Annotated in this window: 52 protein-coding genes, 2 tRNA genes, 2 pseudogenes and 1 riboswitch (2 of these 57 cut by a window edge); of the genes and pseudogenes, 16 read left to right on the top strand and 40 right to left on the bottom strand. The window is 67.9% G+C overall.

Translation table 11 applies throughout. The annotated features are described in order from the left end of the window. The 4 genes from ACNUDN_RS10200 to ftsY form a co-directional block, all read right to left on the bottom strand. Positions 1 to 2,344 carry the 5' portion of a [protein-PII] uridylyltransferase gene (locus tag ACNUDN_RS10200; RefSeq protein ID WP_419121825.1) on the bottom strand. It extends 131 nt beyond the left edge of the window, so 2,344 of the gene's 2,475 nt are visible here — the first part of the coding sequence; it begins with the start codon at positions 2,342 to 2,344; its stop codon lies off the left edge, out of view. 103 nt (positions 2,345 to 2,447) lie between these two features. Continuing rightward, positions 2,448 to 2,786: a P-II family nitrogen regulator gene (locus tag ACNUDN_RS10195; RefSeq protein WP_011779408.1), complete on the bottom strand. Its 339-nt coding sequence runs from the start codon at positions 2,784 to 2,786 to the stop codon at positions 2,448 to 2,450. Between the two features lie 33 nt (positions 2,787 to 2,819). Then, positions 2,820 to 4,172 (bottom strand): ammonium transporter, encoded by a 1,353-nt coding sequence (locus ACNUDN_RS10190; RefSeq protein WP_419125099.1) that lies wholly within the window; start codon positions 4,170 to 4,172, stop codon positions 2,820 to 2,822. A 218-nt stretch (positions 4,173 to 4,390) separates the two neighbouring features. Beyond that, a complete protein-coding gene (gene ftsY / locus ACNUDN_RS10185; protein ID WP_419121824.1) occupies positions 4,391 to 5,809 on the bottom strand; it encodes a signal recognition particle-docking protein FtsY in 1,419 nt (472 codons plus the stop codon). A 28-nt stretch (positions 5,810 to 5,837) separates the two neighbouring features. Between ftsY and fni the strand changes: the two genes are divergently transcribed. After that, complete coding sequence (gene fni, locus ACNUDN_RS10180; RefSeq protein ID WP_419121823.1) at positions 5,838 to 6,866, top strand: type 2 isopentenyl-diphosphate Delta-isomerase; 1,029 nt, start codon at positions 5,838 to 5,840, stop codon at positions 6,864 to 6,866. Between the two features lie 10 nt (positions 6,867 to 6,876). Here the strand turns inward: fni and smc are convergent, their stop codons facing one another. The 14 genes from smc to ACNUDN_RS10110 form a co-directional block, all read right to left on the bottom strand. Beyond that, positions 6,877 to 10,461, bottom strand: a complete 3,585-nt coding sequence (gene smc / locus ACNUDN_RS10175; RefSeq protein WP_419121822.1) for a chromosome segregation protein SMC — start codon at positions 10,459 to 10,461, stop codon at positions 6,877 to 6,879. Between the two features lie 26 nt (positions 10,462 to 10,487). Further along, a complete protein-coding gene (locus ACNUDN_RS10170; protein WP_419121821.1) occupies positions 10,488 to 10,772 on the bottom strand; it encodes an acylphosphatase in 285 nt (94 codons plus the stop codon). Further along, positions 10,756 to 11,172: an OsmC family protein gene (locus ACNUDN_RS10165; RefSeq protein ID WP_419121820.1), complete on the bottom strand. Its 417-nt coding sequence runs from the start codon at positions 11,170 to 11,172 to the stop codon at positions 10,756 to 10,758. Before ACNUDN_RS10165 ends, ACNUDN_RS10170 begins: the two co-directional genes overlap by 17 nt. Positions 11,173 to 11,288: 116 nt before the next feature. Further along, the gene (mutM, locus tag ACNUDN_RS10160; RefSeq protein WP_419121819.1) at positions 11,289 to 12,164 is read right to left on the bottom strand and encodes a bifunctional DNA-formamidopyrimidine glycosylase/DNA-(apurinic or apyrimidinic site) lyase; all 876 of its coding nucleotides are present in this window, start codon (positions 12,162 to 12,164) and stop codon (positions 11,289 to 11,291) included. 5 nt (positions 12,165 to 12,169) lie between these two features. Continuing rightward, positions 12,170 to 12,862: a ribonuclease III gene (gene rnc, locus ACNUDN_RS10155; RefSeq protein WP_419121818.1), complete on the bottom strand. Its 693-nt coding sequence runs from the start codon at positions 12,860 to 12,862 to the stop codon at positions 12,170 to 12,172. After that, complete coding sequence (locus ACNUDN_RS10150) at positions 12,859 to 13,494, bottom strand: YceD family protein (protein ID WP_419121817.1); 636 nt, start codon at positions 13,492 to 13,494, stop codon at positions 12,859 to 12,861. The genes rnc and ACNUDN_RS10150 overlap by 4 nt, the downstream gene beginning before the upstream one ends. 40 nt (positions 13,495 to 13,534) lie before the next feature. Next, the gene (sepIVA, locus tag ACNUDN_RS10145) at positions 13,535 to 14,272 is read right to left on the bottom strand and encodes a cell division protein SepIVA (RefSeq protein ID WP_419121816.1); all 738 of its coding nucleotides are present in this window, start codon (positions 14,270 to 14,272) and stop codon (positions 13,535 to 13,537) included. Positions 14,273 to 14,432: 160 nt separating this feature from the next. Then, positions 14,433 to 14,999, bottom strand: a complete 567-nt coding sequence (locus ACNUDN_RS10140; RefSeq protein ID WP_419121815.1) for a hemerythrin domain-containing protein — start codon at positions 14,997 to 14,999, stop codon at positions 14,433 to 14,435. 84 nt (positions 15,000 to 15,083) lie between these two features. Further along, a complete protein-coding gene (gene coaD, locus ACNUDN_RS10135) occupies positions 15,084 to 15,566 on the bottom strand; it encodes a pantetheine-phosphate adenylyltransferase (protein ID WP_419121814.1) in 483 nt (160 codons plus the stop codon). Between the two features lie 11 nt (positions 15,567 to 15,577). Beyond that, the gene (gene rsmD / locus ACNUDN_RS10130) at positions 15,578 to 16,144 is read right to left on the bottom strand and encodes a 16S rRNA (guanine(966)-N(2))-methyltransferase RsmD (RefSeq protein ID WP_419125098.1); all 567 of its coding nucleotides are present in this window, start codon (positions 16,142 to 16,144) and stop codon (positions 15,578 to 15,580) included. Next, positions 16,141 to 19,590, bottom strand: a complete 3,450-nt coding sequence (locus ACNUDN_RS10125) for a pyruvate carboxylase (RefSeq protein WP_419125097.1) — start codon at positions 19,588 to 19,590, stop codon at positions 16,141 to 16,143. The genes rsmD and ACNUDN_RS10125 overlap by 4 nt, the downstream gene beginning before the upstream one ends. Positions 19,591 to 19,672: 82 nt before the next feature. Beyond that, on the bottom strand, positions 19,673 to 20,308 hold the full coding sequence (locus tag ACNUDN_RS10120; RefSeq protein ID WP_419121813.1) for a vitamin K epoxide reductase family protein: 636 nt from the start codon (positions 20,306 to 20,308) through the stop codon (positions 19,673 to 19,675). Beyond that, positions 20,305 to 21,078, bottom strand: a complete 774-nt coding sequence (locus ACNUDN_RS10115) for a DsbA family protein (protein WP_419121812.1) — start codon at positions 21,076 to 21,078, stop codon at positions 20,305 to 20,307. Before ACNUDN_RS10115 ends, ACNUDN_RS10120 begins: the two co-directional genes overlap by 4 nt. Positions 21,079 to 21,110: 32 nt before the next feature. Further along, positions 21,111 to 22,235, bottom strand: coding sequence for an alpha/beta hydrolase (locus tag ACNUDN_RS10110; RefSeq protein WP_419121811.1), 1,125 nt, complete (start codon positions 22,233 to 22,235; stop codon positions 21,111 to 21,113). Positions 22,236 to 22,327: 92 nt separating this feature from the next. On the opposite strand from ACNUDN_RS10110, the gene ACNUDN_RS10105 reads away from it, so the two are divergent. From ACNUDN_RS10105 to ACNUDN_RS10085, 5 genes are all read left to right on the top strand, one after another. After that, on the top strand, positions 22,328 to 23,167 hold the full coding sequence (locus ACNUDN_RS10105; RefSeq protein ID WP_419121810.1) for an aldo/keto reductase: 840 nt from the start codon (positions 22,328 to 22,330) through the stop codon (positions 23,165 to 23,167). A 98-nt stretch (positions 23,168 to 23,265) separates the two neighbouring features. Continuing rightward, complete coding sequence (locus tag ACNUDN_RS10100) at positions 23,266 to 23,805, top strand: hypothetical protein (protein WP_419121809.1); 540 nt, start codon at positions 23,266 to 23,268, stop codon at positions 23,803 to 23,805. A 136-nt stretch (positions 23,806 to 23,941) separates the two neighbouring features. Then, the gene (locus ACNUDN_RS10095) at positions 23,942 to 25,393 is read left to right on the top strand and encodes a PepSY-associated TM helix domain-containing protein (protein WP_419121808.1); all 1,452 of its coding nucleotides are present in this window, start codon (positions 23,942 to 23,944) and stop codon (positions 25,391 to 25,393) included. Then, complete coding sequence (locus ACNUDN_RS10090) at positions 25,386 to 25,979, top strand: copper chaperone PCu(A)C (protein ID WP_498450151.1); 594 nt, start codon at positions 25,386 to 25,388, stop codon at positions 25,977 to 25,979. The genes ACNUDN_RS10095 and ACNUDN_RS10090 overlap by 8 nt, the downstream gene beginning before the upstream one ends. After that, positions 25,936 to 27,171 carry a Dyp-type peroxidase gene (locus ACNUDN_RS10085; protein ID WP_419121806.1) on the top strand — a complete coding sequence of 412 codons (1,236 nt, stop codon included), beginning with the start codon at positions 25,936 to 25,938 and terminating at the stop codon, positions 27,169 to 27,171. The genes ACNUDN_RS10090 and ACNUDN_RS10085 overlap by 44 nt, the downstream gene beginning before the upstream one ends. A gap of 10 nt (positions 27,172 to 27,181) precedes the next feature. Here ACNUDN_RS10085 and ACNUDN_RS10080 read toward each other — a convergent pair. Beyond that, positions 27,182 to 27,404 (bottom strand): annotated as a pseudogene (locus ACNUDN_RS10080) (hypothetical protein); the annotation flags it as partial. Between the two features lie 516 nt (positions 27,405 to 27,920). Between ACNUDN_RS10080 and ACNUDN_RS10075 the strand changes: the two are divergent. After that, positions 27,921 to 28,076, top strand: a pseudogene (locus ACNUDN_RS10075) (IS1380 family transposase); the annotation flags it as partial. A gap of 22 nt (positions 28,077 to 28,098) precedes the next feature. On the opposite strand, the gene ACNUDN_RS10070 reads toward ACNUDN_RS10075, so the two are convergent. The 7 genes from ACNUDN_RS10070 to ACNUDN_RS10040 form a co-directional block, all read right to left on the bottom strand. Next, complete coding sequence (locus ACNUDN_RS10070; RefSeq protein WP_419121805.1) at positions 28,099 to 29,148, bottom strand: ABC transporter substrate-binding protein; 1,050 nt, start codon at positions 29,146 to 29,148, stop codon at positions 28,099 to 28,101. 56 nt (positions 29,149 to 29,204) lie between these two features. After that, positions 29,205 to 30,002: an ABC transporter ATP-binding protein gene (locus ACNUDN_RS10065; RefSeq protein WP_419121804.1), complete on the bottom strand. Its 798-nt coding sequence runs from the start codon at positions 30,000 to 30,002 to the stop codon at positions 29,205 to 29,207. Between the two features lie 23 nt (positions 30,003 to 30,025). Beyond that, positions 30,026 to 31,105 (bottom strand): FecCD family ABC transporter permease, encoded by a 1,080-nt coding sequence (locus ACNUDN_RS10060; protein ID WP_419121803.1) that lies wholly within the window; start codon positions 31,103 to 31,105, stop codon positions 30,026 to 30,028. Between the two features lie 109 nt (positions 31,106 to 31,214). Further along, a riboswitch (cobalamin riboswitch) is annotated at positions 31,215 to 31,395 on the bottom strand. A gap of 731 nt (positions 31,396 to 32,126) precedes the next feature. After that, a complete protein-coding gene (locus tag ACNUDN_RS10055; RefSeq protein ID WP_419121802.1) occupies positions 32,127 to 32,834 on the bottom strand; it encodes an HNH endonuclease family protein in 708 nt (235 codons plus the stop codon). Continuing rightward, a complete protein-coding gene (locus ACNUDN_RS10050) occupies positions 32,831 to 33,169 on the bottom strand; it encodes a hypothetical protein (protein ID WP_419121801.1) in 339 nt (112 codons plus the stop codon). Before ACNUDN_RS10050 ends, ACNUDN_RS10055 begins: the two co-directional genes overlap by 4 nt. Continuing rightward, positions 33,166 to 35,424 carry an ATP-dependent DNA helicase RecG gene (gene recG, locus ACNUDN_RS10045; protein WP_419121800.1) on the bottom strand — a complete coding sequence of 753 codons (2,259 nt, stop codon included), beginning with the start codon at positions 35,422 to 35,424 and terminating at the stop codon, positions 33,166 to 33,168. Before recG ends, ACNUDN_RS10050 begins: the two co-directional genes overlap by 4 nt. A gap of 2 nt (positions 35,425 to 35,426) precedes the next feature. Further along, positions 35,427 to 37,115 (bottom strand): DAK2 domain-containing protein, encoded by a 1,689-nt coding sequence (locus ACNUDN_RS10040; RefSeq protein WP_419121799.1) that lies wholly within the window; start codon positions 37,113 to 37,115, stop codon positions 35,427 to 35,429. Between the two features lie 223 nt (positions 37,116 to 37,338). Between ACNUDN_RS10040 and rpmB the strand changes: the two genes are divergently transcribed. Both rpmB and ACNUDN_RS10030 read left to right on the top strand, forming a co-directional pair. Then, positions 37,339 to 37,533: a 50S ribosomal protein L28 gene (rpmB, locus tag ACNUDN_RS10035; protein ID WP_419121798.1), complete on the top strand. Its 195-nt coding sequence runs from the start codon at positions 37,339 to 37,341 to the stop codon at positions 37,531 to 37,533. Positions 37,534 to 37,735: 202 nt separating this feature from the next. After that, positions 37,736 to 38,059, top strand: coding sequence for a hypothetical protein (locus tag ACNUDN_RS10030; RefSeq protein ID WP_419121797.1), 324 nt, complete (start codon positions 37,736 to 37,738; stop codon positions 38,057 to 38,059). 23 nt (positions 38,060 to 38,082) lie between these two features. On the opposite strand, the gene ACNUDN_RS10025 is transcribed toward ACNUDN_RS10030, so the two are convergent. Next, the gene (locus ACNUDN_RS10025; RefSeq protein ID WP_419121796.1) at positions 38,083 to 38,760 is read right to left on the bottom strand and encodes a uracil-DNA glycosylase; all 678 of its coding nucleotides are present in this window, start codon (positions 38,758 to 38,760) and stop codon (positions 38,083 to 38,085) included. A 28-nt stretch (positions 38,761 to 38,788) separates the two neighbouring features. Next, the gene (locus ACNUDN_RS10020; RefSeq protein WP_419121795.1) at positions 38,789 to 39,751 is read right to left on the bottom strand and encodes a thiamine-phosphate kinase; all 963 of its coding nucleotides are present in this window, start codon (positions 39,749 to 39,751) and stop codon (positions 38,789 to 38,791) included. 114 nt (positions 39,752 to 39,865) lie between these two features. Here ACNUDN_RS10020 and ACNUDN_RS10015 point away from each other — a divergent pair, with 114 nt between their 5' ends. Together ACNUDN_RS10015 and ACNUDN_RS10010 are read left to right on the top strand one after the other, a co-directional pair. Then, the gene (locus ACNUDN_RS10015; protein WP_419121794.1) at positions 39,866 to 40,108 is read left to right on the top strand and encodes an Lrp/AsnC ligand binding domain-containing protein; all 243 of its coding nucleotides are present in this window, start codon (positions 39,866 to 39,868) and stop codon (positions 40,106 to 40,108) included. A 26-nt stretch (positions 40,109 to 40,134) separates the two neighbouring features. After that, positions 40,135 to 40,800, top strand: a complete 666-nt coding sequence (locus ACNUDN_RS10010; RefSeq protein WP_419121793.1) for a DUF3515 domain-containing protein — start codon at positions 40,135 to 40,137, stop codon at positions 40,798 to 40,800. Here the strand turns inward: ACNUDN_RS10010 and ACNUDN_RS10005 are convergent. The 3 genes from ACNUDN_RS10005 to ACNUDN_RS09995 are packed head-to-tail and all read right to left on the bottom strand — an operon-like array spanning position 40,797 to position 44,025. Further along, complete coding sequence (locus ACNUDN_RS10005) at positions 40,797 to 41,900, bottom strand: D-alanine--D-alanine ligase family protein (RefSeq protein ID WP_419121792.1); 1,104 nt, start codon at positions 41,898 to 41,900, stop codon at positions 40,797 to 40,799. The two genes, ACNUDN_RS10010 and ACNUDN_RS10005, sit on opposite strands and share 4 nt — an antisense overlap. Positions 41,901 to 41,929: 29 nt before the next feature. Further along, entirely contained in the window at positions 41,930 to 43,039 is a 1,110-nt protein-coding gene (locus tag ACNUDN_RS10000; RefSeq protein WP_419121791.1) for a cystathionine gamma-lyase, read from the bottom strand. An 8-nt stretch (positions 43,040 to 43,047) separates the two neighbouring features. Further along, a complete protein-coding gene (locus ACNUDN_RS09995; RefSeq protein ID WP_419125096.1) occupies positions 43,048 to 44,025 on the bottom strand; it encodes an NAD(P)H-dependent glycerol-3-phosphate dehydrogenase in 978 nt (325 codons plus the stop codon). Between the two features lie 53 nt (positions 44,026 to 44,078). Here ACNUDN_RS09995 and cofC point away from each other — a divergent pair, with 53 nt between their 5' ends. From cofC to mutT1, 3 genes are all read left to right on the top strand, one after another. Continuing rightward, positions 44,079 to 44,759, top strand: a complete 681-nt coding sequence (gene cofC / locus ACNUDN_RS09990) for a 2-phospho-L-lactate guanylyltransferase (protein ID WP_419121790.1) — start codon at positions 44,079 to 44,081, stop codon at positions 44,757 to 44,759. Positions 44,760 to 44,807: 48 nt separating this feature from the next. After that, on the top strand, positions 44,808 to 47,036 hold the full coding sequence (locus ACNUDN_RS09985) for an RNA degradosome polyphosphate kinase (RefSeq protein WP_419121789.1): 2,229 nt from the start codon (positions 44,808 to 44,810) through the stop codon (positions 47,034 to 47,036). A gap of 66 nt (positions 47,037 to 47,102) precedes the next feature. Beyond that, the gene (gene mutT1, locus ACNUDN_RS09980) at positions 47,103 to 48,005 is read left to right on the top strand and encodes an 8-oxo-(d)GTP phosphatase MutT1 (protein WP_419121788.1); all 903 of its coding nucleotides are present in this window, start codon (positions 47,103 to 47,105) and stop codon (positions 48,003 to 48,005) included. A gap of 94 nt (positions 48,006 to 48,099) precedes the next feature. On the opposite strand, the gene ACNUDN_RS09975 is transcribed toward mutT1, so the two are convergent. From ACNUDN_RS09975 to leuC, 3 genes are all read right to left on the bottom strand, one after another. After that, on the bottom strand, positions 48,100 to 48,762 hold the full coding sequence (locus tag ACNUDN_RS09975) for an HU family DNA-binding protein (RefSeq protein ID WP_419121787.1): 663 nt from the start codon (positions 48,760 to 48,762) through the stop codon (positions 48,100 to 48,102). Between the two features lie 200 nt (positions 48,763 to 48,962). Beyond that, a complete protein-coding gene (gene leuD, locus ACNUDN_RS09970) occupies positions 48,963 to 49,556 on the bottom strand; it encodes a 3-isopropylmalate dehydratase small subunit (RefSeq protein ID WP_419121786.1) in 594 nt (197 codons plus the stop codon). Between the two features lie 27 nt (positions 49,557 to 49,583). Then, positions 49,584 to 51,029, bottom strand: coding sequence for a 3-isopropylmalate dehydratase large subunit (gene leuC / locus ACNUDN_RS09965; RefSeq protein WP_419121785.1), 1,446 nt, complete (start codon positions 51,027 to 51,029; stop codon positions 49,584 to 49,586). A 38-nt stretch (positions 51,030 to 51,067) separates the two neighbouring features. Here leuC and ACNUDN_RS09960 point away from each other — a divergent pair, with 38 nt between their 5' ends. Continuing rightward, positions 51,068 to 51,769, top strand: coding sequence for an IclR family transcriptional regulator (locus ACNUDN_RS09960; RefSeq protein WP_419121784.1), 702 nt, complete (start codon positions 51,068 to 51,070; stop codon positions 51,767 to 51,769). 90 nt (positions 51,770 to 51,859) lie between these two features. On the opposite strand, the gene ACNUDN_RS09955 is transcribed toward ACNUDN_RS09960, so the two are convergent. The 4 genes from ACNUDN_RS09955 to ACNUDN_RS09940 form a co-directional block, all read right to left on the bottom strand. Continuing rightward, positions 51,860 to 51,932, bottom strand: a tRNA-Glu gene (locus ACNUDN_RS09955). Positions 51,933 to 51,995: 63 nt separating this feature from the next. Continuing rightward, positions 51,996 to 52,070 (bottom strand) — tRNA-Gln (locus ACNUDN_RS09950). 118 nt (positions 52,071 to 52,188) lie between these two features. Then, a complete protein-coding gene (gltX, locus tag ACNUDN_RS09945) occupies positions 52,189 to 53,688 on the bottom strand; it encodes a glutamate--tRNA ligase (protein WP_419121783.1) in 1,500 nt (499 codons plus the stop codon). Further along, entirely contained in the window at positions 53,685 to 54,473 is a 789-nt protein-coding gene (locus ACNUDN_RS09940; RefSeq protein WP_419121782.1) for a fumarylacetoacetate hydrolase family protein, read from the bottom strand. Before ACNUDN_RS09940 ends, gltX begins: the two co-directional genes overlap by 4 nt. Before the next feature lie 117 nt (positions 54,474 to 54,590). Between ACNUDN_RS09940 and ACNUDN_RS09935 the strand changes: the two genes are divergently transcribed. Next, positions 54,591 to 55,802, top strand: coding sequence for an MFS transporter (locus ACNUDN_RS09935; protein WP_419121781.1), 1,212 nt, complete (start codon positions 54,591 to 54,593; stop codon positions 55,800 to 55,802). Here ACNUDN_RS09935 and ACNUDN_RS09930 read toward each other — a convergent pair. Further along, positions 55,799 to 56,356, bottom strand: a complete 558-nt coding sequence (locus ACNUDN_RS09930) for a hypothetical protein (RefSeq protein ID WP_419121780.1) — start codon at positions 56,354 to 56,356, stop codon at positions 55,799 to 55,801. The genes ACNUDN_RS09935 and ACNUDN_RS09930 overlap by 4 nt on opposite strands. Before the next feature lie 68 nt (positions 56,357 to 56,424). Beyond that, on the bottom strand, positions 56,425 to 56,835 hold the 3' portion of the coding sequence (locus ACNUDN_RS09925; RefSeq protein WP_419125095.1) for a 3-isopropylmalate dehydrogenase. 600 nt of this gene lie beyond the right edge of the window; 411 of the gene's 1,011 nt are visible here — the last part of the coding sequence; its start codon lies off the right edge, out of view; its stop codon occupies positions 56,425 to 56,427.

Here is a 56,835-nt window from a genome sequence, read left to right as displayed (position 1 = left end):
CCGAGGAGCCCAGGGTGGTCACCTTGGCCCACTCGATGTCGGCGCCCGCGCGTTCGAAGACCCTGGTCAGCACGGCCAAAAGACCGGCACGGTCGGTGGCCCGGATCTCGGCCACCACCTGCCCGGCGCCCACCCCGTCATGCCAGAGCACCCTGGGGGGCGCGGCCGGCGCGTTGATCGGCACCGCGGCGCGGATCTCGCCGGCCCGGGCGACCGCTGCGCTCTCGGCTTCCTTCTTGTCCAGCGCGGCCATCACGTCGAGCTCACCGTTGACGGCCAGGATCAGCTGCTGGCGCAGGAGTTCTGCCGCCGGTGGCGTGCCGAAATGCGGCGACACCACGAAACTGTTGATCGCCGCGCCCCGGTGTCCGTTCACCGATGCCGAGTGCACGCGAAGTGCATTGAGCGCCAGCACACCTGCAGCCTTGGACAGCACCCCGCGACCGTCCGGGGCGATCATCGTGACGTTGTAGATGTGGGTGTTCTCGGCGGGCCCCAGTTCCACGTGCACCCCGAGGTCGGCGGCCAACGCGATGTACCGGGGGTCGACCGGATCCGGATGCGGCAACGGTTCGCCGGCCATGACCAGGCGGCAGCGTCGCACCAGATCGCCGATGAGCGACGCCTTCCAGTCGCCCCACACCCCTGGCCCGGTGGCCAGGGAGTCGGCCTCGGCCAGCACGTGCAGTAACTCCAGAACCACCAGGTCACCGTCGAGGGCATCGACGACGGTGGCGATCGTCTGGGGATCCTGCAGGTCTCGGCGGGTCGCCGTGTGCGGCAGCAACAGGTGGTGGCGCACCACCTTGGCCAGGATGTCGATGTCGGAGGGCCACAGTCCGAGTCTGCTACCGATCTGGTGGGCCAGTTCGGCACCGATGACGCTGTGGTCACCGCCGCGTCCCTTGCCGATGTCGTGCACCAGCGCACCCAAAACCAGCAGATCCGGGCGTGCCACCCGGGTGGTGAATGCGCTTGCCCGCGAGACGGTTTCGACAAGGTGACGGTCGACGGTCCAGATGTGCACGACATCTCGGGGCGGAAGGTCGCGGACTGCGCCCCATTCCGGGAACAGCCGACCCCACAAGCCGGTGCGGTCGAGTGCTTCGATGGTGGCCACCGCCGGGGCGCCCGCGCCCAGCATCACCAGCAGATCTTTGAGCGCCTGCCGCGGCCATGGCGTACGCAGTTCCGGTGCGGCCGCCGCCAACCGGCTCAGCGTGGACGCCGACATCGGCAGACCGGTGGTGGCCGATGCCGCGGCCACCCGCAGAATCAGGCCGGGATCGCGTTCGGGGCGGGCGTCGCGGGCCAGGATCACCTCACCGTTGAACTCGATGACGCCCTCGTCGAGCGGACGGCGCACCGGTCGGCGCAGCACGGCGAGCCCGCGACGCGGTAACGCGTTGGCTGCGGTGCGGATACCGGCGTCGACGTAGTAGCTCACGGTTCGGGCCGCGTCGGAGAGCATGCGGGCCAGGTCGAACCGATCGCCGATGCGCAGCGATGCCCCGATCTCGTCGGCGTGCTGCGCAAGCAGCAGCTGCCGGCCGCGGCCGGCCACGCGGTGCAGTTCGGTGCGGACGTTCAACAGCGAAAGGTGAGCCTCGCCAAGGGTTTCGGTCGGCGAGGCCAGCGACCGACTCGGGTACACATCGGCCAGCTGAGCGATGGCCAGCGCATTGAGGAGCTGGACGTCGCGCAGACCGCCGCGCCCGCATTTGAGATCCGGTTCGGCCCGATGGGCGATTTCGCCGCTGCGTTGCCAGCGGGCCCTGGTGTGTTCGACGAGCTCGTCGAAACGCGAGGCGATTCCGGTACGCCACTGCCGTCGCGCGCCACCGATCAACAGTGCGGACAGGTCGCCGTCACCGGCGATGTGGCGCGCCTCGAGCATCGCCAGGCCCGCCGAGATGTCCTCACCGGCCACCCGGAGCGCCTCGGGCACGGTGCGAACGCTGTGGTCCAGACGAATATTGGCGTCCCACAACGGGTACCACAGCAATTCGGCCACCTCGCCGACGATGTCGGCCGGCATGTTGTCGTGCAGCAGCATCAGGTCCAGGTCCGAGTACGGGAGCAGCTCTCCCCGGCCCAGGCCGCCGGTGGCGACGATGGCGAAGCCACTGTCGGCGGTGATGCCGATCTCGGACGCCTTGGTGGTCAGCCAGAAGTCGTACAGATCGAGCAGGGCGTCGCGCAGTGCGGCGGAGTCGAGCTGTCGGCCGCTGGAGAGCAGCTTGTCGGCCGCGGCGACGAGATCGGTCGCCGGACGTGGAGAACCCGCCGCCGGACGCACCCAACGGGGCGCGCCGGCGGCGGATTGCGGTCTCTGCTCTTTCACGAGTTGTCCTCCCGGCACTTGACGATCCAGTACTCACACGGCGCAACTGCCGGGAGACGACCTCTCATTCCACGACGTGGATCAGACGTGGATCAGAAGTGGCTCAAAGGGCATCGGCCCCACGCTCTCCGGTGCGCACCCGGACCACGGTCTCGACGGGGCTGACCCAGACCTTGCCGTCACCGATCTTGCCGGTGCGGGCAGCCTGCACGATCACGTCCACCACCTTGTCGACGGCGGCGTCGTCCACGACGACCTCGACGCGCACCTTGGGGACGAAGTCGACCGAGTACTCCGCTCCGCGGTAGACCTCGGTGTGCCCCTTCTGCCGACCGTAGCCCTGAACCTCGCTGACGGTCATGCCCAGGATCCCCGTCTGTTCAAGGCCGGTCTTGACATCCTCCAGCGTGAACGGCTTGACGATCGCGGTTATCAGCTTCATGTAGTTGATCCCTTCCGGTGGAATTGTCGCCGGTCAGGCGAGCTCGTAAGCCGTTTCGGCATGTTCGGTCTCATCGATACCAGTGTCCTCGTCTTCCTTGGACACCCGCCAGCCCAGCGGCTTGACGATGAACGCGATGATGGCGGTCATGATTGCGGTGAACACTACGGCAACGAGTGCGATCACTATCTGCACCACGAGTTGCTGGGCGCCGCCTCCGACGAACAGACCGGCCTCGGTGGCGAAGAAGCCCAGCGAGATGGTGCCCCACAGACCGGCGACCAGATGCACGCCGACCACGTCGAGCGAGTCGTCGTAGCCGAACTTGTACTTCAGGCCGATGGCGAGCGCGGACAGCACACCGGCGATCGCACCGACGACCAGCGCCCACTGCGGTGTGAGATTGCCACAGGCCGGAGTGATCGCGACCAGACCCGCCACGACGCCGGACGCGGCGCCGACGCTGGTGGCGTGACCGTCGCGGATGCGCTCGACCAGCAGCCAGCCCAGCATCGCGGCCGCGGTCGCGGCGGTGGTGTTCACCCACACCAGTCCCGCGGCCATGTCAGCGGCGCCTTCGGAGCCCACGTTGAAGCCGAACCAGCCGAACCACAGGATGGCGGCACCGAGCATCACGAACGGGATGTTGTGCGGCCGGAAAGCGGTCTTGCCGAAGCCGTTTCGCTTGCCGAGCAGGATCGCCAACACCAGGGCCGCCATACCGGCGTTGATGTGAACGACTGTGCCACCGGCGAAGTCGATCGGCGCCACGTTGGCCTCACCGTCTTCGTTGACACCGAACAGCTTGGCCGCGATTCCGCTCTCCGCGCCGGAGAGCAGGCCCCCGCCCCAGACCATGTGTGCCAGCGGGAAGTACACGAGCGTGACCCAGATGCCACCGAAGACCAGCCAGGTGCCGAACTTCATCCGTTCGGCGACCGCACCGCTGATCAGGGCGACGGTGATCACCGCGAAGGTGAGCTGGAAGGCGACCCACACGATGGCCGGCACCGTGCCGAAACCGCCGAGGACGTACGTGCTGACACCGTCGAGGTCGCCCACGTCGGTCAACGGTGTGAGGCCCCACAGCGCGAACGGGTTGTCGAAGACGCCGAAGAAGTCACTTTCGCCGGTGTGCGCCGACGCGAACGACATCGAGTAACCCCACAGCACGTAGATGACGCTGACGACTCCCATCGAGCCGAACGACATCATCATCATGTTCAGGACGGATTTCTGCCGGGACAGACCACCGTAGAAGAACGCCAGACCCGGGGTCATGAACAGCACCAGCGCCGCGGAGGTCAGCACCCATGCGGTGTCGCCGGCGCTGAGCCCCCCTTCCCCGAACGGCAGGAACTGGTCGTCTGGCAGGGCCAAGACCACGTCGTGTAAGCCAAATGCCACTTTGTGTGAACCTCCTTGGGATGGCGGCCGATCATGATCGGCCTCCCGAAGAGACTCTTTTGCCGGCGTTTCACCTGTGATTCTGTTGTGTTTCGCCGATGTGAACGGACGCGCGGATGTCGTTACGCTCGTGTTTCACCAGGGCTGAACAGCAAAAATCCAGGGTCGTGCGGGGCACATCGACGACCGAACCACCGCTACCCGAGCAGCGCGTCGACGAATGCCGCGGGCTCGAACGGGGCGAGATCGTCGGGTCCCTCGCCGAGCCCGACGAGCTTGACCGGGACCCCGAGCTCCTGCTGGACGCGGAACACGATGCCGCCCTTGGCGGTCCCGTCGAGCTTGGTCAGCACGACCCCGGTGATGTCGACGACCTCGGCGAACACCCGGGCCTGGGGCAGGCTGTTCTGACCGATGGTGGCGTCGAGCACCAGCAACACCTCGTCGACGGCGGCCCGTTTGCCTACCACGCGCTTGACCTTGCCCAGTTCGTCCATCAGGCCGGTCTTGGTGTGCAGCCGCCCCGCCGTGTCGATGACCACGACATCGGCGCCCGCCGCGATACCGGTGTCGACGGCGTCGAATGCCACCGACGCCGGGTCGGCGCCCTCGGGTCCGCGTACCACCTGGGCGCCGACCCGCGACGCCCAGGACTGCAACTGATCGGCGGCCGCCGCGCGGAACGTGTCCGCCGCACCCAGCACCACCCGGCGGCCGTCCGCGACCAGCACGCGCGCCAGCTTGCCGACGGTCGTCGTCTTTCCGGTGCCATTGACACCGACCACCAGCAGCACCGACGGTTTGTCGGCGTGCGGCAAGGCCTTGATCGATCTGTCCAGATCGGGTTGCAGCTCGGCGATCAGCACTTCACGCAGTACCGACCGCGCGTCGGCCTCGGTGCGCACCCGGCTGCTGGCCATCTTCTCCCGCAGCGACGCGACCACCGACTCGGTGACGACCGGGCCGAGATCGGCGATCAGCAGGGTGTCCTCGACCTCCTCCCACGAGTCCTCATCGAGGTCACCGCCGCCCAGTAGGCCCAGCATGCTGCGCCCCAGCGTGTTCTGCGACTTCGACAAGCGGCCGCGGAGGCGGTCCAGACGGCCCTCGGTGGGCGCGATCGGCTCGATCTCGGGCTGCACCGGCGTCGGTGCCTCGCCGATGCGTTCGGCCTCATCCGGCACGGCGACCGGGGCTTCGGCGACCGGGGCTTCGGCGACCGGCTCGGGCTCGTCGACCGGTTCGGGCGTCACCACCGGTTCGGGTGTCACCACCGGTTCGGGTGTCACCACCGGTGGCTCGGGCAGCCGCACGTCGGCGATCGGCCGTTTGGGCGCGTCGCGGGGAATGGTGGCATCATCGCCGACGGCGGGTAACCCGCTGGTGTCCAGGCGTTCCGGCCGCTCAGGCGCCTTTGGCGGGGCCTGCACGGGGGTCGACTGGGCGAAGGTGATGCCTGAGGAGGCGGTGTAGCCGCCGGAGCGATCGACGGGAGTGGCAGTGTCTGGTGCAGACAGGCTGATTCGTCGGCGGCGGTACCGCATCAAACCCACGACGAGCGCGACGAGCAGCAGAACGGCGATGACCGCGATGGCGATCCAGAGACCCTCACTCACCGGCCCATTGTCTCAGGGGACCTGACCGGTGACGTCTGACCCCGGGTCTGCCCTGCAGCACCGCAAGCGCCGCCACATCGACGTGTGCCTCACCGAGGCGGTCGACTACCAGAGCGTGACCACCGGATTCGAGCGCTATCGGCTGCCCTACAACGCGCTGACCCAGACCGATCTCGGAGCCGTCGACCTCGGCACGGAGTTCCTCGGCGCCCGGCTGCGGGCCCCGGTGCTGATCGGGGCGATGACCGGAGGCGCGGCGCTGTCGGGCATCATCAACCGCAATCTGGCCGCCGCGGCACAGCGGCTCGGCCTCGGCATGATGCTGGGCTCTCAGCGCGTGATGATCGACGACGGCCAGGCCGCGGCGAGCTTCGATGTGCGTGAGCTGGCGCCCGACGTTCTGTTGATCGGCAACATCGGGCTCGCGCAGCTGCAGACCCCGATGATCCCGGGCCTGGCCGCGGCCCTGGACAAGGTCGGCGCCGACGGTCTTGCCGTGCACACCAATCCTCTGCAGGAAGCCATGCAACACCACGGCGACACCGACTTCTCGGGCTCGATCACACGGTTGTGCGACGTCGTCGGTGAGATCGGCTACCCGGTCATGCTCAAGGAGGTCGGTCACGGCATCGGCGCGGCCGCGGCCGCCGAGCTGGTGAACTGCCCGATCGCCGCACTCGACGTCGCCGGAGCCGGCGGCACGTCGTGGGCCCGCATCGAACAGTTCGTCCGCTACGGCGACGTGCGCTACCCCGCGCTGGCGGAGTGGGGTGTTCCGACCGCCCAGGCGCTGACCGAGGTGCGGCGCGTCCTTCCGGACATGCCGCTGGTCGCCTCCGGTGGCATCCGCACCGGGATGGACGCCGCCAAGGCGCTCGCGATGGGCGCCCGCGTCGTCGCCGTCGCGCGACCACTTCTGGCTCCCGCCGTGGAATCCGTCGATGCCGTCGTCGAGTGGCTGCAGCGGTTCATCGACGAGTTGCTGGTCTGCCTGCACGGGTGCGGTGCGGCCGATCTGACGGCGCTGCGGGAGCGCGGGGTGTGCGAAGTCCGCTGAGCGGTGTGGGTCAGGACGGCGTGGTGACCAGTTCTTGTCCGCGCATCCGCTGCGAGATCACCGTGGTGATGCCGTCCCCGCGCATCGTGACGCCGTAGAGCGCGTCGGCGACCTCCATGGTGGGCTTCTGGTGGGTGATGACGATCAACTGTGAGCGTTCCCGCAGCTGCTCGAACAGGCTGATCAACCGCCGCAGGTTGACGTCGTCGAGTGCGGCCTCCACCTCGTCCATCACATAGAAGGGCGACGGTCTGGCCCGGAAGATCGCCACCAGCATCGCCACCGCCGTCAGCGACTTCTCCCCGCCCGAGAGCAGCGACAAGCGCTTGATCTTCTTGCCCGGCGGGCGCGCCTCGACCTCGATACCCGTGGTCAACATGTCGGAGGGATCGGTCAGCAGCAGCCGGCCCTCACCGCCGGGGAACAGCGTGGCGAACACCTGGGTGAACTCGCGTTCCACATCCAGGTAGGCCTCGGTGAACACCTGCAGGATCCGGGTGTCGACGTCGGCGATGACGTCGAGCAGATCCTTGCGGGCCGCCTTGACGTCTTCGAGCTGAGTGGACAGGAAGTTGTAACGTTCCTCCAGCGCCGCGAATTCTTCCAGCGCAAGGGGATTCACTCTGCCCAGTTCCCTGAGCTCCTTGTCCGCGCGTTTGGCGCGCCGCTCCTGGGTGGCTCGGTCGTAGGGCATCGGGGCCGGCGCGACGACCTGCTCGCCGCGGTCCCGGGCCTGTTCGTACTCGGCCATCTCCAGATCGGTCGGCGGCAACGGGACGTCGGGGCCGTACTCGGCGATCAGATCGGTGACCGCCATCCCGAACTGTTCGAGCACCTGTTGTTCGAGCTGCTCGATACGAAGCGCAGCTTGGGCTTTGGCCACCTCATCGCGGTGCAGCGAATCGGTCAGCGCCGCGATCCGGCTGGTCAGTTCGTGAACTTCTTCGCGCGCCTCGGTCAGCGCGCCGGCCCAGACCTGCCGCTCTGCGGCCACCTCGTCGCGTACCCGGGACGCCAGAGCCACCGCCTCGCTCAACCGGTGTGCCACGGTTCGGCCCGCCTGCGCGACGGCCGCGGCGACCGCGGCAGCGTGCACGCGGGCCTCCCGCGCCCGATGTGCCCGCGCCCGCGCCTCCCGCTCCGCGACCGCGGCGCGACGCAGCGAGTCAGCCTTTCCCCGAACGGCATTCGCACGCTCCTCGGCGGTGCGAACAGCCAGCCGTGACTCCACCTCGGCCGAGCGCGCCGCCTCGGCGGCCGCCGTGGACTCGCTTCGGTCGACGACCTCGACGTCGAACATCGGCTCCTGCTGGGCGTTGTGCAACCGCTGTTCGAGCTCGGCGAGTTCGGCGACCGTGCGGTTGCGGGCGGTCTCCAGCTCCTCGCGCTGCTTGATCAACCGCTGCCACTCGTCGTCGGCCGCCCGTGCCTCCTGGCCGAGTCGGCCGAGCTGCTCGTAGATCGACGAGATCGCCGCATCGGACTCGTTCAACGCGGCCAGGGCTTGTTCGGCCGCATCCTGTCGCGCCGCCTGCTCGGCCAGCGCCCCGGCCAGCGCCGCCGAAAGCTCACCGGCCTGTCGTTCGGCGTCGGCCAGTTCCGAGCGGGCCTTGTCCACTTCTGAGGTGATCTCCAGCATGCTCGGTTTACGGTCCGAGCCACCGCTGACCCATCCGGCGCCGACAAGGTCGCCTTCGGCGGTGACTGCACGCAATTGCGGTTGCGCTGCAACGAGTTCCAGGGCAGCAGCCAGGTCGGCGACAACGGCGACGCCGGCCAGCATGGCATTGACCGCGCCCTGGATGCGCGGCGCCGGGTCGACGAGATCGACCGCCCACCACGCACCGGGGGGCAGCTCACCGGTCACCGGGGCGAATGTCGGCCAGTCCCCCAGCACCAGGGCAGCCCGCCCGCCGTCGGACTCCTTGAGCGCCGCGACGGCCTCGCGCACGGCCGTGAAGTCCTCGGCGGCCAGGGCGTCGGCTGCGGCGCCGAGGACCGCCGCGACCGCCGCCTCGTGGCCGGGGCGAACCTTCACCAGTTCCGCGACGGAGCCGAAAATTCCTGTGCCGGCGCGGTTCTCCTTGAGCCAGGCGGCACCGTCCCGACGCTCGAGACCGACCGACAGCGCGTCGATACGGGCCTGCAGCGACGCCACCCGGCGCTCGGCGGCACGCTCGGCCGCCTGCAGCTCGGCGACCCGCTCGTCGGCCAGACGCAGGGCGGCGACCGTGCGGTCGTGGTGCTCGTCGAGACCGACCTCACCGGCGTCGAGCTCGCCGACGCGGCTCTGCACGGTCTCGAATTCGGCCTGGGTCTGTTGTGCGCGGGCGGCGGCCTCGTCGATGCCGGCGGTCAACCGTCCGACCGTCTCGTCGACGGAGTCCACCCGGGTGCGCATGGTGTCGACCTGCCCGGACAGGCGGGCCAGACCCTCACGGCGGTCGGCCTCGGCGCGGGCGGCGGCCATATGGGCCCGCTCGGCCTCGGCGGCAGCCTGTTCGCGCGCGCTGAGCTCGTCGCGCGCCGCTTCCAGGCGTGCCTGCGATTCGGCCAGTTCTTCGAGGAGTTGCCGTTCCTGCTCGGCGACCGCGTCGGCCCGGGCCTCCAGCTCGTCGGGGTCGGGGCCGGCCGAGAAGTCCGGTTCGGCGTCGAGGTGCTGGGCCCGTTCGGCGGCGATACGCACGGTGGCGCCGACCCGTTCGGCCAGCGCCGACAGCCGGAACCAGCGCTGTTGGGCGGCATCGGCACGCAGGCTGAGATCCTGTACCGCCCGCTCGTGGGCGTCGAGTTCGGCGGTGCGGACTTCCAGCCGCCCGGTGAGCTCGTCGTGCTCGCGGCGCAGCGTGGTCTCGGCCTGGTTGGTGTCGTCGAACTCCGCTTTGCGGGTCACCAGATCGTCGGCGGCTAGGCGCAGCCGTGCATCGCGGAGATCGGCCTGGATGGTCTGCGCCCGACGCGCCATCTCGGCCTGCCGGCCCAGCGGTTTGAGCTGGCGTCGCAGCTCGGTCGTCAGATCGGTCAGCCGAGCCAGATTGGCCGACATCGAGTCCAGCTTGCGGACCGCCTTTTCCTTGCGCTTGCGATGTTTGAGGACGCCCGCGGCCTCCTCGATGAACGCGCGCCGGTCCTCGGGCCGCGACTCCAGGATCTCCGAGAGCTTGCCCTGCCCCACGATGACGTGCATCTCGCGGCCGATGCCGGAATCGCTGAGCAACTCCTGCACATCCATCAGACGACAGCTGCTGCCGTTGATCTCGTACTCACCGGCTCCGTCGCGGAACATCCGCCGGGTGATCGACACCTCGGAGTACTCGATGGGCAGCGCGTTGTCGGAGTTGTCGATCGTCAGCGTCACCTCGGCCCGGCCCAGCGGCGCCCGCGACGACGTGCCGGCGAAGATGACGTCCTCCATCTTGCCGCCGCGCAGCGTCTTGGCGCCCTGCTCGCCCATCACCCAGGTGAGGGCGTCCACGACGTTGGATTTCCCGGAACCGTTGGGACCGACGACGCAGGTGATACCCGGTTCGAAGCGAAGAGTCGTCGGTGAGGCGAAGGACTTGAAGCCCTTCAGCGTCAGACTCTTCAGATGCATGACGCGTTACCCTACCGCCGGGATCGTCACCGCTCGGTGAAGCCTGCGATCGCGTCGGCGGGTTCACCCCAGTCGCAGATCACCGTGTCGACGTGCCCGGGGGTGTCACCGCTGTTGAGCAGCTCGAGGAGGCGTTCGCAGGCATCCCGGGGCCCTTGCGCGACGACCTGCACGCGGCCGTCGGGCTTGTTCGCGGCGAACCCGGTGAGGCCCAGTTCGAGCGCCCGTGACCGAGTCCACCAGCGGAAACCCACCCCCTGGACCTGGCCGTGCACCCATGCGGTCAGTCGGACATCATTCCGATCCAACATCTTTCACCTCAAAAGTCACTTCTGTGCCACTCTTCAACGTCCGTCCCACTGTGCACACCTGGTCGACTGCCCGCTCCACCACGGTCAGCAGGCGGGCCCGCTCCTCGTCGGTCAATCCGGACAGCTCGACCTCGAGCACCTCGGTCAGCAGCGGGTAGCGCTCCTGCTCGCGATCGGCCGGGCCGGACACCCTGATCGTGGCCGGATAGTCGTCACCGAGACGCCGGCGCAGCGGCTGATCGCTCGACATCCCGCTGCAGGCAGCCAACGCGATCTTCATCAACTCCCCTGGTGTGAAGACTCCGTCGACGTCCTCGGAGCCCACCAGCACCTCCGCGCCACGCGTGCTGCGCCCCGTATAACGACGCACGCCGGTGCGCTCCACCCACAGTTCGGTCACGCCCTATTTCTACCGCCTTGCCGTTTCCACAGCTTTGCCGAGGCAGCCTTGCCGAGGCGTTGCGCGCCGGCTCAGGGCCGACCCACCGGGTGCACCCGTGACCGCCGGCGGCGGATCTAACCGTGGGGCCGGGGCTGGCAGCGGGGACAGTAGAACGACGAGCGGTTCATGAATTTGTCCCGTCGCATGATCGCGCCGCACCGCCGGCAGGGTTGCCCCTCGCGACCGTAGGCGTCCAGGGATCGGTCGAAGTAGCCGGACTCGCCGTTGACGTTGACGTAGAGGGAGTCGAACGACGTGCCGCCCTGCCCGAGCGCGTCGGACATCACCTCGGCGGCCGCATCGAGCACCTCGGTGAGTTTCGCCCGCGACACCCCGGAGGCGATCCGTGCACCGTTGACTTTGGCGCGCCACAGGGACTCGTCGGCATAGATGTTGCCGATGCCCGAGACCACCGTCTGGTCCAGCAACTGGCGCTTGATCTCGGAGTGCTTGCGCCGCAACACCGTCACCACTGCGTCGCGGTCGAAACGCGGGTCCAGCGGATCACGTGCGATGTGGGCGACCGGCGCCGGAACCTGGCTGCCGTCCACCTCGACGAGGTCGGCGACCATCCAGCCGCCGAAGGTGCGCTGATCGACGAAACTCAGCGCGGTGCCGTCGTCGAGCAGCGCTGCGATGCGCAGGTGGCTCTCGTTTCCGCCGGTGGCCGGTCCGGCTCCCGGCGCGGGCGTTCCGAGCAGCATCTGTCCACTCATGCCCAGGTGCACCACCAGCGCCGACCCGTCGGCCAGTGTCAGCCACAGGTACTTGCCGCGCCGCCCCGTGCCGGTGATGCCCATGTCGAGCAGTCGGCCGGTGAGATCGGCCGGACCGGCCTCGTGCCGGCGCACCGCGCGTGGATGATGCACCCGTACCGCGGTGATGGTCCGGCCGGTGACGTGCTCGGCCAGACCGCGCCGGACCACCTCGACCTCGGGGAGCTCAGGCATCCCGGTCAGTCACCGCTGAGCGCGTTCCACGCCGCCGCGGCCGCCTTGAGCTCGGCTTCCTTCTTGGTCCGACCGATCCCTCGGCCGCGATCGGATTCGCCGATGACCACCACCGCGGTGAACTCCTTGTCGTGGTCGGGCCCGGACGACGTCACGACATAGTTGGGCGCCCCGAGCCCCTGCGATGCCGTCAGCTCCTGCAGACTGCTCTTCCAGTCCAAGCCCGCACCCAGTGTCGGGGCGGTGTCGAGCAATTCGCCGAACAGCCGCAGGATCACCTCGCGGGCCACCTGCACACCGTGCTCCAGATAGATTGCGCCCAAAAGTGATTCGACTCCGTCTGCCAGAATCGAGGACTTGTCGGCACCGCCGGAATTCTCTTCGCCCCGGCCCAGCAACAGGTAGGCGCCCAACCCGTGGACGGTCAGATTGCGGCCCACGTCGGCCAGGGCCTGGGTGTTGACGATGCTGGCGCGCAGCTTGGCCAGGTCGCCTTCGGAGCGGTCAGGGTGACGGTGGTAGAGCTCCTCGGTGATGGTCAGGCCCAGGACCGAGTCGCCGAGGAACTCGAGGCGCTCGTTGGTGGGTACCCCACCGTTCTCGTAGGAGTAGCTGCGGTGGGTGAGCGCGATGGTGAGCAGTTCGGCGGGCAGATCGACACCGAGCGCTTCGAGCAGAAGCGCACGGTCGGCCGTCACGAGTCGTCTCCGGCGCCCTGCTCGCCAGGCCCGGCGCCCCGTTCGTGAGTGTCGGCGGTCTGCTCGCGCAGCTGCGCCAGCTTGGCCCACCGGGGGTCGATCCGCTCGTGCTGATGGCCGGGCTCGGCGTCGGCGAGCCGCACGCCGCACTCGGGGCACAGTCCGAGGCAATCGACGCCACAGACGGGCGAGAACGGGAGCACCAGGCCGATCGCGTCGATGACGGACTGCTCGAGGTCGACCGTCTCACCGCCCCGGTCGCGTCCCACCCGAGGCACTTCGTCGGCCTCGGTCGTCTCCTCGGTGGTGCTGTCGGGATACGCGAACAGCTCGGTCAGATCGATTTCGACGTGGCCGTCGACCGGGGTGAGGCAGCGCGCGCACTCACCGGTGGTCGGGGCGGACACCGTCCCGGTGACCAGCACCCCTTCCGAGACCGACTCCAGGCGCAGATCGAGCTCAAGTGGGGCCCCCTGGGCCACCGCGATGAGCTCGACACCCATCCGCGCCGGACTCGGGACCGTCTCGTGGACGGTGATCATCGACCCCGGACGCCGCCCGAGTCGCGAGATGTCGATCACCAGCGACGACCGTGAACCCCGGTGCGCCGCCGCGTTGACGTACGTCGCCATGCACGTATCGTACGGTGGCCCTCCCAGGAACCGACGCTGCCTACCGGGCCGCGTAGTCGTGCGTACCTGCGGCGGTCCGCAGCTGATGGCGACCGCGCCCCACCGATCGCAGCGTGCCGTTGAGGAAGTCCTCGAACTCCGCGAGCTTGCTGTCGACATAGATGTCGCACTCACCGCGCAGCCGGTCGGCCTCCGCGTGCGCGGAGTCGATCATCCGGGTCGCCTCGGCGGTGGCGGTCGCGACCACCTCGGTCTGCGAGACGAGTCGCTGCTGCTCCTTGATGCCCTCCTGGACAGCCTTCTCGTAGGCCAGGTTGCCGCTCTCGATCAACCGATCGGCTTCGGACTTGGCGCGTCCCGTCGCCGCCTCGTATTCGCGTTTGGCCGTCGCCGCGATGCGGGAGGCCTCCTCGCGAGCCTCGACGACCATCCGTTCGCTGTGCTGGCGGGCCTCGGCGACCATGCGATCGGCCTGCGCCTTTGCGTCAGCGAGCAGCCGATCCGCCTCGGACCTGGCGTGATTGACCATCGAGTCGGCCTCGGCGTTGGCGGTCGAGACCGTCGAGTCGGCGTGCTCCTTGGCCTCGCGCAGCAGCGAATCACGCGCGTCGAGAACGTCCTGCGCGTCGTCGAGTTCGCCGGGAATCGCATCCTTGATGTCGTCGATGAGTTCCAGGACGTCCCCGCGGGGCACCACGCAACCTGCCGTCATCGGCACACCGCGGGCTTCTTCGACGATCGCACCCAATTCATCGAGAGCTTCGAACACTCGGTACACGGCGACACCTTCCAGGCGTAGTTGTTAGTGACCAGTGTGCCTGGTGTTACGCCTGTGACTGGGCTTCCGTGCCCGGTGTGTCGCCCACCGCGTGACAGACAAGCGCGACTGGCAGCTGCCTGACGTCGATTATGTCAACCCGCCGCTCGGGTGGCCACCATCAGCGCAGCGCAGCCCCGATCGCGTCCCGGGCACGGTCGAGCATGGACGCGAACGGCCCGACCGCGAAGTTCAGGGTGGCCGATTCGACGCCCGGATGCGGACGGGTGGGGGCGATGGCCTCGGCCGCGCGCACCGCACCGGCCAGCCGCTTGAGTTCGTCGGCGTCCAGTTCGCGCGTGAGCCTGGTGAACTCCTCGGTCTCCTCGCGCTCGGCGTGTTCGAGCACGGCGTCCCGGAACACCGTCAACTCGGCGATGAACTCCTCGGACTCGATGTCCAGATTCTCCAGCGCGACGAGTTGCTCCTTGGCGGCGTGTTCCTCGCGGAGTCGCGCGTCGACGATCTCGTCGCCGGCCGGCACCTCACGCCGCACCCGTGGATGCACCACCATCTCCTCGGCGGTCTCGTGCACGGCCAGCAGCTGGCGAAGATCGGTGAACGCCTTCGCACGCGCCTTCGGCTCCGAGGCGTAGAGCACATCGTCGAACATGTCCTTGATCAGATTGTGCTGGTCCTTCAGAAACGCGACGACGTCGTCGGTGGATTGGACGAATGTCTCGGGCACGGTCGGCACCTCCGTCGGGCGGATACGGAATTCGGCGACCAGGGCTGAGCGCCGGTGCTCCGCGGATACCCTCGCCCGACCACTTCAATCTTGCCGGGCCAGTTTGTCCCGCAGCCGCTCGTTGACCGGAGCCGGGAGCAGTTGCGAGACATCGCCACCGAGCATCGCCACCTCCTTGGCCAGCGACGAGGACACGAACGAATAGCGCGGAGTGGTGGCCACGAAGAACGTGTCGACCCCGGCGATGTGCTTGTTCATCTGAGCCATCTGCAGCTCGTACTCGAAATCGGTGCCGGTCCGCAGTCCCTTGACGATCGCGGTCAGCCCGCGCTGCTTGACGAAGTCCACGATGAGGCCCTGCCCCGACTCGACCCGCAGATTCGGCAGATGTGTCGTCGACTCCTCGATGAGGGCGATGCGCTCCTGATGGGTGAACAAGCCGGACTTGTTCGGATTCACCATCACCGCGATGACGACCTCGTCGAACTGCGCGGCCGCCCGTTCGAAGATGTCGATGTGACCGAGGGTCACCGGATCGAAGGACCCCGGGCACACCGCTCCACTCATGACGGTCGACGCTAGCAGCGCTGCGCGAACTCCACCCGGGTGTCCCCATAGCGGCGGGACTTCCACGCCGACCAGCCCGGCGGCCAGCCGATCTCGCGAGCCGCCGCCGGGCGCTCCACGACCGCCACGCACCCCGACGCCGCCCAGCCACCGGCGACCAGCGTCTCGACCATCGCGCCCACCTGGGCGTCGTCGACCTCGTAGGGCGGGTCGGCGAGCACCAAATCCACCGGATGCGTGGTCCCGCCGGCGAGCACCGAGGCCACCGAACCGCGCCGGACGCTGGCCCCCACTGCACCCAGCGCGGCGATGTTGCGCTCGATCACCGCGACAGCCTTGACATCCACCTCGACGAACACTGCGTCAGCCGCACCGCGCGAGAGGGCCTCCAACCCCAGCGCACCCGAACCCGCGTAGAGGTCGAGCACACGGATACCGGTGAAGTCGATGCGCGCCGCCAGAACGTTGAACAACGATTCGCGCACCCGGTCGGTCGTCGGTCGGGTTCCGCGCCCGGATCTACTCTGCGGCACCGCGATTCGACGGCCGCCCAGCGCGCCGGCAACGATCCGGGTCAGGACGGGTCCCCGGTCGTTTCGCTCTCCCCCACCCCCGGGCGCTGTCCGTCACCCGCCGAACCGATCACCACCAGCAGATCACCACCTTCGACCTGCGCGGTGGCCGCGACGGCGATGCGGCCGACCGTGCCGGCCTTGGGGGCGGTGATCGCGGCCTCCATCTTCATCGCCTCGATCGTGGCGATGGTCTGGCCGGCGTCGACGTGAGCGCCCTCCTCGACACTGACGGTGACCACACCGGCGAACGGTGCCGCCACGTGATCCGGATTGGTGCGGTCGGCTTTCTCGGCGACGGGCACATCGCTGGCGATATGGCGGTCGCGAACCGTCACCGGCCGCAGCTGGCCGTTGATGATGCACATCACCGTGCGCATGCCCCGCTCATCGGCGTCGGAGATCGCTTCGAGCCCGATGAGCAGTTCCACACCGCGTTCCAGGGTGACGCGATGCTCGTCGCCGTGACGCAGACCGTAGAAGAACTGGTTGGCTGACAGGCTCGACGTGTCACCGTAGAGTTCCCGGTGAGCCTCGAACTCCTTTGTCGGACCGGGGAACAGCAGCCGGTTGAGGGTTGCCTGACGGGTCGCCCCGGCCTCGGCCAGCGCCCGAGTGTCCTCGGGCCGCAGCTCGGTCTGGGGTTTGGCCGGGGCGCGGCCGGCCAGAGCTTTGGAGCGCAGGGGTTCCGGCCAGCCCCCCGGCGGGTCTCCCAACTCACCACGCAGAAACCCGATCACCGAATCCGGGATGTCGAAACGTCCGGGGTCCTCGGCGAATTCGTCGGCGGAGACGCCGGCTCCGACGAGCGCAAGCGCCAGATCGCCGACCACCTTCGACGACGGCGTCACCTTGACCAGCCGCCCCAGGATCCGGTCGGCCCCCGCGTAGCTCGCCTCGATCTCTTCGAAGCGGTCCCCCAGACCCAACGCGATGGCCTGCTGCCGCAGATTCGACAGCTGACCGCCCGGGATCTCGTGCCGGTATACCCGCCCGGTCGGCGTCGGAGGGCCGGCGGCGGCGACATCGAAGGGGGCGTACACCTTGCGCAGCGCCTCCCAGTACGGCTCCAGATCGCAGACCGCGGCCAGCGACAACCCGGTGTCGAACTCGGTGTGGGCGGTGGCCGCCACGATCGAGCTCAACGCGGGTTGGCTCGTCGTCCCGGCCAGCGGGGCCGAGGCACCGTCGACCGCGCTGGCACCGGCCTGCCAGGCGGCCAGATAGGTCGCCAGCTGCCCCCCGGGGGTGTCGTGGGTGTGAACGTGCACGGGCAGGTCGAAGCGGCTGCGCAGCGCGCCGACGAGCGCGGACGCCGCCTGCGGACGCAGCAGCCCCGCCATGTCCTTGATGGCGAGCACGTGGGCGCCGGCGTCCACGATCTGTTCGGCGAGCTTGAGGTAGTAGTCCAGGGTGTAGAGGTTCTCGCCGGGGTCGGACAGGTCCCCGGTGTAGGACATCGCCACTTCGGCCACGGCGGTGCCCGTGTCGCGCACCGCGTCGATGGCCGGGCGCATCGATTCGACATTGTTGAGCGCGTCGAAGATCCGGTAGATGTCGATGCCGGTCGCGGTGGCCTCCTGGACGAACGCGTGGGTCACCGACTCCGGATACGGCGTGTAGCCGACCGTGTTGCGGCCGCGCAGCAGCATCTGCAGGCAGATGTTGGGTACCGCCTCACGCAGCGCGGCCAACCGCTCCCACGGGTCTTCCTTGAGAAAGCGCAGTGCGACATCGTAGGTCGCGCCACCCCAGCACTCGATCGAGAGCAGCTGCGGTGTCAACCGCGCCAGATACGGCGCCACCATCAACAGGCCCGACGTCCGAATCCTGGTGGCCAGCAACGATTGATGGGCGTCGCGGAACGTGGTGTCGGTGACACCCACCGCTTTCGACTCGCGCATCCAGCGGGCGAACCCCTCGGGCCCCACCTCGGAGAGCAGGTGCTTGCTGCCGCGCGGCGGCATCGCGTCGAGGTCGGTCGGGGGCAGCTTGTCGTGGGGGTACACCGTCGACGGACGCGGTCCATGCGGCTGGTTCACCGTCACATCGGCCAGATAGTTCAGGATCTTGGTGCCGCGGTCGGCCGGTGAGCGCGCCGTCAGCAGATAGGGCCGCTCGTCGATGAACGACGTGGTGATCCGTCCGGCCCGGAAATCGGGGTCGTCGACGACCGCCTGCAGGAACGGGATGTTCGTCGACACACCGCGTACCCGGAACTCTGCCAACGCCCGATGCGCACGGGCCACCGCGGTACCGAAATCGCGGCCCCGGCAGGTGAGTTTGACCAGCATCGAGTCGAAATGTGCGCCGATCTCGGCACCCAGGTGCGCGCCGCCGTCCAGACGGATACCCGCACCACCGGGCGACCGGTAGGCCGTGATGCGTCCGGTGTCGGGCCGGAACCCGTTGGCCGGATCCTCGGTGGTGATCCTGCACTGCATGGCCGCTCCGCGGATGACCAACGACTCCTGGCTCAGCCCCAGGTCGCTCAGCGTCTCCCCCGAGGCGATGCGCAGCTGGCTGGACACCAGGTCGACATCGGTGATCTCCTCGGTGACGGTGTGCTCGACCTGGATGCGGGGGTTGCATTCGATGAACACGTGGTGCCCGCGTTCGTCGAGCAGGAACTCCACGGTGCCCGCGCAGGAGTAGTCGATCTCGCGGGCGAACGCGACGGCGTCGTCACAGATCCGCTGCCGCAACTCCGGCGGCAGGTTGGGCGCCGGGGCGAGTTCGATGACCTTCTGGTGACGGCGCTGCACGCTGCAGTCGCGTTCGAACAGGTGCATCACGTTGCCGTCGTTGTCGGCGAGGATCTGCACCTCGATGTGGCGGGGATTGAGCACCGCCTGCTCGAGATAGACGTTCGGATCCCCGAAGGCCGATTCGGCCTCGCGACTGGCCGCCTCCACCGCCTCGGCGAGGCCGGCGCGGTCGGCGACCCGGCGCATACCGCGACCGCCACCGCCCGACACGGCTTTGACGAAGACCGGGAAATCCATGTCGCGCGCAGCCTCGACGAGGGTGTCGACGGACGCCGAGGGCGCCGACGATCTCAGCACCGGAAGCCCCGCCGCCCGGGCCGCCTCCAGTGCCCGCGATTTGTTTCCGGTCAGTTCCAGGACAGCGGAGCTCGGCCCGACGAATGTGATCCCGGCGCGTGCGCAGGCGGCCGCCAACTCCGGATTCTCGGAGAGGAACCCGTAGCCCGGGTACACCGCATCGCAGCCGGCCTCGACGGCCACCCGCATGATCTCGTCCACCGACAGGTATGCGCGCACGGGGTGGCCCATGTCGCCGATCTGATAGGACTCGTCGGCCTTGAGGCGGTGCAGGGAATTGCGATCCTCGTAGGGGTAGACCGCAACGGTCGCGATGCCCATCTCGTAGGCGGCGCGGAACGCGCGGATCGCAATCTCACCACGGTTGGCGACGAGCACTTTGGAGATCTGACCGGCCACGGTTCACCTTAACCTCGCCGGTCGGTCTCACCGCAGCCGACCGGGGTGTGTCCGCAGTGGGCCCGGCCGGTCAGAACAGCGTGGACCAGTAGTTCCAGAAGCGCTCGAGAATCAGCAGTAGGACGCCGGTGAACCACAGGGTCACCAGCGACCATCGCCAGGTGTGAATGGTCCTGAGCACCGCGCTTGCGCTGCGCTGGGGCTGGATGGCGATCGAGGCCGCGACCACCATCAGTGGGACGGTCACCGCCCACACCACCATGCAGTACGGGCACAGCGCGCCGATGCGGTACAGGCTCTGGAAGATCAACCAGTGCACGAACACCGTGCCCAACAGCGTGCCTGCGGCCAGTCCGGCCCAATACCACCGCGGCAGGTTCACCTTCGACACCGCCAGCACGCCGGTCACCAGCACGACCGAAAACGCCACGATGCCGATCAGCGGGTTGGGGAAGCCGAACAGTGACGCCTGCGGGGTGATCATCACCGAACCGCAGGACAGGACCGGGTTGATGCTGCAGGTCGGCACGTAGTCCGGGTTGATGAGCAGTTCGATCTTCTCGATCGTCAGCGTCAGCGCCGCGGCCAGCCCGACCACACCGGCGACGAGCACCCACCACGCGCTGCTGCGCGGCACCGCGACACGCGCCGGATCCTGCGCCGGACGGTCGGCATGCTCGACCGGACCGGTCGCGGTGACGGTCATGACGCCGGGGCCGGTTGCGGCGCCGGAGCGGGCGGCGCAACTTCCAGACCGGGAACGTCGCCGACGATCTCCCTGACCTTGTCGACCAGCGCCTGCGGGGTGCTGTACTGGTAATCCTCGCCGTTGATGCGCACCGACGGCGTGGACTGGATACCGGTCGCCGAGGCCAGCCCCGCCACCATGTCGACGTAGGTGCCCCTGTTGATGCACTCGGGCACCGAGCCGGACGCCCCGGACTGCCGGGCCAACTCGATGAGGCGGGCGTTGTCCGGATAGACCGAACCGACCTCACCGGGCTGCTGCGCGTACAGCGCGGCGTGGAACCTGCGGAACGCGTCGGTCGATTCGTCGGCGACGCAGTACGCGGCCCCGCCGGCCCGGGACGGGTAGTTCTGGTTCTGCGGCCGGTTCAGGATGCCCACCATGTAGTAGTCGGCCGCGACCGCGCCGGAGTCGATGAGCTGGGAGATCGTGGGCCCGAACTGCTGCTCGAACGCGCCACAGTGCGGGCAGAGGAAGTCCTCGTACATGCTCAGCACGACCTTGGGCTCGTCGGTGCCTTCCTTCTTGATCACACTGGTGGACTCGACCCGGATGGCCTGCGACTCGCCCGCGGTGGGCTTGTCGTCGGCCGAGAGCACGATGTAGAGCACCAAGCTGACCGCGAAGACGACGACGACAGCGGTCAGACCGATCTGGACGAGCAGGTTGCGCTTACGGTCGGCTGCCTTCAGGTCGTAGCGCGCGTTCTTCTTGGGTTTGGTGGCCACGGGTCACAGAGTACCGGCGTCGAGACCGGTGATTAGCCCACGCGGGTCAGATGTGCGCGCATCGCGGAGATGAAGTCGACGGTCGCGGTGGCGCTGGCACCTCCGAGCGGGAAGAAATTCGCGAAGCCATGGACCAGCGAGCCGTACTCGCGGTAGTCGACCGGTGTCCCCGCGGCGCGCATGGCGTCGGCGTACTGCCTGCCCTCGTCGCGCAGCGGATCGAACCCGGCGGTCACCACCAATGCCGGCGCCAGCTGCGAGTGATCCGCGGCCAGCAGCGGTGACACCCGCGGGTCGTCGGGCCCGAGCGGTGCGCGGTCCAGATAGCGCGCCCGGAACCAGTCGATGTCGCGCTGGGTCAGGAAGAACCCGCGGGCGAACAACGTCCTGGATCGGGTTTCGGCGTGGTAGTGGGTCACCGGATAGAGCAGCAACTGCAGCGCCGGCCCGGCGGCGTTCTCGTCACGGGCCCGCAGCGCCACCAGCGCGGCCAGGTTCCCGCCTGCGCTGTCCCCGCCGACGGCCACCCGTAGCGGGTCGGCGCCCAGCGCGGCGGCGTGCTCTACGGCCCACAGATAGGCGGCGTAGGCATCCTCGGCGGCAGCCGGCGCCGGATGCTCGGGCGCGAGTCGGTAATCCACCGAAAGCACGTGCACACCGCCGGAACGGCAGATCTCGCGGCACAGGTCGTCGTGGCTGTCGATGCTGCCGATCACGTGCCCGCCGCCGTGGTAGAAGACCAGCAGCGCAGCGTCGGGCTCATCGGTGCGGTAATGCCGGGCGCCGATCGGACCGGCCGCCCCGGCGACGGTGAGGTCACGCACGCCCGCGACCGGGATGCGCTTGGCGAAACTGCCCGCCAGCGCTTCGAGCTGCTCGCGGGCGGCGACATGGTCGTCGTCGGCGACCAGGCCGTCGAGCCCGAGCAACTGCTGGCCGGTGAGCATCAGGTGCAGAGTGGGGTCGAGCGTGTTGCCGTCGATCGTGATCGACCGGCCACCCACGAGCAGTCGTTTCACCGGTGCGGGAATCCGCGGCATCCCCCGCAGCGTGACTCCCGCGATCTTGTTGGCCAGCACCTCGGTGGCGCCGGCTTTGCGGCCCGCCGGGGGTTGCGGGGAACTCTTAGGGGTGCCAGGTGTGACGGTTTCGGTCACTACTACTCCTTTTGCGTGTGGCGCTGATTAGGCCCGGCCAGGTGGCGGCAATATAGTCTTCGCCAGCATTCCACTTCAGAAAAGAAGGTGACATGACGTCGGCGGCAGCCATCCCCACCGTCACACTCAACGACGACAACACCATGCCGGTCATCGGGCTCGGTGTGGGCGAGTTGTCGGACGCCGAGACCGAGCAGGCCGTGCTGGCCGCGTTGAACGCCGGGTACCGGCTGATCGACACGGCGGCCGCCTATGGGAACGAAGCGGCTGTCGGCCGCGCCGTCGCCCAGTCCGGCGTCCCCCGCGACGAGTTGTTCATCACCACCAAGCTCGCGACCGCCGAACTCGGCTTCCAGTCGTCGCAGGACGCCATCAAGGCGAGCCTGGAGCGCCTCGGACTGGAGTACGTGGACCTCTATCTCATCCATTGGCCCGCGGGCGAGCAGGGTAAGTACGTCGACACCTGGGGCGGGATGATGAAGTCCAGGGAGGTGGGCCTGACCCGCTCGATCGGCGTCAGCAACTTCCACGCCCAGCACCTCGACGATGTCATCAATCTGTCCTTCTTCACCCCCGCGGTCAACCAGATCGAGTTGCATCCATTGCTCAACCAGGCCGAGTTGCGGGCGGTCAACGCCGAACACGGCATCGTCACCGAGGCTTACGGGCCCCTCGGGGTGGGGAGCCTGCTGGCCAACTCCGCGGTCACCCAGATCGCCGAAGCCCACGACCGGACGCCGGCGCAGGTGCTGATCCGGTGGAGCGTGCAACTGGGCAACGTCGTCATTCCCCGCTCGTCGTCGCCGGAGCGCATCGCCTCCAATTTCGACGTGTTCGGCTTCGAGCTGACCGACGACCAGATGGCCACCCTCAACGGACTCGACGACGGCACGCGGTTTCGGCCCGACCCGGAGACACATACCGGCTCCTGAGCGGTTCGCCGGGCCCGGACCAGGCCTTCTTGCCCGCGGCACCCGGTTCCCGCCGGTTCTACTAGGTTCTGTAGTAGCCAAGCGGTAGGGTTCGCCCCATGCGTACGCCGAAGACGCGTGCCCGCCGGGTGCGCGGCGCCCTGGTCGGGGCGTGCTCGGCTGCGTTGACACTCGGCGCACACGCCGCTGCCGGCGGCGCGCTTCCCGGCGGTGGTGCCCTGGTCCTCGCCCTGCTGCTGTGCGCGACCGTCGGGGCGCTCTCGGCGGTCGTCGATGTCGAGGGCCGCACCGCACAGTGGGCCGCCACCACGGCCGCACTGGGTATCGCACAGGCTCTCGGTCACGTCGCGCTCACCGTGACCGGCCACCATCACGGAGGGGGTGAGTTCACCGCCGCGCCGGCGATGGTCGCCGCCCATGCGCTGGCCGCCATACTTCTCGGTGCGGCGATCGCCGCCGTGGAGTACCTCTACCTCGTCTGCATCTCGGTGTTGTGCTGGTTGCGGCTGTTCACCCGCCGGATGATGCGGCCGGCTCCGCGAGCCGCCCGCCGTAGCACCACCATCGTTGTCGCCCGGCCTGTTCTGGCCACCGGGCTGGGGATGCGCGCTCCCCCGCCCGCGGTTGCGACCGCCTGACGGTCTTTCCCTTCACCTTCTTCACATCGCCTCGACTCCGCGCGTGCTCGCACGCCGACGGGGTCGGGCATCGTGCCGTCGCGCGTGTGCGCGGACGGCGATCCAGCGTCGCAACGACTGACAAAGGTCTCACCCCATGACCCTCCCCGAGGACACCCTCGACCCCTCCTCTCGTCTCGAACACCTGTCGCCGCGTGCCGATCACGGCCCACCACAGGCGATCCCGAAGAACCGCTGGCGCGCCCTGGTGGTCCGGCTGCACTTCTACGCCGGTGTCCTGGTGGCACCCTTCCTCGTGGTCGCCGCCGTCACCGGGGGGCTGTACGCGCTGGCGCCGACCCTGGAGAGAGTGGTCTACAACGACATTCTCTTCGTCGAACCCGATGGGCGCCCGCTGCCGTTGGGCGTCCAGTCCGCGGCCGCCGGGGCCGCATTCCCGGACCTCTCCATGACCGGGATGCGACCGGCGGCGTCCCCCGACGAGTCCACCCGCATCTACTTCGCCGACCCCAGTCTCGACGAGGAGTCCTCGCGCGCGGTGTTCGTGGACCCCTACACCGGCCGCGTCCTCGGCGATGAAGCGACCTGGTTCGGCTACCTTCCGTTGAGCACGTGGCTGGACGGGTTGCACCGGCATCTCAATCTCGGTGAGCCCGGCCGGATCTACAGCGAGATCGCCGCATCCTGGCTGTGGGTGGTGGCACTGGGCGGCCTGTACCTGTGGGTGGTCAAGGCCGCAGGCGACCGGCGCCGCGGCCGCACCGGACGGATCGTCACGCTGGACCGCAGCGTCAGCGGACGAGCGCGAACGCTGAACTGGCACGGCGTCACCGGAGTGTGGCTGCTGGCGGGCCTGCTGTTCCTGTCGGCCACCGGCATCACCTGGTCCACCTACGCCGGGGCCCATGTCGGCGATATTCGGGCGGCGATGAATTGGCAACGCCCGCAACTGGACAGCGCGCTGCCCGGTGCCGGCGCTCACGCCGGGCACGGCACATCCGTGGACCCCCATGCCGCACCGGACCAGGCGTCGGTCGACTACGACGCCGTGCTGGACGCCGCCGCACGTGCGGGCGTGCAGATGCCGGTAGAGCTCAGCACTCCCGCGGCGGCCGGCCAGGGGATCGTGGTGAGCGAACTCGACAAGGCATTTCGCCTGACCACCGACTCGGCGGTCGTCGACCCGGACGGCATGAAGGTCACCGCGAGCATCGATTATTGGCGCGACTATTCACTGGTCGCCAAGCTCGCCGACTGGGGAATCCGCGGCCACATGGGATTCCTGTTCGGATTGCTCAACCAACTGCTGCTGGCCGGGGTGGCCGTCGGTCTGCTGACGGTGATCGTCCGCGGGTACCGGATGTGGTGGCAGCGCAGACCGACCCGGGGCTCGCACTGGGCGGTGGGCCGCGCACCCGTTCGCGGCGGCTTCCGGCGCCTCCCGCGACCCGCGATGGCCGCCGTGGTCGCGACCGCAGTCGCCGTCGGCTGGTTCCTCCCACTGCTGGGACTGACCCTCGCAGTGTTCGTGGTCGTCGATCTGGGAATCGGCGCCGTCAAACGACGAAAGGCACAAGAACATGTCTGACACCTCGAGCAAGGTCACCCCCGTGCCGGTCACACTTACCGCCATCGCGCGCACAGTCACCGCCATCGTGATCCTGGCCGCATTGGCCGCGTGCACGTCCGCGCCACAGCAGAGCACCGTGCCGATGGCTGCGTCGGTGACTCTGGAGGACCCGTGGGCGGTCGCCGCCGAGTCGGGGATGACCGCCGTCTTCGGAACGCTCACCAACGATGGTGAGAGCGACGTGCGGGTGGTCGGCGGTGAGTCGCCGGTTGCCGCACGCGTCGAAATCCATGAGGTGACACCGGACGGAAGCGGTGCAAAGATGATGCGGCCCAAGGACGGCGGCCTGATCGTCGCACCCCACGGGAGCCACGAACTGGCGCCCGGCGGTGATCACCTGATGCTGATGGACCTGACCGAGCCGCTGCAGCCGGGAGCCGATGTCGCACTGACGGTCATGTTCGAAGACGGGTCGACCCTGCCGGTCACCGCCCAGATCCGGGACTTCGCCGGGGGCAATGAGGAATACGCGCCCGAGGCCCACGACCATGATCATGCTGATGGTCATTCTGATGGTCATCCTGATGGTCATGGTGATGGCTGAGCCTGGACCGACCGTCAGCCGGCGGCGCCTCCTCACCGGGGGCGCCGCCCTGGCGGCGATCCCGGCGCTCACCCGGTGCGCGGCCGCCGAATCGCCGGCGCCGACCGGCTTCGGAACCGACCGCGAAGCGTTCCACGGTCCACACCAGGCCGGGGTCCGCACTGCAGCGCAGGCCCACGGGCTGTTCGTCGCCCTCGACCTCGCGCCGAGCGCCACCCGCAGCCCGCGTGAGACTCTCACGGCGATTCTCAAACTGTGGAGCTCCGACGCCGAGCGCCTGACCGCCGGCCGGCCCGCGGTGGCCGACACCGAACCCGAACTCGCACAACGGCCTTCGCGACTGACCGTCACCGTCGGCATCGGGTCGCACACCTTCGAACGGATCGGGTTGGCCCATCGTCGCCCCGACACCGTCCTCGAGCTGCCGAGGTTTGGCACCGACCGGCTCGAACCACGCTGGTGCGGCGGCGATTTACTGTTGCAGATCTGCGCAGACGACCCGCTCGCGGTCGCTCACACCGCCCGGGTTCTGCTGAAGAACGTCCGGAGCATGACCGTGCAGCGCTGGCGGCAAGGCGGATTCCGCACCGCACGGGGAGCAGACACGTCGGGCGCGACAATGCGCAATCTGATGGGACAGGTCGACGGGACCGCCAACCTGCGCGACGATGCCGAGTTCGACCGACTCGTCTGGGACGACGGCGCAACCCAGCCGTGGTTCGCGGGCGGAACCGTCCTGGTGCTCCGCCGGATCCGCGCCGAGCTGGACACCTGGGACGAAATGGACCGCAGCAGCAAGGAGTTGACGGTGGGCCGACGTCTCGACACCGGGGCACCACTGACCGGGGTCGACGAGTTCGACGAACCCGACTTGAGTCGGTCGGTGAACGGGATACCGGTCATCCCGCCGAACTCGCACATCGCGTTGGCCCGGCACCGCTCCGACGGCGAGCGTTTTCTTCGGAGGGCCTACAACTACGACGACCCACCGACGACCGGCATCACCACCGACTCCGGTTTGATCTTCGCGGCGTATCAGCGCCACCCGGCCACACAGTTCACGCCGGTGCAGCAACGGCTGGCACAGGCCGATGCCCTCAACCGGTGGATCACGACCATCGGATCGGCGGTGTTCGCCATCCTGCCCGGTGTGACCGAAGGCGGCTACCTGGGCCAGGGCCTGCTCGAATGACCGCGTCAGATCATCCCACCGGGCAGGTCTCGGCGGCGGTCCTGAGCACCGGGGCGGACGGCGCGTCGACCGGCAGCCGGTAGCCGCGCAGAACCGCGTTGAACTGCATGGCGTACTGACAGTGGAAACGCCGCATTGGACGGCATCCAGAAAGCCGGCTCCTTGTCGCCCTTGAACTGATTGGTCGGGCCGTCGACCGCGATCAGATTGGCGGGATGGTTGGCGAACCGCGGGGCCTTGCTCAGTGGTGGACATTCCTGGAGAAGACCTCAAAGTCCTAGGATACCGTCCAGATCCGCGACTGCGGCAGCTTCTTGGCGGCGGTCCGACACAACGACCTCGAGCCCAACGTTCCGTTGTTGCGGCCCCAGCCTGCGGTTGCCGAAAACACCGTTCGCCTGCGACTCCATGCCGTCTTGGCCACGACCCCATTCTCAGCCCCGAGGTCGTCGCCGACCTTCTCGATGAGGAAGCTGTCTTCTTCCGAGGCGGCAGAGTGGACCGGTGATCTTCGCTACCTGCAGCTGTGGGCTGTCCTTGCCGAGACGGGCATGCGTCTTGGCGAAGCGCCGTCGCTGCAGCACCGCGACTGGAGCACCGGCCGATCGTCCACAGCGACGGTGTCGATTGTTGAGCGACCGCACCCGCCCGCCGAGCCGGCTAAGTTCAACACGGGCACAGCGAATTCGAGCGCCGCGGATGGAACTATCGCACAGGTTTGCCGCGTAGTCGGCGGTCTTCGACGATGGACCACGCTGATCGCCGGGTCGTGCGCCGGTGCCGACAGTATCGACGACCTCGACATCGTGCGCTCGGGCGGGATGAAGACCCTCTTCGGCGACGTGTACGCACCCTCGACCATCGGCACGCTGTTGCGTGAGTTCACTTTCGGGTACGCCCGACAACCTCAGTGATCAGCGCCAGTGATCACTCCAGCAGCCAGTTGTTTCCTGCGAGATTGAGTCGTGTCGCGTCCAGGGTCGGCTTGATACCGGACTGCGGTACGAGGTGGTGCTTTTCGAGGACAGACCGCAGGATCTCTGCGGCGTCGATGTTCAGCGGGCTGGAGACCCACATGGCGTAGGGAAGGTTGATGAACCGGCTTTCGCGGACCGCTTTGAGATTGCGACTGGCGGGGTTGCTTCGAAGGGCCGCAATCTTCTCCTCGACGGTCTGGCCGGGGTAGTCAACGAAGACGATAACGTCGGGATCTGCGGTGGTGATCCGCTCCCAGCTCACGGTTGTCCACGTGTCTTGAACGTCTTCGGTGGCGTTACGTGCTCCGGCAGCGTCAATGATTCCCTGTGGCCCGCCGAAGGCGCCGGAGGAGAACACGGTGTCGGTGCCGCTATCGAACACGAAGATGGTCGGCTTTGTCTCGGCCTGCGGCGCGCCACGTAAGGTTTCCAGCCGGGCGGCGATGTCGTCGGCTGCTTGAGACCCTGTGTCGGAGTGTCCTGTGAGGGTTCCGATGTTGCGGAGATCGGTATCGAGCGCGACCCATGGATCCATGGTGCCGCGGATCGGCTGCCCGTCGACTTGTTGGCATGCTTCGGATAACTGGTAGACGGCAATATCGTGCGTCGCAAGGATTTCGGGGGTAATCCCCCGTTCTTCGCCCATGCCGTAGTTGTATCCGGCGAAGAGTACCTGCGGTTTGGCGGCGACAATGTTCTCGAGTGTCGGCTGCTCTGGTGCCACCTCGTTGAGACCGTCTATCTGGGAACCGTATTTGAGCCGGAGCACCGCGGCGTCGCGGCTCATGGAGCTGACCGCAGTCATCTGATCACGGGCACCGGCAGCCAAGGCGATCGCAATCATTCCTCCATCATTAACGAACAACCGGTCAAGCGGCTGCTCATAGGAGACCTGTTCACCGCAGTTGGTTACCGTCACAGTGTCGGCCGTCGCCGACATATCGGCCCCCGCCGAGCACGCCGCGGTCACCCCGGCTATGACTGTGGAGACAGCCAGCATGACTAAGGGTCGACTTGCTTTGTGCGTCAAAGGTTTCTGTGCCACTGTCGTAGTCCTCATGATGGGTTCGGTGCCGGGTGGGCATGGGTGAGCAGGAGATGGGAATGTCCGGTTGTGGGATGGACAATGATGTCGCCGGCTACGCCGAAGACCTGCCGCAGAAGGGCTGAGTCGAGGACCTTGGTGGGTGGCCCGTGGGCGTACACCCCGCCGCCGGCTACGACTGCGACCGCATCGAAATGTCGCAGCACCAAGTCAAGGTCGTGCATTGCCGCGACGACCGTGCATTGCAGATCATCGAGAATCTGCATGAATCTCAGCCGCCACGCTGCGTCGAGGTGGTTGGTGGGCTCGTCGAGGACGAGTACCGGAGTTCGCTGCGCCAACGCGCGGGCGAGGACTACCCGGTGACGTTCACCACCGGAAAGGTGAACGCATGATCGATTCCCCCACCCGTGCAGACCGACGGCGTTGAGGGCCTCGTTGACGATATTCTGCTCGCCGGTTACCGCGGCCGACCATGGGTTTCGGTACGGGGTCCTGCCCAGTCCCACGGCCTCGGCAACGGTCAATTCCCCCGAGGGCTGCTCTTCTTGCCCGACCACGGCGATAGTGCGTGCCCGATGTCGGGCCGACATCCGGTACATATCGTCGCCCTGGACTCGGATCGTCCCCGATGCTGGTGCGTCGAGACCGGATAGGGTGCGCAGCAGAGTGGTTTTGCCGGCGCCGTTGGGCCCGATGACCGCCAACCGCGTCCCGGCAGGCACGGTGAGGTCCACACCGGAGACCACCGTTCTGTTGCCGCGGCGGCATTTCACGCCTTGGGCGGTCACAGAGACACCGGTCGGCATCGTGGTTGTGATCGCGGCGGTCTTCACGTGTTGTTGCCGAATTCATAGCGCCGCCGCCCCATCAGGTATAGAAACACGGGTGCGCCGACGAGGCCGGTGATGATGCCCAACGGCATTTCCCGGGGCGCTGCCAGCTCCCGCGACATCACGTCGACCCACACCATGAACAGTGCCCCACCGCAGACCGCGACCGGGAGCATCGCGCGGTGGGTGGCGCCGACAACCATTCGCGCCGCGTGGGGCACGATGAGACCGACAAAGCCGATGCCACCGGATACGGCGACCAGTACGCCGACGAGGACCGCTTGGACCAGAAACAACGTGTTGCGCAACGCCCGGACCGGTACACCGAGAGATGTTGCTGTGTCGGTACCTGCGGAATAGGCATCGAGCCATGAGTGGATGAGTAGCGCAGCAGTGAGTGACACCAGCACCACCGCGGCGGTGAGCGGAACTTTGGCCCAGGTTGCTCCGGCAACGCTGCCGAGTAGCCAGAACATGACGCTTTCGGCGGCGTGGGGATCACCGGCTGTGAAGACGAGCAGCGACGAGAGCGCCATGAACGCCGAGGAAAGCACCACGCCGGACAGGATCAAGCGCAGTGCCGTGAGACTGCCTTGGGCGCGTGCCACCGCGTAGACGGTGAGCGTTGCGATCAAAGATCCGATGAGCGCAGCGCCCGACAGCGCCCAGATCCCCAGGGATGAGAGCGCGCCGAGGGTGATCACGGCCGTCGCACCCACAGACGCACCTGCTGACACACCGAGTAGATAGGGTTCGGCCAGCGGGTTTCGCACGAGGGCCTGCATGAGGGCGCCGGCCAGCGCCAGACCCGCACCGACCAGCGCTGCCAGGATTGAACGCGGCAGGCGGAGCTCCCAGATGATGGTCTGGTATCCCACATCACTTGTGGCGCCGGTGAATCGGCCGGCGACGGCATCCCAGACATCTCGCAGTGGTATGTCCTCAGCGCCGAAGGCGACCGAAACGACGATGCTCGTCACGGTGAGGGCGGCGAGCACGGTGGTCAGCGCGACAACCGGCGCACGGTGCACAGTGGCTACCGATGCCTGGTCATAGCGGATTGTCTCGCGGACGGTCATTGCCCGGCTGTCTGAGACGGACGCGAGCAGAAGGCGGGGTGCGGCCCGCAAACGGTGATGAACAAGTCTTGCCTCGGTATGTCGGGGTATCTGAACGCGAGATACACGGTGGACACAGCTGAGAGCGGCAGGTAATCGGACTTGGGATCGTCCGCACTCGGCTGGTGGCCGGGGTTTCCGATCACCGATGTCGAGTACGTTTCCCTTACCGTTGCGCGTCAGTCCCGGAGTCTCACCGGGTTCCCTGACACCCGCATTGCACGGATGTAACCGTTCTCAACAACGCAGGCTATCCCATCACCGCCACATTGAGGCCACAGATCAGTGTGGCCCGCGGGTACAGCTACCTAAGGGCGGCCCCGACTCAGCGAAGCTGTACACCGAGATGGTGCGCCGTGGCGTCCACGTGCTGCCCTGCCCACCGTTTCACTGGGCCAATCCCGACGAAGGCATGCTCCTGATCCGACTATCTCGGGCCAGGCCCACCGGAGCAGTCCAGACTGCGGCGCGCACCCTGGATGTTGAACGGACCCCAGCACAAACGGTTGGCTTGCCGTCGATGAATCCCCCCGCGCCACCCGTTGTGTAACCATCGCAACCCTTTGTAATATAAATGATAATCATTTTCAATAGCGGTGGTGCGAAACGACGATGCCCCGCCCACAGATCGCCTGCCCGCCTTCGTTGCCATGTTGCCGAACACCGTCTGATCGCCAACTCGTCGCCTGGCCGCCCTTGAAGGGTCGAGTTTGCATGCGCAACAATAGAACTGAGTTTGGCGTTGCGATCCGCGGGTGTGCCGTTGACGTCGTGGACAATGCGGGCGATGCTCTCCACCACACGCTTGACGTTTACGAGTGCCTGGGACCTATCGCTGGATTGCAGCGAACGTTGCAGTCGAGCCCGACCGGCGGCTGCTGGCCCAGCCGGCCATGACGGCGCTGGCCGCGAGGCCGATACGCGCTATACCGACCACCCATAACATGAGCCGAACTGCCACGCACGAACAGGCCCTTCCTCATCAACTACTCGGACATGTTGCTGCCGCATCACGCAACACCGGCACCGATGGTTCATCTAGCGCCAACCCATAGCCCCGCATCACCGCGATGAACTGCATCGCGTATTGGCAATGAAACGCGGCATTCGGCGGCATCCAGAAGGCCGGCTCCTTATCACCCTTGTCCTGATTCGCCTGCCCCTGCACCGCCAGGAGATTGGCGGGATCATTGGCGAACCGGACACGCAACGATTCCGGCCATGCCCACGCGCCCTGATCCCACGAATAGGCCAACGGCACGATGTGCTCGATCTGCACGGCTGCACCAGTCTTGTTGCCGCGCTGGAAAGCTATCGTCGTACTCGTGTACGGATCATGCAGCACACCGGTGGCCACCGCGCGCGGACAACGACTGATCTCCACATACGTCTTCTCGATCAAATCGCGATCGAGGATGTCGTTCCTGGTGTCGCATTGATTGTGTCCGCCAGGTGCATCGGTGTCATCAGTCCACGCCTCCCCGTACGCCGCACGGCGATAATCCCCATGACGGACACGAACTGGCACCACCGGCACTCCAGCGAGAACATCAACCCCAACGGTCACCGTCGGCTGATCGGCCCCGGCCACCGACGTCGACGGCCCAGCCGACGACATCACCGTTTGCACCGCCACCACAACCGCCAGCGCTGCAGCCGCACCCGACCAAGCCAACCTTGCCCGGGTCATCGGAGCGTTCCTGACATGAACTCAGCTTCTTGCAACGTCCCCGGCAACACGCCGAACCCCCCAAGGAATCGGGTATCGCAACCGTTGCGGCCACCCGCAGCGGTGGTGTCATCGGTCCACGACTCACCGAAAGCCGTTCGGCAATGGTCATTTCCGCGCAATCGGAACGGCACCTCGGCGAGACCGTCAAGCACATCGGCGCCCGGCGCGACGGTCGGGATGTCGGCCTGGGCGATGTAGTGCGACGGCGCCGACGACGTCGAGCCGACCTGGAAGGCGACGATCACCGCCAGCAGCACCACGACGGCCGGCCACCCGGTCTGTCTGCGACTCATGACATGTCCAGGAACTGCACTTTGTCGGCGTCGGTGAACGGCGCCGACAGTGCGGCCATACCCGCGTGGTTCGGGTCCGATTCGAACACCGTCTCGCACAGCTCTCTGGCCGCCAGGATGATCTCCAGGTGCTCGGCCAGCGACAGGAACCGCAGGGTGATAGGGCGCCCGGACTGGTAGTAGCCCAGCACGTCTCCTTCGCTGCGCTCCCGCAGGTCCAGATCGGCCAGCGCGAAGCCGTCCAGCGTTCCGGCGACCGCCTTGAGTCGTTGACCCGCTTTGGACGTGTCCGGCAGTCTGGTGACCAGCAGGCAGAGGCTGGGGTGCACACCCCGGCCGATCCGGCCACGAAGCTGATGCAGCTGGCTGATGCCGAAACGGTCGGCGTCCATCACGACCATCACCGTCGCGTTCGGCACGTCGACACCCACCTCGATGACCGTGGTGCAGACCAGCACATCGATGTCACCCCGGCGGAAGGCGGACATCACCGCGTCCTTCTCGTCCCCGGACAGCCGCCCGTGCATCAGCCCCAGCCGCAGCCCGGCCAGCGGACCCTGCTGCAGGCGGGCGAACATCTCCACCACGGTGACCGGCGGCGGCCCGCCATCGCCGGCATCCTTCTTGGCCTTCTTGGGTTTCGCGGTCTTTCTGCCGTCGGCGGGGGTGTCTTCCTCGTCGATGCGAGACGCCACCACATAGGCCTGCCGTCCGGCCGCGACCTCCTCGGCGATGCGGGCCCAGGCCCGGTCCAGCCATGCCGGTTTCTCGCTGGCGAAGATGGCGTTGGTGGTGATGGGCTGTCGACCCCGGGGCAGTTCCCGCAGGGTCGACGTCTCGAGATCACCGTAGTAGGTCAGGGCCACCGTTCTGGGGATAGGCGTGGCCGTCATCACCAACAGGTGCGGTGTGATCCCGTCAGGTGCCTTGGCGCGCAGACGATCTCGCTGCTCCACACCGAACCGGTGCTGCTCGTCGACGACCACCATGCCGAGGTTGTGGAACTGTACGGCGTCCTGGAGCAAGGCGTGGGTGCCGATGACGATGCCCGCCTGCCCGGAGGCGACTTCCCTACGTGCGTCGCGCTTCTGCTGCGCGGTCATCGATCCGGTCAGCAGCGTCACCCGGGTGGCGTTGTCGGCCCCGCCCAGTTCGCCTGCCTCGGCCAGCGGGCCGAGCATGGCACGAATTGACAGGGCGTGTTGAGCGGCCAGCACTTCGGTCGGGGCGAGTAGCGCGCACTGGTAGCCCGCGTCGATCATCTGCAACATCGCCAGCAGCGACACGATCGTCTTCCCCGAGCCGACCTCACCCTGCAGCATGCGGTTCATCGGCCGGGTGCCTCCGATCTCGGCCGACACCACCTGGAGCACGTCGCGCTGCCCCGCGGTGAGCTCGAACGGCAGCTGCGCCATCATCGCGGCCGTCAAACCGCCGTCGCGGCGCTTCGCCGGCGGACCCGAGGCGCTGAGCTCGCCGTGCCGACGCACCACCAGACCCCACTGCAGCCCGACCGCCTCGTCGTAGGTCAGGCGTTCGATGGCGCGGGCGCGGTCGGTCGCATTCTCGGCGAGGTGCACCGCCCGCACAGCGTCGTCCTCGGCCATCAGATCGTGTTCGCGGATGAACCACTCCGGCAGGGTCTCGGGTACCGGGTCGAGAACGGCCAGCATCTGCCGAACACAGGCATAGATGTCCCAGGTCTGAACCTTCGAGGTCGCCGGATAGATCGGGAAGAAGTCCTTCTCGAACTCGGCGAGCAGCTCGTCGCCGCTGGCGTCGGTGGTGGACGCGATGGACGTCAGTGACTTGGTACCGACGGTTCTGCCGGACTCCGAGTCGAGCACCATGAACGCCGGGTGCGTCAACTGCATGGTGCCCCGGAAGTAGCCGACCTCCCCGGAGAGCAACACCTTGGCCCCTTTGACGAGGGTCTTCTTCAGCCATTTGGGGTTGAAGAAGGTCGCGGTGACTTTCGGCCGGCGGTCCCGCAGGGTGACGACGAGGAATTCGCGCGCCGGCGCGCGATTGGTCCACTTCGACTCGGCTTTGTCGATCACGTCGACGAAGGTGACGTGCTCACCGTCTTCGAGGTCGAGCTCCTCGCCTTCACCCCGAACCGACATCGCGTCGCTGTACTTGCGCGGAACATAGCGCAGCAGATCGCCCACCGTACGGAGGCCGAGATGCTCTTCGAGGGGGTCTGCAGCCTTCTTGCCGATGACGAAGTCCAACCGGTCCTGCAGCGTGGCCATCTTCACTCCACTCCGATCAGCAGCGCGTCGTCGCGGTGACCGGTGTGGAAGGTGACCGCCTCCGTCCCGGGGTGGTGCCGGCGCACGTGCTCGGCGAGGGCTTCGCCGGTCTCGGCGCCCACCGCGGCGCCGGTGAGGACGGTCACCAGCTCACCACCTGCGGCCAACAGCAGGTCGATCAGACCGGCACCCGCCGCGACGACGTCTTCTCCGACGATGACCACCTCATCGCCGGCGATGCCCAGGCCGTCTCCGGGTTTGCAGGTGCCGGCCCAGGTCAGGGCTTCCTGTGCGGCGATCCGCACCGAACCGTAGCGGGCTCCAGCGGCGGCCCTGGCCATCGTGTAACCGTCGTCGACGAGGCGGCGCTGCGCGTCGTGGACGGCCAGCGCCGCCAGACCCTGCACCATCGATCCGGTCGGCACCGGCACCATGTCGATCCCCCAGTCGGAGGCGACGGCGCAGCCGGCGACGATCTCCTCGGCGGCGACGAACCCGTTGGGCAGCACCATCACCTGCGCCGCGCCTGTCCTGACCAGCGCGTGCAGCAGGTGCTGCGCACTGACCGGGGTCCCGGGCTCCAGGCAAAGCACGTCGGCGCCTTCACCGGCGAACAGAGCCTGCGCTCCGTCGCCGTCGACGACTGCCAGCACCGCGCGCTGTCTGCTCCAACTCCCGGCCGGTGCGCGCTCGGCTCCGCCCTGCAGCGAGGTGATCTGGATCCGGCTCAGGGTCCCCACCGCCAGGCCCGCCTCGACCGCGGCGCCTGCGTCGTCGGCATGCACGTGCACCGAGTAGCGGGGCGCTCCCGCAGCACTGGACCCGGCGCCGCCGTCGACGCCGGACCCGGGGTCGGAGGTGGCGAACCCCGATGCGGCGATGGCGACCGAGTCGCCCAGTTCGTCGAGTCTGGCCCGCAGCTTCTCGACGTCCGCGGCGGCGCAACCGCTGAGCAGGTACATGACCTCGAAACTCGGTCCCACCGGCACCGGCACCGGCGCGGCCGGCCGTTTCGGGGTGGGCTGATAGGCGCTGCGGTGCGGGGAATGACCGGTCACCGTTGCACACAGCGCATCGAGGAGCACCACCAGGCCGAGGCCGCCCGCATCGACGACTCCGGCGTCGGCGAGCACGTCGAGCTGCGACGGTGTGCGGTCGAGTGCGGATCCGGCGGCATGGGCGCAGGCGGTCACGACATCGGCCAGATCGTCCCGCGCCGCCGCGGCCTCCTCGGCGGCCTCGGCGGCGTCGTGCAGGACCGAGACGATCGTGCCCGGGACCGCCTCGCCCATCGATGCGACCACCAGGGTGACGGCGTGCCGCAGCGCGGTCCCCAGCAGCGCCCCGGTGATGTCGGCCAGCACTCCGCCGCGGTCCTCGGCAGCGGCCGCAGTGACCTCGGCGACGGCGCGCAGGATTTGGGACAGGATCACCCCGGAGTTGCCCCGGGCTCCCTGCAGCGCTCCGGCGGCCAGCGCCGCGGCGACCGCGGTGACATCGTCGGCCTGGGCACAGGAGTCGGCCTGGGCCCAGGCGGCACGCATGGTGAACAGCATGTTCGTCCCGGTGTCGGCGTCGGCAACCGGGAAGACGTTGAGCAAATTGATCTCGTCGGCGTGGCTGATCAGGTCGGTGACCGCAGCGTGCGACCAACTCCGCAGGGCGGACGCGTCGAGGCGCCGAGCCGACATCCCACCTCCCGACTGCTTCCGACGTCGGCGTCAGCCTAGCCAGTGGCGCAGACAGCACGAAGCGGGCACGATGTGCCTGTGGACACCGCGTTCGCCGGGTTTTGGCGATCCCCGCGACGGCCGGTATCCTGATCAGGTTGTCGGGTCGAGTCGCCGGTGAGGCGGCCGGAGGAATCCAGACCCCGACCTAAGACCCCTGAGTACCGATTCGAGGAGTTTCAACATGGCTGCCGTGTGCGAGATCTGCGGGAAGGGCCCCGGCTTCGGCAAGTCGGTGTCGCACTCCCATCGCCGGACCAGCCGTCGGTGGAACCCGAACATCCAGTCCGTGCGTGCCGTGAGCGGCCCCGGCGGCAACAAGCAGCGCGTCAACGTCTGCACGTCGTGCCTCAAGGCCGGCAAGGTCTCGCGCGGCTAGTTCCTGCTGACGCGTCGTCCGACCTGCCCCGGCGTCGTGACCGAGCCAGCGTCGTGACCGAGTCGGCGTCGTGACCGAGCCGGCGTCGTGACCGTCGGCCGTTCGTTTATCCGGGACCCTTCGTTTATCCGGAGCGGTGTCGGGTACGGGCCATTCCGAGGCTGGGCACCGGGCCCTGCCGGGAAAGGAATCGGACTCGACGATGAGCCAAGTTCAACTGTCCCGCTCCGTACTTGTCACCGCAGCCGGCGCACTCGCCGCCGGTTGGCTGCTGGCCGGCTGCGCTAACGACGAAGCACCGGGGAACGACACGTCACCCGCCGAGACGACCGCCGAGGTGACGACGCCCGAAGACACGGCCCCGATGGAGACCACCCCGATGGAGACCACGGAGCCGACGGAACCGACGAACGAGATGACGGAGCCGGGTGAGACGCCTGAGTCACCGGCGCCGGGTGAGGGCACCATCGAGGTCCCGTCTCCGGACGTCGAGCTGCCGGAGGTCACCACCAGCCCGGCTCCCTGACCGCAGGCTGGGCGCCGCCCGCGCTAGGGCAGCCGCCAGTCCACCGGATCGGCTCCCAGTTGCGTGAGCAGGTCGTTGGCGCGGCTGAACGGCTTGGACCCGAAGAACCCGCGTGACGCCGACAGCGGCGACGGATGCGGGGATTCGATGACCGCGGTGTCGCCCAGCATCGGTCGCAACGTGGCGGCGTCCCTGCCCCACAGCACGGCAACCATCGGCTGCCTGCGGGCCACCAGAGCGCGGATCGCGCACTCGGTGACGGCCTCCCATCCCTTGCCGCGGTGCGACGCCGGTGTCCCTGGCCGGACGGTCAGAACCCGGTTGAGCAGCATGACTCCCTGCTCGCACCACGGCGTGAGGTCCCCGCAGGCAGGCGGTGGATAGCCCAGATCGGCCTGATACTCGCGAAAGATGTTGTCCAGGCTGCGCGGCAGTGGCCTGACGTCCGCGGCGACCGAGAAACTCAGTCCCACGGCGTGCCCCGGCGTCGGGTACGGGTCCTGACCGACGATCAGGACCCGCACGTCGTCCATCGGAAACGTGAACGCCCGCAACACATTGTCGCCGGCCGGAAGGTAGCGATGACCGGCGGCGATCTCCGCGCGCAGGAACTCGCCCATCTGGGCCACCTGGCCTTGCACCGGGGTGAGCGCTTCGGCCCAACCGTGGTCGATCAGTTCCCGCAGAGGTCGTACCGTCACGAGAGGCCAACATAGCGGGCCGCGGAATTCAGAACGACTGCCAGCCCGCGTTTCCGCTCCAGGACGCTCCGTCGACCGTGATCCGGCCGGCGCCGTGCGCGGCGGCAACCGTGCCGATGACACGCCAACCCGGCGGTGGCGCGGTGGGAAACGTCGCCACCAGCGCGTGGTCCTCCCCGCCGCCGAGCACCCATTGGCGTGGGTCGGCGCCGACGTCGGCGGCCGCCGCGGCCAGCGCGTCGATGTCGGCCTGCAAGCCGTCGATGGCCACGTCGATGTGCACGCTCGACGCCGATGCCAGGTGACCGAGATCTGCGAGCAGGCCGTCCGATACGTCGGTCATCGCCGTCGCGCCGGCGCAGGATGCGATTTCACCCTGCCCGTAGGGCGGTTCGGGCACCAGGTGCGAACGACGCAACGCGTCGTGTCCGCGGAATCCCCGCTGCCACAACGTCAATCCGCCCGCGGAGCGACCGAGCGCGCCGATCGCGGCCACGATGTCGCCGGGTCGCGCCCCAGCGCGACGCACCGGATCGCGCCCGCCGAGATCACCCAGGGCGGCGACCGACACCACCCACTGGGGGGCTTGCACGATGTCTCCGCCGACAATGCCCGCTCCCATCGATTCGGCCTCGTGCCACATGCCGTCGGCGAGTTCCACCGCGCTCGCGGTGGCCGTATCCCCGGGGGCACCGAACCCGACGACGAAGGCGGTGGACCGGGCACCCATGGCTTCGATGTCGGCGGCGTTCTGCGCGATCGCTTTTCGGCCCACATCGTGCGGAGACGACCAGTCCAAACGGAAGTGCCGATGCTCGACCAACATGTCGGTGCATATCACGGTTCGGCCGTCGGGCACGGTGACAACCGCGGCATCGTCGCCGGGCCCCAGCGTGACCAGCGACGGCTGGCGCCGGCCGGCGACCAGCCGGTCGATCACCGCGAATTCACCCGATCCTGAGAGCGTGTCGTCGGCGCCGTCGCCAGCCATGCCTGATCCTCTCGCGTTTCGCCGACCTGAACCCAGCCTGAACCTTAGGCCCACCTGCGGTACGTTTGGTCCCTGCGGCGTGGAGTCTATGCAGCCAGAGAGAGGGATTTCGGCGTGGTCGAGGCTTTTGTTCTCATCCAGACCGAGGTCGGGCGTGCCGAGGTGATCGCCAAACAGCTTGCCGGACTCTCCGGTGTGCTCTCGTCGGAGTACGTGACCGGACCCTACGACGTCGTGGTGCGGGTCGGCGCACCGTCGCTGGACGAACTGACCTCGGCCGTCGTTCCCAGTGTGCAACAGGTCGCCGGGATCACCCGCACCCTCACCTGCCCGATCGCCGGCGGGCCGCAGCCTTAGAGTTCGCCGGCCCTAGAGTTCTTCCTGTGAGCATCCAGACCACCGACGGTCCGCCGCGGCCGGCGCTGATCGCGGCGTTGGTCGTCGCGGTCGGGGGGCTGGTCGCCGTGCTGGTCGTCGCCGCGGTGCTGCAGAGGGCTCCACAACAGCGGCCGGTCGCCATCGCCGCCCTGCCGGCACCGCAGGCCGACAGCCCGCAGTGCCGGGAGCTGATCGGGGCACTGCCCGACCAGCTCGGCGACTACCGCCGGGCCGCTGTGCTGGAGCCGGCGCCGCCCGGAACGGCCGCGTGGCAACGGGAGCGGGCCGACGACGAGGCGCTGGTGCTGCGGTGCGGGCTCGACAGGCCCGCCGAGTTCACCGTCGGCGCGCCGGTGCAGGTGGTCGACGCGGTCCAGTGGTTCCGGGTGGGCGAAGCTGGGGCGGGAAATGACCGGGTGGGCGAAGCTGGGGCGGGAAATGACCGGGTGGGCGAAGCTGGGGCGGGAAATGACCGGGTGGGCGAAGCTGGGGCGGGAAATCTTGACGGCGGCAGAAGCACCTGGTTCGCGGTGGACCGCCCGGTGTACGTGGCGCTGACGCTGCCGCCGGACTCCGGGCCGACCCCGATTCAGTCGCTGTCGCAGGTGATCTCCGACACCCTGCCGGCGCGCCCACCCCAGCCCGGTCCGCTGGGGCCGCCGCCGCGCTAACGCAGGCCGGTGCCGCGGGCCACGGCCGTCTCGACCATGGTCGCCAACAGGGTCGGGTAGTCGATGCCGCTGGCCGCCCACATGCGCGGATACATCGAGATGGTGGTGAAGCCCGGCATGGTGTTGATCTCGTTGATGACGGGACCGCCGTCGGTGAGGAAGAAGTCGACCCGCGCCAGGCCCTGACAATCGAGGGCGTCGAAGGCTTGGATCGCCAGCCCCCGCACCTGCTCGGCGATTTCGTCGTCGACCTTGGCGGGCACATCGAGCTCGGCTCCGTCGGCGAGGTACTTCGTCTCGAAGTCGTAGAAGCCGTCTTCGCGACCGCGCACCCCGGCCACCCGGATCTCACCGACCGTGCTCGCCTCCAGGTGCCCGTCGGGGAATTCGAGGACACCGCATTCCAGCTCACGGCCGGCGACGGCGGCTTCGACGATGACTTTGGGGTCGTGTCGCCGGGCGAGTTCGATCGCCTGATCGAGTTGATCCCACGCGGTGACTCTGCTCACGCCGATCGAGGACCCGCCGCGGGATGGCTTGACGAACACCGGCAACCCCAGCCGTTCGCGATCCTCCAGCGACACGGTGGCCTGGCGTGGACGCAGCACCACGTGATCGCCGACCGGCAGCCCGGCAGAGCTGAGCAGCTTCTTGGTGAACTCTTTGTCCATGCCCGCCGCGCTGGCCAGCACGCCGGCCCCGACGTAGGGGACGCCGGCGAGCTCCAGCAGTCCCTGGATGGTGCCGTCCTCACCGTAGGGGCCGTGCAGCACCGGGAAGACCACGTCGACGGCTGCGAGCAGATCGCCCGCCCCCTCGCCGAGGGACACCAGCTGACCGCGGCGCCCCGGATCGGCGGCCAGGGCGAGTTCGGTACCGGCGTCCGCGCTCACGCCGGGCAGGGCGCCGTCGGTGATCGTCAGGGTCTCCGGACGTCCGTCGGTGAGTACCCACGATCCTTGCGGGGTGATCCCGACGGCAACCACCTCGAAGCGGTCGGGGTCGAGGTTGCGCAGGATGCTGCCTGCGGAAACACACGAGATCGCATGTTCGGAGCTTCGTCCGCCGTAGACCACGGCGACTCGGATGCGGGCAGTCACAACCTAGAGAGGCTACCGCCCCGGCGGCCTCAGCCGGCTTCCAGTGCCTGCCGGACGTCGTCGACCACGTCGTCGGTGTCCTCGATGCCCAGCGAGATCCGCGCGAAGCCGGCAGAGACCGGGTCCCCCCAGCGGGCCCGCCGGTCGACCGAGGTGTGGATGCCGCCGAAGCTCGTGGACGCGACCAGCAGCTCGCTGCGGCGAACCAGCTCGTGAACGGCGTCGGCGTCGGCCAGTTCGACGGCGACGATCCCGCCGTAGCGGCGCATCTGCGTCGAGGCGATGGCATGGGACGGGTCCTCGGGCAGACCCGGGTAGCGCACGTTCCGGACGGCCGGATGCGAACGCAGCATCAGCGCCAGCGCGGCGGCGTTCTGGCACTGCCGCTCGAACCGCAATCCGGCACTGCCCAGGCTTCTGAGCACCAACCAGGCCTCGAACGCGCCCAGGATGGGCCCCGCGTGCAGGCGCTCGCGCCGCACCCGCTCCATCAACTCCGGAAGGCTGCCCGCCACATACCCGGCGAGGACGTCGTGGTGTCCGGCCAGTGTCTTGGTCGCGCTGGCCACCACCAGGTCTGCGCCCAGGGACAGCGGCTGTTGTCCGAACGGGGTGGCGGTGGTGTTGTCGACGACGAGCAGAGCCCGTCGGGCCCTGCAGGTCATCGCCAGCTGGTGCAGATCGACGACGTCGAGTCCGGGATTGGACGGTGTCTCGGCCAGCACCACGTCCGCACTCTCAGCGGCACGGCACATGTCGGCACAGGTCGCTTCGACCACGGTGACTCCGCGCGGTGCCAGGTATTCGCGGGCGTACGCCCGCACCTGGTAGTAGCCGTCGGCCGGGACCACCAGTGTGGCGCCCGGCTCGGCGAGGATCCGTAGCACCGCCGTCAGCGCCGCCATACCCGAACCGAATGTCAGTGCGGTGGCGGCACCTTCGAGCTGAGCGAGTGCGGCCTCCAGTTGCCGCCAGGTCGGATTCGACTTACGGCCATAGCTGTCCAGGGAGTCGTCTTCGGCGGCATCGAGATGGTAGGCGGCTGCCGGCACCGGGGGCGGGGCCACCGGATTTCCGGGAACATGTTGGGCGCCAACAGCTTTGATGCTTCTGGTGGAATCCCCGTATGGGCCGGCCATCGATCCGTTCACTCCGGCTTCGTGGATCGGCCGAGAAGCAGGGACACCGCCTCGTCGACCGACAGGCCTTTGTGGCAGACCCGGTTCACCGCCTCGGTCAACGGCATCTCGACGTCGTAACTGGACGCCAGCGCCAGCACCGACTGACATGAGGAGACGCCCTCGGCGACGTGGCCACCGGTAGCCTCCCGCGCGGCTTCCAACGTGCCGCCCATGCCCAACCGTTCCCCGAACGACCGGTTCCGCGAGTGCGGCGACGTGCACGTGGCGACCAGATCCCCGATGCCGGCCAATCCGGCCAAGGTGGCGGGCTTGGCGCCCAACGCAATTCCGAGCCGCATGATCTCGGCAAGTCCCCGGGTGATGATGGCCGCCGCGGTGTTCTCCCCCAGACCGACCCCGGCCGCCATCCCGCATGCCAGCGCGATGACGTTCTTGCAGGCTCCGCCGACCTCAGCGCCGATGACATCGGAGTTGGTGTACGGGCGGAAGTAACCGGTGGCCAGGGCGCGTTGCAGAGCCACCGCCCGGCCGGAGTCGCTGCTGGCCACGACGGTGGCGGCCGGCTGCTCTTCGGCGATCTCGCGAGCCAGATTCGGCCCGCTGAGCACCGCGATGCGAGCCGGATCCGCTCCGGTGACCTGCACGATGACCTGGCTCATCCGCATCAGCGAGTCCAGCTCGATCCCTTTGGCCAGACTGACCAGGGTTGCGTCGGCTCCCAGGTGGCCCTTCCAGTGTTCGAGATTGGTCCGCAAGGTCTGCGACGGGACCGCCAGCAGCACCGTGCACGCGCCGGACAGGGCTTCGGCGGGATCGCTGGTGGCGCGGATCGACTCGGGCAGCGGGACGTCCACATATCCGGAGTTGCGATGGCTGCGGTTGATCTCGTCGGCCAGTTCGGGCCGGCGCGCCCACAGCGTGACACTGTTGCCGGCGTCGGCCAACACTTTCGCCAGCGCTGTCCCCCACGCCCCGGCACCCATCACCGCCGCCTCTACCACCGCTTCAGAGTAGCGGGGAATAAAGGGCTGGCAGGATGACGCTCGTGAGCGGCATGAACAACAGCCACGCCGACGTCGGGCTGGTGATTGCGGTCAAGCGGCTCGCCGCGGCCAAGACGCGGTTGTCGCCGATCTTCGCCGCACCGACCCGGGGAGACGTGGCACTGGCCATGCTCGTCGACACCATCACCGCCGCCACGGCGGTCCCGGCGCTGCGGTCAGTGCTGGTGGTGACCCCCGATGAGGACGCGGCCGAGGCCGCCCGTCGCCTCGGCGCACATGTGCTCGCCGACCCGACGCCCGATGGCCACCACGACCCCCTCAACAATGCCCTCGCCGAAGCCGACCGCCATGTCCGCGGCGCGACGTCGAATGTTGCTACGTCGAATGTTGTTGCGCTGCAGGGCGACCTACCCGCACTGCGGCCCCATGAGTTGGCCGAGGCCATCACCGCGGCGCGTGCGCACCCCCGCAGCTTCGTCAGCGACCGGCACGGCACCGGTACCTCGGCACTGTTCTCTTTCGGGGTCGCGCTCGACCCGCACTTCGGGCCGGACTCCGCGCACCGGCACCGGAGTTCGGGCGCTGTCGAACTGACCGGGGTATGGCCGGGGCTACGCTCGGACATCGACACCCCCGAGGACCTGCGCACCGCGCGCGACCTCGGCATCGGGCCGGCGACCGCGCACGCCATCGGCGACTCGGTGAATCCGTGACCCATCTCGCTGGCAACAGCACGGGGGTATAGGGAATCATCGTCAGATATGACCGAAGCGCAGACCCGGCCGGACCCCGCCGAGACATCCGGGGCAACCGGGACGTCAGAGACCGCCGAGAGGTCGGAGTCGTCCGAGCCGGCTGCCCCGCCACCGGTCGCCGGGCTCGCCGACTCCGCACCCGAGGCGCCACCGGCGGCGACCTCGCCCGCGGTGGAGAACCCGCTTCCGGAGGACCGGTACCTCAACCGTGAGCTGAGCTGGCTCGACTTCAACGCCCGGGTGCTGGCGCTCGCGGCCGATCCGTCGCTGCCGCTGCTGGAACGCGCCAAGTTCCTGGCGATCTTCGCGTCCAACCTCGACGAGTTCTACATGGTGCGCGTCGCGGGCCTGAAGCGACGCGACGAGATGGGGTTGTCCGTGCGGTCGGCGGACGGGTTGTCGCCGCGCGAGCAGCTGCGCCGGATCAGCGAACGCACCCAGCAGATCGCCAGCCGGCACGCCCACGTCTTCCTCGATTCGGTGCGACCCGCGCTGGCTCAGGAAGGCATTGTCATCGTCACCTGGTCCGAACTCGACGAGGCTGAGCGCGGCAGACTGTCCACCTACTTTCACGAGCAGGTGTTCCCGGTCTTGACGCCACTGGCGGTCGATCCGGCGCACCCGTTCCCCTTCGTCAGTGGGCTGAGCCTCAACCTTGCGATCACCGTCAAGCATCCCGAGGACGGCGGGCAGCACTTCGCCCGAATCAAGGTGCCCGACAACGTCGACCGTTTCGTCGAGCTTTCCGCGCGGGAGGACGCACCGAACACCGTGCGATTCCTTCCGATGGAGGAGTTGATCGCCGCATTTCTGCCGGTGCTGTTCCCGGGTCTGGAGATCGTGGAACACCACGCGTTTCGGATCACCCGCAACGCAGACTTCGAGGTCGAGGAAGACCGCGACGAGGATCTGTTGCAGGCACTGGAACGGGAGCTCGCGCGCCGCCGGTTCGGATCGCCGGTGCGCCTCGAAGTGTCCGATGACATGACCGAAGGCATGCTGGAGCTGCTGTTGCGTGAACTCGACGTCGCCCCCGGCGATGTGGTCGAGGTGCCCGGACTGTTGGATCTGTCGTCGCTGTGGCAGGTCTACGGGGTGGACCGGCCCGCGCTCAAGGATCCGCCGTTCGTGCCCGCGACGCCGTCGGCGTTCGGCGAACGCGAGACCCCCAAGAGCATTTTCGCGGCGCTGCGCGACGGTGACGTCCTGGTGCATCATCCATACGATTCCTTCTCGACCACGGTGCAGCGCTTCATCGAACAGGCCGCCGCCGATCCCAACGTGCTGGCGATCAAGCAGACCCTGTACCGCACCTCCGGCGACTCCCCGATCGTCAACGCGCTGATCGACGCCGCCGAGGCCGGCAAGCAGGTCGTCGCGTTGGTCGAGATCAAGGCGCGGTTCGACGAGCAGGCCAACATCAAGTGGGCACGCGCGCTCGAACAGGCAGGCGTGCACGTGGTCTACGGGTTGATCGGGTTGAAGACGCACTGCAAGACGTGTCTGGTGGTGCGGCGCGAGGGCTCGACCATCCGCCGGTACTGCCACGTCGGGACCGGCAACTACAACCCGAAGACCGCACGCCTGTATGAGGACATCGGTCTGCTGACCGCAGCGCCCGACATCGGCGCCGACCTGACCGACCTGTTCAACTCGTTGACCGGATACTCACGCAAAGAGTCCTACCGCAATCTGCTGGTGGCGCCGTTCGGGGTGCGCAAGGGCATCATCGAGCGCATCGAGCGCGAGATCGCGGCGACCCGGGACGGCGCCGAAGGACGGATCCGGTTGAAGGCCAACGCTTTGGTCGACGAACAGGTCATCGATGCGCTCTACCGGGCCTCACAGGCCGGTGTGCGCGTCGAGGTGGTGGTGCGCGGCATCTGCGCGCTGCGCCCCGGGGAACCGGCTTTCTCGCAGAACATCACGGTGCGCTCGATACTCGGCCGATTCCTTGAGCATTCACGGATCATTCACTTCCGCGCCATCGACGAGTACTGGATCGGCAGCGCGGACATGATGCATCGTAATCTCGACCGGCGAGTCGAAGTGATGGCGCAGGTGAAGGATCCGCGATTGACCGCTCAGCTGAACGACATCTTCGAATCGGCGACCGATCCGAGCACCCGCTGCTGGGAGCTGGGTCCCGACGGGAGCTGGACGGCCTCGCCCCAGGAAGGGCGCACAGTGCGCGACCACCAGCAGTCACTGACGGAGCGTCATCGACAGCCGTAGCCGTGTTCCGCGACCCGATGACATGCAGGAGTTCGACGTGCCAAGGAGCATAAGCGGAATGCAGTTGTGGTGAAGTCCTCGCCGATCCTGGCGGCCGGGGCGGTGCTGTGGCGTCCCCAGGATCTCACCGGCACACCGGAGATCGCGGTCATCCATCGGCCACGCTATGACGACTGGTCGCTGCCGAAGGGAAAGGTGGACCCGGGAGAGAACGAACCGGTCACCGCGGTCCGCGAGATCGAAGAGGAGACCGGGTACCGGGCCGAACTCGGGCGGCGCCTGCCGACAGTGACCTATCCGGTGGGTGAGAGCACCAAGAAGGTGCGGTACTGGGCGGCACGCTGCGTCGAGGGGGACTTCGCCGTTAACAGCGAGGTCGACGAACTGCGTTGGCTGTCACCGGAGAAGGCGATGGTGGCGTTGAGTTACCCGCACGACCGCAAGGTCCTTCGCCGGTTCCTCAAGCTGCCCGCCGACACCCAGACTGTGTTGATCGTGCGGCACGGCACTGCGGGTGATCGGTCGCGCTATCGAGGTGACGACCGAAAGCGACCGCTGGACAAGCGGGGCCGCGCCCAGGCTGAATCGCTGGTCGGACAGTTGCTGGCGTTCGGTGCCCGGCAGCTCTACGCCGCAGATCGTGTCCGCTGCCACCAGACACTGGACCCGTTGGCCGAAGAGCTCGAGACGTTCATCACAGACGAGCCCGCGTTGACCGAAGAGTCCTACGCCGACAACCCCAAGGCGGCCCGTCGCCGGGTGCTGGAGATCGCCGAGCATTCGGTCACACCGGTGATCTGCACCCAGGGCAAGGTCATTCCCGATCTGATCGCGTGGTGGTGCGAGCGCGACGGGGTCAAGCCGGACAAATCCCGCAACCGCAAGGGCAGCACGTGGGTGCTTTCCCTGGCGCAGGGCCGTCTCGTTGCGGCCGACCACATCAGCAGCCCGCTGCCGTCGAAGAGCTGACGCCGCGACGATTACATTCAATGCCGGCATGGCGAAAGCACACGAATACGCCGCGGGTCCCGTCGGATTCCGCGGCGTATTCGTGTGAAAGTGACTACTTGCGCCCGCGTTTGGCCGGAGCCTTCTTGGCGGGTGCCTTCTTGGCCGGAGCGGCCTTCTTGGCCGGGGCCTTGGTCGCTGCCTTCTTGGCCGGAGCCTTCTTGGCCGGAGCGGCCTTCTTGGCCGGAGCCTTCTTGGCCGGAGCGGCCTTCTTGGCCGGAGCCTTCTTGGCCGGCGCAGCCTTCTTCGCCGGGGCAGCCTTCTTGGCCGGAGCCTTGGTCGCTGCCTTCTTCGCCGGCGCAGCCTTCTTCGCCGGGGCAGCTTTCTTGGCCGGAGCCTTGGTCGCTGCCTTCTTCGCCGGAGCCTTCTTGGCCGCCTTGCGGGCGGTGCTCGCCGCGGTCACGCCGCGCTTGACCGCCGGGCCTTCGGCCGGAAGCTTCTGTGCGCCGGAGACAACGGCCTTGAACTGAGCGCCGGGGCGGAACGCCGGAACAGACGTGGGCTTGACCTTGACCGTCTCGCCGGTGCGAGGATTGCGTGCCACCCGTGCGGCGCGACGACGCTGCTCGAAAACACCGAAGCCGGTGATGGTCACGCTCTCACCCTTGTGCACCGCGCGCACAATCGTGTCGACAACGTTCTCCACCGCCGCGGTCGCCTGCCGACGATCCGAGCCCAATTTCTCCGTGAGTACGTCGATGAGCTCTGCTTTGTTCATGCAAAACCTCCGAAACCAGTGGCCCTCTCTGAGCCGACTAGTGGACACGGTAAACCCAATGCCTGCTGATTTCCAAGAGCCACGCGCAATTTCAGGCGATCTCAGCGAACTTTTTTCAATCCGCTTGGCCCCCTTGGCGTCCAGTCGGAGGCCCCGAAAACGGGGTTTTGGGCCGGGGATTTCGGCTTTCCGACCCCCGATCAGACCGGAATGGTCCGCGGTTTCCACTCCGGTCTGCGACCCTCGAAATTCTCGATTTCATCGCATTTCCGCAGCGTAAGGCCTATATCGTCGAGTCCCTCCAGCAGCCGCCAGGCCGTGTAATCGTCAATGTTGAACGGCACCATGATGGTTCCGGCGGAGATGGTCCGATCTTGAAGATTTACAGCGATTTCCGTCCCGGGGTGCTGCTCGATCAGTTTCCACAACAATTCGACATCGTCCTGCGCGACTTCGGCCGCCAGTAGCCCGGCCTTGCCGGCATTGCCGCGGAAGATATCGGCGAACCGGGACGAGATGACAACCCGGAATCCGAAGTCCATCAGCGCCCACACCGCGTGCTCACGCGAGGATCCGGTGCCGAAATCCGGCCCGGCGACCAATACCGATCCTTTGTCGAATGGGGCCAGATTCAGGACGAATGACGGATCGTTGCGCCAGGCGGCGAAAAGACCGTCCTCGAATCCCGTTCGCGTCACCCGTTTCAGATAGACGGCCGGGATGATCTGATCGGTGTCGACGTTGGAGCGGCGCAGCGGAACGCCGATCCCGGTATGGGTGCGAAAAGCTTGCATCGAACTCTCCTGGCTCTCAGTGGACTCTCAGCGGCCGGTCTCGTCGGCGAGGTCGGCGGGGGTGGACAGCGTGCCGCGCACGGCAGTCGCGGCAGCCACCGCCGGCGACACCAAATGCGTACGCCCGCCCTTACCTTGCCTGCCCTCGAAGTTGCGGTTCGACGTCGAGGCGCAGCGCTCCCCCGGCGCGAGCTGATCCGGGTTCATGCCCAGGCACATGGAACATCCCGCTTGTCTCCACTGAGCGCCTGCGGCGGTGAAGATCTCACCCAGACCCTCGGATTCGGCCTGCGCGCGCACCCGCATCGAGCCTGGGACAACCAACATTCGGACATTGTCTGCCACTTTGCGGCCCCGCAGCACCTCGGCGACCACACGCAGATCCTCGATCCGGCCGTTCGTGCACGAACCGACGAAGACCGTGTCGACCGGGATCTCCCGCATCGGGGTACCCGGGCGAAGGTCCATGTATGCCAATGCCTTTTCCGCCGCCTGACGCTGGGCCTCGTCGAACATCATCTCCGGATCTGGGACGGCGTCGCTGAGCGGCACCCCCTGGCCGGGATTGGTCCCCCAGGTGACGAACGGGCTCAGCGTCGCTGCGTCGATGTGGATCTCGGTGTCGAACCGGGCGCCCTCATCGGTGCGCAGCTCGGTCCATGCGGCGACCGCGGCATCCCACGCCGGGCCGGTCGGGGCGTGCGGTCGGCCCCGGAGGAACTCGAATGTCTTCTCGTCGGGGGCGACCATTCCCGCTCGGGCGCCTGCTTCGATGCTCATGTTGCAGATCGTCATCCGGCCTTCCATCGACAGCGATTCGATGGCGCTGCCCCGGTACTCGATGACGTGCCCCTGTCCGCCGCCGGTGCCGATTTCGGCGATCACCGCCAGAATGATGTCCTTGGCGCTGACCCCGGGCGGCAGTTCGCCGTCGACATTGACCGCCATGGTCTTGAACGGGCGCAGCGGAAGTGTCTGGGTGGCCAGTACGTGCTCGACCTCCGAGGTGCCGATGCCCATCGCCAACGCGCCGAACGCACCATGGGTGGAGGTGTGGCTGTCTCCGCAGACCACCGTCATCCCCGGCTGGGTCAAACCCAGTTGCGGACCGATGATGTGCACGATGCCCTGCTCGATGTCGCCCATCGGATGCAGCCGGATCCCGAATTCCGCGCAGTTGCGGCGCAGCGTCTCCACCTGGGTTCGCGAGATCGGATCGGCGATCGGCTTGTCGATGTCGATCGTCGGCACGTTGTGATCCTCGGTGGCGATCGTCAGATCGGGCCGGCGCACCGGTCGTCCCGCCAGCCGCAGGCCGTCGAAAGCCTGTGGGCTGGTGACCTCGTGGAGGATGTGCAGATCGATGTAGATGAGGTCCGGCTGACGCGCAGCGTCCGTTCCGGTGCCGGGCACGACGACATGGTCGCTCCAGACCTTCTCGGCGAGCGTGCGGGGCTGGTTCGCGATGGACATCTTGACCGTCTCACAATCTGGGAAGCTAGTATCTCCTTGTGAGACAGAATAGCGGTATCGGCGTCTTGGACAAAGCGATCACCGTGCTGCACGCGGTGGCGGAGTCTCCTTGCGGCCTGGCGGATCTGTGCGAGCGCACCGAACTACCCAGGGCGACCGCGCACCGCCTCGCGGTCGGACTGGAGGTGCACCGACTGCTCGCCCGCGACGGTGACGGACAGTGGCGGCTGGGCCCGGCGCTGACCGAACTGGCCGGTCATGTCAACGATCCGCTGCTGGCGGCCGGCGCCGTGGTCCTACCCCGGCTGCGTGAGCTGACCGGCGAGAGCGTTCAGCTCTACCGCCGCGAGGGCACCACGCGGATCTGCGTCGCCGCGCTGGAACCGCCGTCGGGATTGCGCGACACCGTGCCGATCGGCATGCGCCTGCCGATGACGGCGGGGTCGGGAGCCAAGGTGCTGCTCGCCTACGCCGATGCGGCCACCCAGCAGGCTGTGCTGGCGACCGCGACATTCACCGACCGCACGCTGGCCGAGGTCCGCAGGCGCGGATGGGCGCAGAGCGCCGCCGAGCGTGAGCCCGGAGTCGCGAGCGTGGCGGCACCGGTGCGCGACGGACGCGGCGCGGTGATCGCCGCGGTCTCGGTGTCTGGACCGATCGATCGAATGGGTCGCCGGCCGGGTGCCCGGTGGGCCGCCGACCTCGTCGCGGCGGCGGACGCGCTGACGCGGCGGTTGTAGCTTGTGGGGTCGACGTGTGCCCAACCGCTACAGCGGCCGACACCGGAGAAGAAAAAACTCCGGTCCTGTGTGGGACCGGAGCTCTGTGCGTACCCCCGATGGGATTCGAACCCACGCTACCGCCGTGAGAGGGCGGCGTCCTAGGCCGCTAGACGACGGGGGCCAGGAACTGCTTTCCGGAGGGTCAGCATAGCTCAGGCGAGAAAGCTGACCTAATCCGCGGCATTGGCTGGGGTACCAGGACTCGAACCTAGAATGGCTGAACCAGAATCAGCTGTGTTGCCAATTACACCATACCCCATTGGCTGCTTGTAACCGCTGGTCACAAGCCCTTTTTCGGCCCAACGCACTCCGGTGTCACCATCGCGCGCCTTCTGGCGGGCCGACGAGCACACTACCAAAGATTTCGGGCGGTTTTTTCACCGCACCGCGGCTGCGTGGTCGCGGCCGGCCCGCAGCCGTGCCAGGCTGCGTTCCCGTCCGAGCAACTCCAGGGATTCGAACAGTGGCGGACTCACCGACGATCCCGTCACCGCCACCCGCACCGGACCGTAGGCCTTGCGGGGTTTGAGCTCCAACCGATCGATCAGAGCATCTTTGAGCCGCTGCTCGATGGTCGCCACGTCCCACACGTCGATGGCGCTGAGCGCGTCGATGGCCGCGTCCAGCACCGGTACGGCCTCGGTCTTGAGCTCTTTGGCCGCCGACTTCTCGTCGAGCGTGAACGCCGACTCGTCGAGGAACTTGAGCAGGTCCCATGCATCGCCGAGCACGACGATGCGGGTCTGCACCAGCCGGGCGGCCTCGGCGAACCGCGGCTCGTCGAGGCCGGTGTGATGTCCGTGTGCGGCGAAGTAATCCGCGAGCCGGCGGGTGAACTCGGCCTCGTCGAGCCGTCGGATGTGCTCGGCATTGAGCGCGTCGGCCTTCTTCTGGTCGAATCTCGCCGGATTGGAGTTGACGTCGGTGACGTCGAACGCCGCCACCATCTCCTCCAGGCTGAAGATGTCGCGGTCGTCGGCGATCGACCACCCCAACAGGGCAAGATAATTCAACAGGCCTTCCGGGATGAAGCCCCGGTCGCGGTGCAGGAACAGGTTCGACTGCGGATCGCGTTTGGACAGCTTCTTGTTGCCTTCGCCCAGCACCGGCGGCAGATGGGCGAACTGCGGTGTCATCTCCGTCACCCCGATGCGGGTCAGCGCCGCATACAGCGCCAGCTGACGGGGGGTGGAGGGCAGCAGGTCCTCACCGCGCAGCACGTGGGTGATCCTCATCAGCGCGTCGTCGACCGGATTGACCAACGTGTACAACGGATCCCCGCTGCCCCGCGTCAGCGCGAAGTCCGGCACCGAGCCGGCGGGGAACGTCGTCTCGCCACGCACCAGGTCATTCCAGGTCAGGTCGGTGTCGGGCATGCGCAGACGCACCACCGGACGGCGGCCCTCGGCCAGGAACGCGGCGCGTTGTGCGTCGGTGAGATCGCGGTCGTAGTTGTCGTAGCCCAGTTTCGGATTCCGGCCGGCCGCAACGTGCCGGGCTTCCACCTCCTCGGCAGTCGAGAACGCCTCATAGGCTTCGCCGGCGGCCAGCAGTCGCTCGATCACATCGGCGTAGATGTCTCGGCGCTGCGACTGCCGGTAGGGCCCGTAGGGGCCGCCCACTTCGGGACCCTCATCCCAATCCATACCGAGCCACCGCAGCGCGTCGAGCAACGCCAGATAGCTGTCCTCACTGTCCCGTTGGGCGTCGGTGTCCTCGATACGGAAGACGAAGGCGCCCCCGGTGTGCCGAGCGTAGGCCCAGTTGAACAGTGCGGTCCGGATCAGCCCGACATGGGGTGTGCCGGTCGGCGAGGGACAGAACCGGACGCGTACACCGGAACCGTTCTCGCCACCTGCTTCCGCCGGATCGGTCATGACTTGCCCTTTCGCACAACAGGATTGGTGAGTGTGCCGATCCCCTCGACGGTGATGCTGACGCTGTCACCGTGCTCGAGCGGACCCACCCCTTCCGGGGTGCCGGTGAGGATGAGGTCGCCGGGCAGCAGCGTCATCACCGCCGAGACCCATTCGATGATCGCGCCGATGTCGTGGATCATCAGCGACGTCCGGCTGCGTTGCTTGACATCGCCGTTGACCTCGGTGCGAATCTCCAGGTCCGAGGCATCGATGTCGGTGACGATCCACGGGCCGACGGGGCAGAACGTGTCGTGGCCCTTGGCGCGCATCCACTGGCCGTCCTGCTGCTGCTGATCCCGGGCCGACACGTCGTTGGCGATCGTGTAGCCCAGGATGTTCTCGGCGGCGCGTGCCGCCGGAACGTCTTTGCACGGCCGACCGATCACCACTGCCAACTCACCCTCGAAATGCACCGGGTTGGCGTCGGCCGGCAGCTGAATCGGGGTGTTCGGGCCGATGATCGCGGTGTTGGGTTTGAGGAAGATGATCGGGTTCTCGAACGTTCCACCGCCCATCTCCTCGATGTGCGCAGCGTAGTTCTTGCCCATGCAGACGACCTTGCTGGCCAGAATCGGCGCGAGCAGTCGCACGTCGGCCAGCGGCCACTGTCGGCCGGTGAAGGTCGGATTGCCGAAGGGATGCTCGGCGATCTCGCGGGCGACGGCCCCGCTTGGATCGTCGGGCGGGCCCTCGATGGCGACGAAGGCAACTCCATCGGGACTGGCGATTCGGCCGAGGCGCATGTCGTCAGCCTAGTGCCCGTCACATCCGCGGCCGCCCCGGCGCCGGACACCCGGACGCCGTCTCACTTACTGAGATTAGAGTTCAGCATATTGAGACGGCTGTGGAACCATGAGCCCATGGCGACGTCGGCGATCGGCTCGGCGCGGCGCTGGTCGATGCTGGCCCTCGGGCTGCTGGCCACGCTGTGCGCCAACGTGTTCATCAACGGGGTGGCGTTTCTCATCCCGACGCTGCACGACGATCGCGGTCTCGACCTGGCCGCCGCCGGACTGATGTCGTCGTTGCCGAGTCTCGGCATGGTCGTGACGTTGATCGCCTGGGGGTGGGTCGTCGACCGGGTGGGTGAGCGAATCGTGCTGACGCTCGGATCCGCCCTGACCGCGGCCGCGGCGTTCGCCGCCGCGTCGGCCCAGTCCCTCGTCGCAGTCGGCATCTTCCTGTTCCTCGGCGGGATGGCCGCCGCGAGTAGCAACACCGCCAGCGGCCGCCTGGTGGTCGGATGGTTCGATGCCCGGCAGCGCGGTCTGGTGATGGGCATCCGACAGACCGCCCAGCCGCTGGGCGTCGGGGTCGGCGCGCTGGTGATCCCGCGGTTGGCCGAATCCCACGGCGTTTCGGCAGCTCTGCTGTTCCCGGCCATCGTGTGCGCGGCGGCGGCTGCGCTGTGCGCGGTCGCGGTCATCGATCCGCCGCGGCCCACCCGCGCCGAGGCCGGCGACACCGTACTGGCCAACCCCTATCGCGGCTCGGCGATGCTCTGGCGCATCCACCTCACCTCGGTCCTGCTCGTCGTTCCGCAGGTGATGGTGTGGACGTTCACCCTGGTATGGCTGATCTCCGAACACCGATGGTCACCGGAGCAGGCCGGCACCCTGGTCATGTTCGCCCAGATTCTCGGTGCCGCGGGCCGTGTCGGCGCGGGTCGATGGTCGGACATGTTCGTCAAGCGCTCCGGTGACGCGGTCGCCGCGCGGCTGCGCCCCATCCGGATGATCGCCATGGCCGCCGCAGGCGTCATGGCGCTGCTGGCCGTGGCAGATTGGTTCGGCTCACCGATGAGCATCGCGCTGATGGTCGCGGCATCGGTGATCACGGTGTCGGACAACTGGTTGGCCTTCACGCTCATCGCCGAGTACGCCGGTCCGTTCTGGAGCGGCCGGGCCCTGGGAACCCAGAACACCAGCCAGCTCTTCGCCCAGGGCATTGCGCCACCGCTGTTCGGCGGACTGATCGCGGTCGCCGGTTACCCGGTGGCATTCGCGGTGTGCGCACTGTTCCCGCTCCTGGCGATTCCGGCTGTGCCGCTGAAGATCACTGCGCGGCGCTAGCCGGATGAATCCGGGACCACACGCCGGGACCGCGGCGGGGGCAGTGCGATCAGCGCGGCCGTCAAGAAACACGCCGTCAAGAAACACAATGCCCCGACGAACGTGCCGAGATTGGCCAACCGCTCGTCGGCAGTGACACCGTCTGCGCGGACGAACGCCGCCACCGCCGACACCGCGAACGCGACACAGCCGGTGAGGTTTATCACAGCGGCACCCCAGTCGGGCGACCGGAGATCATGTCCGGCGGCGCCGACTGCTCCCACGGCGAGGACACCGCTGATGAGGAAGAACAAGGATCCAGTCGCATCGGGGACCCAGACGTCATCGCGCTCCGGACGCACCGCGTGCACCCACACCGCAGCCCCGGTGCTCACGTTGAACAACAGCGTGCCCGCGAATTGCACTGCGGCCGCGCCCCATTCCAGTCGATGCGTCCGACTCGCGAGAGCCAGCTGCATGCCGGCCGCGGTGGTGAAGAGCCACGATCCGACGAAACACAACAGGTTCGCCGAGCCCGCCCCGGCCCAGGCCGGGAACCCCGGAACGGTTGCCACCGCGAAGAACGCGGAGCCGAACGCGAACAGTCGGCATTGCCGGGCCAGGGACGCGAACTGCGGGATGGCTACAGCTTTCCGAGGATCCGTTCGCCGACCTGTGCAGTCGACAGTTTCGCCTCGCCGCGGGTCGCCAAATGCTCGGCCACCGCCCGGTCGACACGCGCCGCGGCGTCGGTCTCGGCCATGTGGGCCAGCAGCAACGACACCGACATGATCGCGGCGGTCGGGTCGGCGATCCCCCGTCCCGCGATGTCGGGCGCACTGCCGTGCACCGGCTCGAACATCGACGGATGGGTCAGTGTGGCATCGATGTTGCCGCTGGCCGCCAGGCCGATGCCGCCGCACACCGCGGCGGCCAGGTCGGTGATGATGTCGCCGAACAGGTTGTCGGTGACGATGACGTCGAACCTGCCCGGGTCGGTGACCAAGTGGATGGTGGCGGCGTCGACGTGCTGGTAACCGACCTCGACCTCGGG

It is taken from the genome of Mycobacterium sp. smrl_JER01 (genome assembly GCF_048513595.2).
Classification (GTDB): Bacteria; Actinomycetota; Actinomycetes; order Mycobacteriales; family Mycobacteriaceae; genus Mycobacterium.
Note: the sequence above shows the minus strand (reverse complement) of the source record. Positions and strands in the feature narration are given on the sequence as shown.

Coding starts and splice junctions, on each gene's coding strand:
- ACNUDN_RS10195 (WP_011779408.1), bottom strand. CDS start 2,786: ATGAAGCTGATAACCGCGATCGTCAAGCCGTTCACGCTGGAGGATGTC.
- smc (WP_419121822.1), bottom strand. CDS start 10,461: ATGCATCTGAAGAGTCTGACGCTGAAGGGCTTCAAGTCCTTCGCCTCA.
- ACNUDN_RS10170 (WP_419121821.1), bottom strand. CDS start 10,772: ATGTTGGATCGGAATGATGTCCGACTGACCGCATGGGTGCACGGCCAG.
- mutM (WP_419121819.1), bottom strand. CDS start 12,164: ATGCCTGAGCTCCCCGAGGTCGAGGTGGTCCGGCGCGGTCTGGCCGAG.
- ACNUDN_RS10150 (WP_419121817.1), bottom strand. CDS start 13,494: ATGGCGACGTACGTCAACGCGGCGGCGCACCGGGGTTCACGGTCGTCG.
- coaD (WP_419121814.1), bottom strand. CDS start 15,566: ATGAGTGGAGCGGTGTGCCCGGGGTCCTTCGATCCGGTGACCCTCGGT.
- ACNUDN_RS10120 (WP_419121813.1), bottom strand. CDS start 20,308: ATGACCGTCACCGCGACCGGTCCGGTCGAGCATGCCGACCGTCCGGCG.
- ACNUDN_RS10105 (WP_419121810.1), top strand. CDS start 22,328: ATGACGTCGGCGGCAGCCATCCCCACCGTCACACTCAACGACGACAAC.
- ACNUDN_RS10100 (WP_419121809.1), top strand. CDS start 23,266: ATGCGTACGCCGAAGACGCGTGCCCGCCGGGTGCGCGGCGCCCTGGTC.
- ACNUDN_RS10095 (WP_419121808.1), top strand. CDS start 23,942: ATGACCCTCCCCGAGGACACCCTCGACCCCTCCTCTCGTCTCGAACAC.
- ACNUDN_RS10090 (WP_498450151.1), top strand. CDS start 25,386: ATGTCTGACACCTCGAGCAAGGTCACCCCCGTGCCGGTCACACTTACC.
- ACNUDN_RS10085 (WP_419121806.1), top strand. CDS start 25,936: ATGGTCATTCTGATGGTCATCCTGATGGTCATGGTGATGGCTGAGCCT.
- ACNUDN_RS10070 (WP_419121805.1), bottom strand. CDS start 29,148: ATGCTGGCTGTCTCCACAGTCATAGCCGGGGTGACCGCGGCGTGCTCG.
- ACNUDN_RS10065 (WP_419121804.1), bottom strand. CDS start 30,002: ATGCCGACCGGTGTCTCTGTGACCGCCCAAGGCGTGAAATGCCGCCGC.
- ACNUDN_RS10060 (WP_419121803.1), bottom strand. CDS start 31,105: ATGACCGTCCGCGAGACAATCCGCTATGACCAGGCATCGGTAGCCACT.
- ACNUDN_RS10055 (WP_419121802.1), bottom strand. CDS start 32,834: ATGACCCGGGCAAGGTTGGCTTGGTCGGGTGCGGCTGCAGCGCTGGCG.
- ACNUDN_RS10050 (WP_419121801.1), bottom strand. CDS start 33,169: ATGAGTCGCAGACAGACCGGGTGGCCGGCCGTCGTGGTGCTGCTGGCG.
- recG (WP_419121800.1), bottom strand. CDS start 35,424: ATGGCCACGCTGCAGGACCGGTTGGACTTCGTCATCGGCAAGAAGGCT.
- ACNUDN_RS10040 (WP_419121799.1), bottom strand. CDS start 37,115: ATGTCGGCTCGGCGCCTCGACGCGTCCGCCCTGCGGAGTTGGTCGCAC.
- rpmB (WP_419121798.1), top strand. CDS start 37,339: ATGGCTGCCGTGTGCGAGATCTGCGGGAAGGGCCCCGGCTTCGGCAAG.
- ACNUDN_RS10030 (WP_419121797.1), top strand. CDS start 37,736: ATGAGCCAAGTTCAACTGTCCCGCTCCGTACTTGTCACCGCAGCCGGC.
- ACNUDN_RS10020 (WP_419121795.1), bottom strand. CDS start 39,751: ATGGCTGGCGACGGCGCCGACGACACGCTCTCAGGATCGGGTGAATTC.
- ACNUDN_RS10000 (WP_419121791.1), bottom strand. CDS start 43,039: ATGGCCGGCCCATACGGGGATTCCACCAGAAGCATCAAAGCTGTTGGC.
- ACNUDN_RS09995 (WP_419125096.1), bottom strand. CDS start 44,025: ATGGGTGCCGGGGCGTGGGGGACAGCGCTGGCGAAAGTGTTGGCCGAC.
- cofC (WP_419121790.1), top strand. CDS start 44,079: ATGACGCTCGTGAGCGGCATGAACAACAGCCACGCCGACGTCGGGCTG.
- ACNUDN_RS09985 (WP_419121789.1), top strand. CDS start 44,808: ATGACCGAAGCGCAGACCCGGCCGGACCCCGCCGAGACATCCGGGGCA.
- ACNUDN_RS09975 (WP_419121787.1), bottom strand. CDS start 48,762: ATGAACAAAGCAGAGCTCATCGACGTACTCACGGAGAAATTGGGCTCG.
- leuD (WP_419121786.1), bottom strand. CDS start 49,556: ATGCAAGCTTTTCGCACCCATACCGGGATCGGCGTTCCGCTGCGCCGC.
- leuC (WP_419121785.1), bottom strand. CDS start 51,029: ATGTCCATCGCGAACCAGCCCCGCACGCTCGCCGAGAAGGTCTGGAGC.
- gltX (WP_419121783.1), bottom strand. CDS start 53,688: ATGACCGATCCGGCGGAAGCAGGTGGCGAGAACGGTTCCGGTGTACGC.
- ACNUDN_RS09940 (WP_419121782.1), bottom strand. CDS start 54,473: ATGCGCCTCGGCCGAATCGCCAGTCCCGATGGAGTTGCCTTCGTCGCC.
- ACNUDN_RS09935 (WP_419121781.1), top strand. CDS start 54,591: ATGGCGACGTCGGCGATCGGCTCGGCGCGGCGCTGGTCGATGCTGGCC.